Source organism: Luteibacter sp. 9135, assembly GCF_000745005.1.
Classification (GTDB): Bacteria; Pseudomonadota; Gammaproteobacteria; order Xanthomonadales; family Rhodanobacteraceae; genus Luteibacter.
Genome location: NZ_JQNB01000001.1, coordinates 1,146,430 through 1,204,100, shown reverse-complemented (window position 1 = coordinate 1,204,100; position 57,671 = coordinate 1,146,430). Strand labels below are relative to the sequence as shown.

38 protein-coding genes and 1 riboswitch (1 of these 39 running past the window's edge) are annotated in these 57,671 nt (G+C 67.4%); of the genes, 14 read left to right on the top strand and 24 right to left on the bottom strand.

Annotated elements, in window-relative coordinates; genetic code table 11:
- Positions 1–148: 148 nt before the first annotated feature.
- Positions 149–922: a transporter gene (locus FA89_RS05225; protein ID WP_036138887.1), complete on the bottom strand. Its 774-nt coding sequence runs from the start codon at positions 920–922 to the stop codon at positions 149–151.
- 144 nt (positions 923–1,066) lie between these two features.
- Positions 1,067–3,286, bottom strand: a complete 2,220-nt coding sequence (locus FA89_RS05220) for a glycoside hydrolase family 3 C-terminal domain-containing protein (protein ID WP_051938553.1) — start codon at positions 3,284–3,286, stop codon at positions 1,067–1,069.
- Between the two features lie 149 nt (positions 3,287–3,435).
- Between FA89_RS05220 and FA89_RS05215 the strand changes: the two genes are divergently transcribed.
- Positions 3,436–7,719: a DEAD/DEAH box helicase gene (locus FA89_RS05215; RefSeq protein WP_051938552.1), complete on the top strand. Its 4,284-nt coding sequence runs from the start codon at positions 3,436–3,438 to the stop codon at positions 7,717–7,719.
- A gap of 190 nt (positions 7,720–7,909) precedes the next feature.
- Here FA89_RS05215 and FA89_RS05210 read toward each other — a convergent pair whose 3' ends face one another.
- The 3 genes from FA89_RS05210 to glk form a co-directional block, all read right to left on the bottom strand.
- Complete coding sequence (locus FA89_RS05210) at positions 7,910–10,183, bottom strand: family 20 glycosylhydrolase (RefSeq protein WP_036138883.1); 2,274 nt, start codon at positions 10,181–10,183, stop codon at positions 7,910–7,912.
- Between the two features lie 190 nt (positions 10,184–10,373).
- On the bottom strand, positions 10,374–13,106 hold the full coding sequence (locus FA89_RS05205; RefSeq protein ID WP_036138881.1) for a TonB-dependent receptor: 2,733 nt from the start codon (positions 13,104–13,106) through the stop codon (positions 10,374–10,376).
- A gap of 117 nt (positions 13,107–13,223) precedes the next feature.
- On the bottom strand, positions 13,224–14,249 hold the full coding sequence (gene glk / locus FA89_RS05200) for a glucokinase (RefSeq protein WP_051938551.1): 1,026 nt from the start codon (positions 14,247–14,249) through the stop codon (positions 13,224–13,226).
- 326 nt (positions 14,250–14,575) lie between these two features.
- On the opposite strand from glk, the gene FA89_RS05195 reads away from it, so the two are divergent.
- The 4 genes from FA89_RS05195 (at position 14,576) to FA89_RS05180 (ending at position 19,592) form a co-directional block, all read left to right on the top strand.
- Positions 14,576–15,865: a sugar MFS transporter gene (locus tag FA89_RS05195; protein WP_036138879.1), complete on the top strand. Its 1,290-nt coding sequence runs from the start codon at positions 14,576–14,578 to the stop codon at positions 15,863–15,865.
- A gap of 67 nt (positions 15,866–15,932) precedes the next feature.
- A complete protein-coding gene (locus FA89_RS05190) occupies positions 15,933–16,973 on the top strand; it encodes a LacI family DNA-binding transcriptional regulator (protein WP_036138876.1) in 1,041 nt (346 codons plus the stop codon).
- A gap of 188 nt (positions 16,974–17,161) precedes the next feature.
- Positions 17,162–18,652: a glycine betaine/L-proline transporter ProP gene (gene proP / locus FA89_RS05185; protein WP_036138874.1), complete on the top strand. Its 1,491-nt coding sequence runs from the start codon at positions 17,162–17,164 to the stop codon at positions 18,650–18,652.
- A 52-nt stretch (positions 18,653–18,704) separates the two neighbouring features.
- The gene (locus tag FA89_RS05180; RefSeq protein WP_036138871.1) at positions 18,705–19,592 is read left to right on the top strand and encodes an EamA family transporter; all 888 of its coding nucleotides are present in this window, start codon (positions 18,705–18,707) and stop codon (positions 19,590–19,592) included.
- 204 nt (positions 19,593–19,796) lie between these two features.
- On the opposite strand, the gene eda is transcribed toward FA89_RS05180, so the two are convergent.
- Genes eda through zwf form a run of 4 tightly spaced genes read right to left on the bottom strand, consistent with a single transcriptional unit; the run spans position 19,797 to position 24,513 of the window.
- Positions 19,797–20,453, bottom strand: coding sequence for a bifunctional 4-hydroxy-2-oxoglutarate aldolase/2-dehydro-3-deoxy-phosphogluconate aldolase (gene eda, locus FA89_RS05175; protein WP_185754232.1), 657 nt, complete (start codon positions 20,451–20,453; stop codon positions 19,797–19,799).
- 19 nt (positions 20,454–20,472) lie between these two features.
- Positions 20,473–22,284 (bottom strand): phosphogluconate dehydratase, encoded by a 1,812-nt coding sequence (gene edd / locus FA89_RS05170; protein ID WP_036138867.1) that lies wholly within the window; start codon positions 22,282–22,284, stop codon positions 20,473–20,475.
- 58 nt (positions 22,285–22,342) lie between these two features.
- On the bottom strand, positions 22,343–23,044 hold the full coding sequence (gene pgl, locus FA89_RS05165) for a 6-phosphogluconolactonase (RefSeq protein ID WP_036138865.1): 702 nt from the start codon (positions 23,042–23,044) through the stop codon (positions 22,343–22,345).
- Positions 23,041–24,513: a glucose-6-phosphate dehydrogenase gene (zwf, locus tag FA89_RS05160; protein ID WP_036138862.1), complete on the bottom strand. Its 1,473-nt coding sequence runs from the start codon at positions 24,511–24,513 to the stop codon at positions 23,041–23,043. The genes pgl and zwf overlap by 4 nt, the downstream gene beginning before the upstream one ends.
- Before the next feature lie 234 nt (positions 24,514–24,747).
- Between zwf and FA89_RS05155 the strand changes: the two genes are divergently transcribed.
- The 5 genes from FA89_RS05155 to FA89_RS05135 all read left to right on the top strand — a co-directional run bounded on the left by FA89_RS05155 (position 24,748) and on the right by FA89_RS05135 (position 33,380).
- The gene (locus tag FA89_RS05155; protein ID WP_036138859.1) at positions 24,748–25,500 is read left to right on the top strand and encodes a GntR family transcriptional regulator; all 753 of its coding nucleotides are present in this window, start codon (positions 24,748–24,750) and stop codon (positions 25,498–25,500) included.
- A 16-nt stretch (positions 25,501–25,516) separates the two neighbouring features.
- Complete coding sequence (locus tag FA89_RS05150) at positions 25,517–26,551, top strand: SIS domain-containing protein (RefSeq protein WP_036138857.1); 1,035 nt, start codon at positions 25,517–25,519, stop codon at positions 26,549–26,551.
- Between the two features lie 27 nt (positions 26,552–26,578).
- The gene (gene nagA, locus FA89_RS05145) at positions 26,579–27,727 is read left to right on the top strand and encodes an N-acetylglucosamine-6-phosphate deacetylase (protein ID WP_036138854.1); all 1,149 of its coding nucleotides are present in this window, start codon (positions 26,579–26,581) and stop codon (positions 27,725–27,727) included.
- A gap of 41 nt (positions 27,728–27,768) precedes the next feature.
- Positions 27,769–28,002: riboswitch (cobalamin riboswitch) on the top strand.
- 158 nt (positions 28,003–28,160) lie between these two features.
- On the top strand, positions 28,161–30,068 hold the full coding sequence (locus FA89_RS05140; protein WP_036138851.1) for a TonB-dependent receptor domain-containing protein: 1,908 nt from the start codon (positions 28,161–28,163) through the stop codon (positions 30,066–30,068).
- A gap of 144 nt (positions 30,069–30,212) precedes the next feature.
- The gene (locus tag FA89_RS05135) at positions 30,213–33,380 is read left to right on the top strand and encodes an efflux RND transporter permease subunit (RefSeq protein WP_036138849.1); all 3,168 of its coding nucleotides are present in this window, start codon (positions 30,213–30,215) and stop codon (positions 33,378–33,380) included.
- Positions 33,381–33,723: 343 nt separating this feature from the next.
- Here FA89_RS05135 and FA89_RS05130 read toward each other — a convergent pair whose 3' ends face one another.
- Together FA89_RS05130 and FA89_RS19105 are read right to left on the bottom strand one after the other, a co-directional pair.
- Complete coding sequence (locus FA89_RS05130) at positions 33,724–35,109, bottom strand: MATE family efflux transporter (protein ID WP_051938550.1); 1,386 nt, start codon at positions 35,107–35,109, stop codon at positions 33,724–33,726.
- Positions 35,110–35,186: 77 nt separating this feature from the next.
- Entirely contained in the window at positions 35,187–38,192 is a 3,006-nt protein-coding gene (locus FA89_RS19105) for a putative bifunctional diguanylate cyclase/phosphodiesterase (RefSeq protein ID WP_051938549.1), read from the bottom strand.
- A gap of 189 nt (positions 38,193–38,381) precedes the next feature.
- Here FA89_RS19105 and FA89_RS05120 point away from each other — a divergent pair, with 189 nt between their 5' ends.
- Together FA89_RS05120 and FA89_RS05115 are read left to right on the top strand one after the other, a co-directional pair.
- Positions 38,382–38,915 (top strand): acyloxyacyl hydrolase, encoded by a 534-nt coding sequence (locus tag FA89_RS05120; RefSeq protein ID WP_036138845.1) that lies wholly within the window; start codon positions 38,382–38,384, stop codon positions 38,913–38,915.
- Between the two features lie 193 nt (positions 38,916–39,108).
- Complete coding sequence (locus FA89_RS05115; RefSeq protein ID WP_036138844.1) at positions 39,109–40,035, top strand: NYN domain-containing protein; 927 nt, start codon at positions 39,109–39,111, stop codon at positions 40,033–40,035.
- Positions 40,036–40,040: 5 nt separating this feature from the next.
- On the opposite strand, the gene FA89_RS05110 is transcribed toward FA89_RS05115, so the two are convergent.
- From FA89_RS05110 to FA89_RS05090, 5 genes are all read right to left on the bottom strand, one after another.
- The gene (locus FA89_RS05110; RefSeq protein WP_036138842.1) at positions 40,041–41,567 is read right to left on the bottom strand and encodes a DHA2 family efflux MFS transporter permease subunit; all 1,527 of its coding nucleotides are present in this window, start codon (positions 41,565–41,567) and stop codon (positions 40,041–40,043) included.
- A gap of 12 nt (positions 41,568–41,579) precedes the next feature.
- On the bottom strand, positions 41,580–42,782 hold the full coding sequence (locus FA89_RS05105) for an efflux RND transporter periplasmic adaptor subunit (RefSeq protein WP_036138839.1): 1,203 nt from the start codon (positions 42,780–42,782) through the stop codon (positions 41,580–41,582).
- A 24-nt stretch (positions 42,783–42,806) separates the two neighbouring features.
- Positions 42,807–44,270: an efflux transporter outer membrane subunit gene (locus FA89_RS05100; RefSeq protein ID WP_036138836.1), complete on the bottom strand. Its 1,464-nt coding sequence runs from the start codon at positions 44,268–44,270 to the stop codon at positions 42,807–42,809.
- A 23-nt stretch (positions 44,271–44,293) separates the two neighbouring features.
- Complete coding sequence (locus FA89_RS05095) at positions 44,294–44,752, bottom strand: MarR family winged helix-turn-helix transcriptional regulator (protein WP_036143713.1); 459 nt, start codon at positions 44,750–44,752, stop codon at positions 44,294–44,296.
- A 77-nt stretch (positions 44,753–44,829) separates the two neighbouring features.
- Positions 44,830–45,072 (bottom strand): hypothetical protein, encoded by a 243-nt coding sequence (locus FA89_RS05090; protein ID WP_036138833.1) that lies wholly within the window; start codon positions 45,070–45,072, stop codon positions 44,830–44,832.
- Between the two features lie 143 nt (positions 45,073–45,215).
- Here FA89_RS05090 and FA89_RS05085 point away from each other — a divergent pair, with 143 nt between their 5' ends.
- Positions 45,216–46,022 carry an AraC family transcriptional regulator gene (locus FA89_RS05085; protein WP_036138831.1) on the top strand — a complete coding sequence of 269 codons (807 nt, stop codon included), beginning with the start codon at positions 45,216–45,218 and terminating at the stop codon, positions 46,020–46,022.
- 36 nt (positions 46,023–46,058) lie between these two features.
- Here FA89_RS05085 and FA89_RS05080 read toward each other — a convergent pair whose 3' ends face one another.
- From FA89_RS05080 to kdpF, 8 genes are all read right to left on the bottom strand, one after another.
- Entirely contained in the window at positions 46,059–46,763 is a 705-nt protein-coding gene (locus tag FA89_RS05080; protein ID WP_036138829.1) for a response regulator, read from the bottom strand.
- Positions 46,760–49,417, bottom strand: coding sequence for a sensor histidine kinase (locus FA89_RS05075; protein ID WP_036138827.1), 2,658 nt, complete (start codon positions 49,415–49,417; stop codon positions 46,760–46,762). Before FA89_RS05075 ends, FA89_RS05080 begins: the two co-directional genes overlap by 4 nt.
- Positions 49,418–49,459: 42 nt before the next feature.
- Entirely contained in the window at positions 49,460–50,035 is a 576-nt protein-coding gene (gene kdpC, locus FA89_RS05070) for a potassium-transporting ATPase subunit KdpC (RefSeq protein ID WP_036138824.1), read from the bottom strand.
- 10 nt (positions 50,036–50,045) lie between these two features.
- A complete protein-coding gene (locus FA89_RS05065; RefSeq protein ID WP_036138821.1) occupies positions 50,046–51,464 on the bottom strand; it encodes an outer membrane beta-barrel protein in 1,419 nt (472 codons plus the stop codon).
- A gap of 61 nt (positions 51,465–51,525) precedes the next feature.
- Complete coding sequence (locus tag FA89_RS05060; protein ID WP_036138819.1) at positions 51,526–51,732, bottom strand: hypothetical protein; 207 nt, start codon at positions 51,730–51,732, stop codon at positions 51,526–51,528.
- A 16-nt stretch (positions 51,733–51,748) separates the two neighbouring features.
- Positions 51,749–53,827 carry a potassium-transporting ATPase subunit KdpB gene (gene kdpB, locus FA89_RS05055; protein WP_036138817.1) on the bottom strand — a complete coding sequence of 693 codons (2,079 nt, stop codon included), beginning with the start codon at positions 53,825–53,827 and terminating at the stop codon, positions 51,749–51,751.
- 3 nt (positions 53,828–53,830) lie between these two features.
- Positions 53,831–55,552 carry a potassium-transporting ATPase subunit KdpA gene (gene kdpA, locus FA89_RS05050; RefSeq protein WP_036138814.1) on the bottom strand — a complete coding sequence of 574 codons (1,722 nt, stop codon included), beginning with the start codon at positions 55,550–55,552 and terminating at the stop codon, positions 53,831–53,833.
- Complete coding sequence (gene kdpF / locus FA89_RS19545; RefSeq protein ID WP_081916356.1) at positions 55,549–55,641, bottom strand: K(+)-transporting ATPase subunit F; 93 nt, start codon at positions 55,639–55,641, stop codon at positions 55,549–55,551. The genes kdpA and kdpF overlap by 4 nt, the downstream gene beginning before the upstream one ends.
- Positions 55,642–56,091: 450 nt before the next feature.
- Between kdpF and FA89_RS05045 the strand changes: the two genes are divergently transcribed.
- A protein-coding gene (locus FA89_RS05045) for a prolyl oligopeptidase family serine peptidase (protein WP_036138812.1) crosses the window boundary here: on the top strand, positions 56,092–57,671 show its 5' portion. It continues 535 nt past the right edge of the window; 1,580 of the gene's 2,115 nt are visible here — the first part of the coding sequence; its start codon is at positions 56,092–56,094; its stop codon lies beyond the right edge, outside the window.

Sequence of the window (57,671 nt, the reverse complement as noted above, 5' to 3'; positions counted from 1 at the left end):
AGGCAGACACAGGCAGGACGGACGAGCCTGGGTCTTTTCGGCAGGAAACGCAGATGCGGCAATCGCTTACCAAGCATGATGCCTATTAGTTGTAGTCCTTCCCCTACACAACACGATGGCGTGCGCCTACACAGGTGCGGCTACGTTCTCAACGCGTACCGCCGAAAAAGACCGACACGCCCAGACCCGCAATCATCGACGGCCCATGCCTACCGATCCGGTGCAACGCATAGGCATCCAACTGCGCATGGTCACCGATGGTGTACGCCACGCCACCGCCCGCCTGCACTTCGTTGCCGTCTTCGGCGTCATGGATGGCGTCCGCTTCCAGGTAGGCCATCCAGTTCTCACCGAACTTGCGCCCGAAGGTGGGTGCCAGTGTCCAGCTGTTGCGACCCTTCAGACGGTCCACGTTGGCATACAGCGTGTTCTGATGGGTCTCGTCGACCTGCCACTGGCCGGTGGCACCCAGGCTGACTTCCCGGGCGCCATTGCCGAAGTCCTTGTCGCCATTCGCGAACGTGACATTACCCAGCGCCGCCCAGCTGAAGTTACCGCCATCGTTGGCACCACCGGGGGCGATCTTGAGGCCGACGCTGGTGTCGCCGTGGCCCACCGCGTGTCGGCGTGAGCCCATGCCGCGCTCTTCCAGCCGGTTCCAGGCCGAGCCGGCCACCTGCAACTCCGCTGGTCCACCCAGACCGATGCGGATGACGCTGTCGGCCGTATAGGTGCGATCGAGGTAGCCGTCCTGGCGTTGCCGCTGGTATGACGGCAGCCCTTGTTCCAGGGCCAGTGTGCCAGCGGGCAGCACGCTGGTGGCGAAGCCGGCACCGGGGCGGTCGAAGTCGGGGGCATCGGCAAAAGCTGGCGCTGCGATGGCGAGGAGTAACGCGGCGGTGAGGGCAGGGCGTAGGTTCATGCGGGCATTGTGCCCGTGGGGCGTCGTTGTCGTGTGGAGGTGGCAATGAAGAGGCGTGCGGCTTGGCGGGATCGCCCACATCGTGGGCTCCTACCCCCCGGGCCGGAGGCCTGCAGGGTTTGCCTGCAGACCCCTCGAGATGCCTCAGTTCGGCGCCTTCATGACCGGGAAGCTCTCCGCCACCGTCACCGTCTTCTCGCCGGCGATGTCCGTGGCCGAGCGGCCCAGGCGCACGGTGTAATTGCCGGGGGCCACGCGCCAGCGCTTGCCGTTCGCGTCGTAACGCGCCAGTGCCAGCGGCTCCAGCGGGATGTCGACACGGCGGCTGGCGCCAGGCTTCAGGGCCACCTTGCTCCAGCCCGCGAGGCGCTTCGTCGGCGCACCGGGGGCGGTCACGTAGATCTGGGGCACGTCGGCCGCGGCGACCTTGCCGGTGTTCTTTACCGTGACATGCGCCACCGGCTGGCCCTTGGCGTCCTTGTCCACGGCGAAGTCGCTGTAGTCGAAGCGCGAGTAGGTCAGGCCATAACCGAAGGCGAACAGCGGGTCGCGGTGGGTCTTCTCGAACCAGCGGTAGCCGACATCGGCGCCTTCGATGTTGTAGTCGATGGTGTCGGCCGGCGCGTCCTTGTTGCCCAGGCCGGCGGCCTGGATCGTCGGGCGCGGTAGCTGCGATTCGTCCTTGGGCCACGTGACCGGCAGGCGGCCCGATGGCGAGACTTCGCCGTAGAGCAAGCGCGCGATGGCATCGCCACCGCCGGAGCCGGGGAACCAGGCCTGCAAGACGCCGCCGACCTGGTTAAGCCAGGGCATCTTCACCGCGCCGTTGGTTTCCAGCACCACCACCGTGTGCGGGTTGGCCTTGGCGACGGCCGCGACAAGCGCATCATCCGCGGGCGCCAGCGACATGTCCGGTGCGTCGTACGATTCGGCGGCCCACTTGGAAACGAAGACCACCGCCACATCGGCCGCCGCGGCGGCCTTGGCGGCGGCGGCTGGGTCCGTGCCGGCATCGAAGCTGACCTTGTCACCCAGCTGCTTCATGAAAGTGAGCGGTGCCGAGGCGTGGTAACGAACCGGACCCGGCCAACCGGTCGGCTCGAGACCCGGCACCGGGTCGCCGCCTTCGTCGGTGACGGTGGAGGAACCGCCACCGGCGAGCACGCCCTTGTCGGCATGCGCACCGACGACCACCACCGACTGCCCCTTGCGCGACAGCGGCAGCAGGCCGCCTTCATTACGCAACAGCACGGCACCGGCCTCCAGCGTGTCCCGCGCGATGCGGCGGTCGGCGACGTAGGGCACCGGGGTTACGACCTTGGTCGGAATGGGATCGTCGATGACGCCGTGGGCGAACAGGCTACGCATGATCCGCTTCGCCATGTCGTCCAGGCGCGCCTTGGGCACCTCGCCCGAGGCGATGGCCTTGCGCAGCGGCTGATCGAAGTACAACTCCTTGTCGAAAACCTCGCCAGCCGATTCCTGGTCCATGCCGGCCAGTGCCGCCTTGCCGGCGCTGTGCACGCCACCCCAGTCGGACATGACGAAGCCCTTGAAGCCCCATTCCTGCTTCAGCACCTGGTTGAGCAGCCAGTCGTCCTCACCGGCGTAGGTGCCGTTGATGCGGTTGTACGAGGACATGACGGAACCGGGGTTGCCGTGACCGATGGCAATCTGGAAGGCCAGCAGGTCGGACTCGCGCATCGCGACCGGATCGATCTCGGCGCTGTGCGTGTTGCGACCGGTTTCCAGGTCGTTCATGGCGAAATGCTTCACCGTGGCGACGATCTTCGCTTCCTGGATGCCTTTTATCGCGGCGCCCACGATCGTGCCGGCCAGCACCGGATCTTCGCTGGCATATTCGAAGTTGCGGCCGTTGCGGGGGTCGCGTACCAGATTGACGCCACCAGACAGCAGCACGCCGTAACCCTTGCCGCGCGCCTCGCCGCCGATCATCCTGCCGCCGGCGTGGGCCACCGTGGTATCGAAGCTTGCTGCGGTCGCCAGGCCGGCCGGCAATGAAATCGCACCCTTGCCGTCGATGCCGGGTTTGTTGACGCCCAGGCCAGCGTCGGTCTCGTTGATGGCAGGCAGCCCGAGCCGGGGCAGGGCAGGCACATAGCCCGCGCCACCGACCGCGCCGTCCGGCACGCCATGCTTGTCGCTGGCCAGGCCGAAGTCTGCCCGGATCACACGGAATTTCTCATCGTCGTTCATCGCGGCGACCAGCAGTTCGGCCCGGCGGTCCGGCGACAGCGAAGAATCCATCCAGGGACGGGCAGGCGGCGTGGCTGCGCCGACGGAGGCGGTAAGGCCCGCGGCGACGGCAAAGGCGAGGGCGGAGCGGCGCAGGGTAGCGGACATGATCTTCCATTCGATCCGGGGGACAGGCCTACACCATCGCCAAGTAACGGTTTCATCGCAACCCACGAGACCCGGACGGCGTAAGCTGAAACCTTGACCGTCCCGCCCCGCGACCCCACTTAAGTGGTTCAATGAATTCACAAAAGTCGATGCCGCTCGCCGCCTTCCACCCCGCCGTCGCCGGCTGGTTCGCGCAGACCTTTCCGGCGCCCACCGAGGCGCAGGTGGCCGCGTGGCCGGCGATCCGCTCCGGGCGGCACACGCTGGTGGCCGCGCCGACGGGCTCAGGCAAGACCCTGACCGCCTTCCTTTCCGCCATCGACATGCTGGTACGCGACGGGGTGCGCGACGGCGGGCTGAGCGACCGCACCGTCATCCTCTATGTGTCCCCGCTCAAGGCCTTGTCGAACGACATCCGGATCAACCTCGAGGCACCGCTGGCCGGCATCCGCGAGCAACTACGCCAGCAGGGCCTGCCCGACCTGGAGATCCGCACCGCCGTGCGCACGGGCGACACCCCGGCATCGGAACGCGAGCGGATGAAACGGCGACCGCCACACATCCTGGTCACCACGCCCGAGTCGCTTTACGTGTTGCTCGGCTCGGCGTCGGGACGCGCCATGCTGAGCCATGTGCGCGAGGTGATCGTCGACGAGATCCACGCCGTGGCGGCGAGCAAGCGCGGCAGCCACATGGCGGTGTCGCTGGAGCGCCTGGAAGCGCTGGCACAGCGACGCATCACGCGCATCGGTTTGTCCGCCACGCAGAAGCCGATCGAGAAGGTGGCGGCCTTCCTTACCGGTGGCGCCACGGACGACTGCGCCATCGTCGACATCGGCCACGCACGTCGGCGCGACCTGGCACTGGAGGTGCCGCCCGTGCCGCTCGAGGCCGTCATGTCCAACGACATGTGGGAGCTGGTCTACAACCGGCTGGCCAACCTGATCGAGCAACATCGCACCACGCTGATCTTCGTCAACACGCGGCGCATGGCCGAGCGGCTGTCGCGCCACCTGTCGGAGCGGCTGGGTCGCGACGCGGTGACGGCGCACCACGGCAGCCTGTCGCGCGAGCAGCGCCTGGATGCCGAGCAACGCCTGAAGGCGGGCCAGCTGCGCGCGCTGGTGGCCACCGCGTCGCTGGAGCTGGGCATCGACATCGGCGACATTGACCTGGTCTGCCAGATCGCCTCGCCACGCTCCATCGCCGCCTTCCTGCAACGGGCCGGGAGGGCCGGCCATGCCGTGGGTGGCACACCGAAGGCGCGTCTGTTCCCGACCTCGCGCGACGATCTGGTGGAATGCACCGCGCTGCTGGACTGCGTGCGCCGTGGCGAACTGGACGCGCTGATCATGCCGCACCAGCCGCTGGACGTGCTGGCGCAGCAGATCGTCGCCGAGGTGTCGTGCCAGGAGTGGGACGAGGACGCGCTGTTCGACCTGTTCCGCCGCGCGTATCCGTTCCACGACCTGCCACGCGCGACGTTCGACGACACCGTGCGCATGCTGGCCGACGGTTTCACCACACGGGTGGGGCCGCGTGGCTCGTATATCCATCGCGATGCGGTGAACAAGCGCCTGCGCGAACGGCGCGGCGCGCGACTCACCGCCGTGACCTCGGGCGGCACGATTCCCGAGACGGGCGATTACAACGTCGTGCTGGAGCCGCAGTCCACCGTGGTCGGCACCGTCAACGAGGACTTCGCGGTCGAGAGCCTGGCCGGCGACGTGTTCCAGCTGGGCAACCGCTCCTATCGCATCATGCGCGTGGAGATGGGCCGCCTGCGCGTGGAGGATGCGCAGGGCCAGCCGCCGAACATCCCTTTCTGGCTGGGCGAGGCGCCCGGGCGTACGGACGAGTTGTCGATCGGCGTGTCGCGGTTGCGCACGGATATCTCGGCCAAGTTCGACGAGGGCGGCCGTGACGGCGCCCTGCGTTGGCTGATGGACGACCTGGGCCTGTCACGCGCCGCGGCCGAGCAGATCGTCGACTACCTGTTCCGTGCACGCGCGGCACTGGGCGCGCTGCCCACGCGCGAGACGCTGGTGATGGAACGGTTCTTCGACGAATCCGGCGGCACCCAGCTGATCATCCACACACCCTACGGCAGCCGCATCAACCGCGCGTGGGGCCTGGCATTGCGAAAGCGGTTCTGCCGGAAGTTCAACTTCGAACTGCAGGCCGCGGCGACGGAAGACGCTATCGTGCTGTCGCTGTCCACCAGTCACAGTTTTCCGCTGGACGAGGTGGCCCGCTACCTGCATTCGAATTCAGCCGAGCACGTGTTGATCCAGGCCTTGCTGGATGCGCCGCTGTTCGGCGTGCGCTGGCGCTGGAACGCCACGACGGCGCTGGCGCTGCCGCGGTTCACCGGCGGTCGCAAGGTCGCGCCGCAGTTGCAGCGCATGAAGAGCGAGGATCTGCTGGCCACGGTGTTCCCGGACCAGGTGGCCTGTGCGGAGAACCTCGTCGGCGAGCGCGAGGTGCCCGACCACCCGCTGGTGAAGCAGACACTGGAAGACTGCCTGCACGAGGCGATGGACAGCGAAGGGCTACTCACCATTCTGCGGGGCCTGGAAGCGGGCACCATAGCCATGGTCGCGCGTGACCTGGCCACGCCCTCGCCACTCGCGGCGGAAGTGCTCAGTGCGGCGCCGTACGCGTTCCTCGACGATGCGCCGCTGGAAGAACGACGCACCCATGCCGTGCAGTCGCGCCGCTGGAACACCGCCGAAACGGCAGACGACCTGGGCCGGCTGGATGCCGAGGCCATCGCGTCGGTGCGCGAGGAAGCCTGGCCGGAAGCACGCAGCGCCGACGAGATGCACGAGGCGCTGGTGCAGCTCGGCGCGGTCACGGCCGACGAAGCCACGCGCGAGCCGGGCTGGAAAAAGTTGTTGACCGCCCTGGCGAAGGATGCCCGCGCCACCGCGATGACGATCGGCGGCACGACGCTGTGGATCGCCGCGGAGCGTTTGCCCGCATGGCATGCGGTGCATCCGCAGGCCATGCTGGCGCCGGCCATCGTGGCGCCGGCGGACTACGCGGCCCAGGCCTGGACAGCCGACGCGGCGCTGATCGATCTGGTGCGTGGACGCCTGGGTGGGCTCGGCCCGGTGCCGGCCGCCGTGCTTGCGACGTCGCTGGGCGTCGCCGCGGGCGACGTGGAGGCCGCGCTGACCTCGCTGGAAACCGAGGGCTACGTGATGCGCGGGCCGTTTTCGCCCGGCGTTACCGAGGTCGAATGGTGCGAGCGTCACCTGCTGGCCCGTATCCACCGCTACACGATCGGTCGGCTGCGGCGCGAGATCGAGCCCGTGGCGCCACGCGACTACCTGCGCTTCCTGCTCGACTGGCAGCACCTGACCCGCGCCACTCAGGTGGCCGGCCCCGATGCGCTGGCCGGCGTCATCGCGCAGCTGGAGGGTTTCGAAGCGGCCGCGGGTGCTTGGGAAGCGGAACTGCTGCCCGCGCGGGTGGGCGACTACGGCATCGGCTGGCTGGACGACCTCTGCCGCGCGGGACGCGTGGTGTGGAGCCGGCTGCGTCTGGGCACGGGCAGCGGCGGGCCGGTACGCGCCACGCCCATCGTGCTGCTGCCGCGGCGGCAGTTGCCGATCTGGTCCGCCGCCGTGCCGTTTGCCGAGGGCGAAACCGCGCTGTCGTCGCGTGCGCAGGCCGTCGCAGACGCACTGCGCGACGACGGCGCCCTGTTCTTCGACGAGATCGCCACGACCACCCGCCTGCTACGCACGGAGCTGGAAGACGCGCTGGGCGAACTGGTGGCGGCCGGACGCGTCACCGCCGACAGCTTCGCCGGCTTGCGCGCGCTGTTGCTGCCCGCCGCCAAGCGTAGCGGCAGCCGCCAGCGACGCAGCCGCCGACACATGCTCAGTGGCATCGAGGACGCGGGCCGGTGGTCGCTGGCGCGGCGCCCGCGCGACGAGCGCAACGACGCCGATGGCCTGGAGCACATCGCCCGCACGCTGCTTCGGCGTTACGGCGTGGTCAGCTGGAAGATTCTGGAACGCGAGGCCAGCTGGCTGCCGTCGTGGCGCGAGTTGCGGCGTGTGTACCACCGACTGGAAGCCCGTGGCGAGATCCGCGGGGGCCGCTTCGTCGACGGCTTGGTCGGCGAGCAGTTCGCCCTGCCCGAGGCACTGCCGGCGCTGCGCCAGATCCGCCATCGCGACCACGACGGCGATATCGTCTGCATCGCCGGCACGGACCCAGCCAACCTGATCGGTGCCATCATCGCCGGCGCCAAGGTGCCCGCGGTGATCGGCAACCGCATCGCCATCCGCGACGGCGTGCCGCTGGCCGCCATGATGGCCGGCAAGTTCGTCGCGCTCACGCCCCTGGAAGGCGACGACGAGCGCGACGCCCGCAAGGCCCTGCAACGCCACGCGACATTCCCCGCCGCGTTCGCCTGATCCCTCCACCACCCACCTGCCGCCGTAGGTAGGAGCGCACGATGTGCGCGAAAAACCAACAACGCGGCGACGCGCCCACCCATCGGGCGACCCCACCGTTCAACGTCATCGTTCGACGGCGCGCTTCATCGCTCGACGGTGCGGCACGGCTATCGCGCACATCGTGCGCTCCTACATGGCTGTTTGCTTCTTAACGCAGTTGTACATCCCCGATCACCCATAGCTTCGGGCCGGGCTTGCCGGTGATGACGAAGCAGAGGTCGTGCGTGCCTTCGCGCTTGGGTAGCGTGCCTTGCAGCGTGGCGCGGCCGTCCTTCGCCTTGGCCAGTGGCAGCGTGGCGAGTTTCGGGCCGGTGCAGGTGTCCTGGTGTACCTCGATCTCGCCAGCCGCCGAGCGTGCCTTGCGCGACACGATGCCGGCCGCGTCCTTCCACAGGGCGTAGTTGTAGGGCAGGCGGTCGACCGTGATGTCGATGCCGTAGCGGCCATCGAGGTTCACGCCCTTCCACATCCAGCAGGTGTCCATGATGTCCACCTTGTGGACCGGGCGCGCACCGTCCACCGCGTTGACCGCGGATAGCCGCAACGCCAGCTTGTCGGTGCAGGTGTCGAGTCCGTCGCTGGTGCGATGCAGGAGCGACGCCGCGTCGATGCTGCGATCGCGTGGGCCGGCCAGGCCAAAGCCGTTCTGGAACGTATTGGCGCGCACGGTCGTCGGCAACGCCACCTCGAACGGCGCGGTGTACGCGGTGGACTGCGAGGTGGGTGCGGTGCCGTCCGTGGTGTAGCGAATCGTGCCGTAGCCGCTCTGGTTGGACAGGGTGACGCGCGCCTTGCCGTCGACCGCGGCTTCGCTGGCGATGGCCACGGCGAACACCCCGTCGGCCGGCACGATGCCCGCCGCGCGATAGCGCGCCATCTGCGCGGGCAGGCGCGCGATGAAGCTGTTCCAGTCGGCCTTGGGCGACCAGGTGCGCTCGGCCACCGCCGCCATGCGCGGAAAGATCGCATGCTGCGTGCTGTACCAGTCCGGCAGGTATTCGGTGAACACGGTGACCTGCTCGCCGAGCACGTGCTGCGCCTTGTCCGGCGCGATGCCAGCGGGCACGGGGTCGAAGTCGTAGATGGTTTTCAGCGTCTGTCCCGAAGGACGCCCTGCCGGTTCGTCGGGCAGCGTGGACTGCAGGCGATCAAGGTACAGCGTGGGCGACGGCGCCATGACCACGTCGTGCCCGGCATTGGCGGCCTTGATCGCTCCGGCGGTACCGCGCCACGACATGACGGTGGCGCTGGCCGGCACCTTGCCGTCGAGGATCTCGTCCCAGCCGATCAGACGACGGCCGTGCGCTTCCAGGTAATCGCCGATGCGCGCGACGAACCAGCCCTGCATTTTCTCTTCATCGGTGATGCCCAGGGTCTTCATCCGTGCCTGCACGGATTTCGAGTGTTCCCACTCGTCCTTGGCCGCCTCGTCGCCACCGACATGGATATACGTGGACGGGAAGATCGCCATCACCTCGTCCAGCACGTCCTGCAGGACCACGAAGGTGGCGTCGTCGGTGTTGAACAGCGCGGTGTTGACGCCCCAGTCGGACGACACGGTCAACTTCTTGCCGTTGCCCAGCTTCGGATACGCAGCGACAGCGGCCTGCGCATGGCCTGGCATCTCGATTTCCGGTACGACGGTGATGTGTCGCTCGGCCGCATAGGCGACGATCTGCTTCGCTTCGTCCTGCGTGTAGAAGCCGCAATACGGTGTATCGGCACTACCGGTCAGCGCGATATCGGGGCCGACCGTCTTGCGGCAGGCACCGATCTCGGTCAGCTTCGGGTATTTGGTGATCTGCAGCCGCCAGCCCTGGTCGTCGGTGAGGTGCCAGTGGAACGTGTTGAGCTTGTGCATCGCCATCTGGTCGAGCAGGTGCTCGATCTCGCTCACCGACTGGAAGTGTCGGCTGGAGTCGAGCATCAGGCCGCGCCATTCGAAGCGCGGCGCATCGACGATATGCAGGCCCGGCACGCCGGCCTGGGCGGCGGGGTCGGTCAGCAGTTGCGCATAGGTCACCGCGCCGTAGTAAAGACCGGTCTCGTCGTTGGCGGCGATGCGCACACCGTTGCCGTCCACATCCAGCGTGTAGGCTTCGCGGCCCTTGATCGCCGCGCTGGTGGCCAGCACGATGCCGCCGCGCGGCTTGCCTTCGACGATGGCGAGGGTGATACCACGCGCCTGGCGGACCCACCCCTGCAACTGAGCGGCCACATGCCGGGCCGCGCTATCGCCCGGCGTCACGGTGATGGCCGCCTTCGGGTCGAGCTTATAGCGCCCCGGCAGCCGCTGCATGTGCGCGGGCTGCGGGATGAGGGAAAGCGGTGTGTCGTCGATGGGGCCCGCATCGCGTTTGGGTGGCTGCTGGGCACAGGCGCTGAGGCCGACAACCAGGACGAGCAGGAGGGTACGGCGCATCGATGACTCCGAAAGGTGCGGGAAACGGCATCGTCGATTGTGGCGAACGCCGATGCCGGTGGAAAGTGGAGGCGAGCCTCGGGGAAACGTCACCCAAAAAAACGGGCCCGATACGTCGCGTCGTCGGGCCCGAAGGGGAATGAAGCATCAGGGTGGCGGCCATCCATGGCCGCGGAAGATTTACCGCCGATCAGAGGTCGAAGTGCACCGAGGCCATGTAGCGGCGGCCCGTGGTGTACTTGGCGACCGGCAACGAGGTGACCGTGAGGTACTGCTTGTACGTTTCGTTGGTCAGGTTCATGCCGGCCAGGGTGAACGACACGTTCTTGTTGAGCTTCCAGCCGAGGGTCGCGCCCAGGTCGCCGTAGTCGGCCGTCGTGGCCGGCGGCGCACCGGCGATGTAGCCGCCGGCGAGGTACTTGCTGCGCCAGTTGTACGTGACACGGGCACTGAACGGACCCATCTCGTAGTACGGGCTGAGCGAGTACGCGTTCTTCGAGTTGTACGGCAGCGAGCCACCGGAATCCAGCGTGCCCTTGGCGTAGGTGTAGCTGGCCGTGGTGCCGAAGCCGGTGTCACCGAACGCCTGCTGGTAGCTGATGCTGCCGCCGCGGACCTTGCCCGACCCGGTGTTGCGCGGCCGGCTGATGGAGTAGGTGCAGAAGCCGTCGGCCGTGCACAGCCCCTGCGCCACCTGGCGGGCGAACGTGGTCGGGTCGTTGACCAGGCCGGAGTTGAACTGCCGCTCGTTGGCCGAGTCGACCACGGTGTAGTTGTCGATCTGCTTGAGGAAGCCGGTGACCGCGACATACGACTGCGGCGCGAAGTACCACTCCGCTGACAGCGAGTAGTTCTTCGACTTGTAGTCCTTCAGGTCCGGGTTGCCGCCCGAGCCGGTCAGCACCGAGTCGTTGAGGAACAGGTTGTTCACCTGCATGTTGTACGGCGGGCGGGCGATGACCTTCGCCGCCGCGGCACGCAGCACCACTTCGTCGGTGAGGTCGTAGGCCACGTTGAGGCTGGGCAGCCAGTTCTTCGACGTGCGCGAGGAGGTCTGCCACGAACCGGCCGGGGCCGGCAGCACGGGCGCGCCGCTGTAGTTGAAGCCGGTGCCGTCGGTCTTGGTGTCCACGTAGCGCACGCCGATGTTGCCGTGGAAGCCGCCGCCGGCGAAGTTGCCCTGCACATAGGCCGCGTTGGTCTTCTCCAGCAGCTTGTAGGTGCCGTTGAGGTACGTGCCCGGGTCCTCGTTGCCGCCGTTGGTGTTGCGCACCCAGGCGTACTGGGCGTTGCGGTCGGGCATCACGTGGCTGGCGGAGCCGTCCAGGCCACCCAGCGCATCCAGCGTGTCGGTGTAGCCGCCGAAGCCGAGGTCCTGCAGGTTGGTCGGTGCGTTGCCGCCGTAGACATGCGCCTGCATGCCTTCCTCATGGCGGTTCCAGCGGTAGCCCACGGCCACTTCGTTGAAGAAGCCGTCGAAGTACTTCGAGAAGTCCAGCTGGCCGTACGTATCCCGCGACTGCGCCGAGTAGTCACCGTAGTTGCCGGGCCAGCCGCCCAGGCCGGGCACGTCACCCATGTGCCAGTTGGCCGGGTTGCGTGCTGCCGCCGGGCTGTCGAAGTTGAAGCCCTTGTTGATGTCCCAGGTGTAGCCGCCCGCGTAGACCGGCTCCATCACTGCCTGGGAGATGTTGTCGTTACGCGCCTTGCTGTAGCCCGCCGCGCCGGCCAGCTGCCAGCCGTCGCCGTGGAAGGTGGACTTGATGTCGTGCGCCACGGTGCGCACCACGGACTTGCGGATGTTGCTGTCGAAGGTGTTCTGCGCGATGGCGGGGCAGGCCGGGTCATCGTTGCCGCAGACATGGCCGCCGGTGACGACACCGTTCGGGCCCTGGTTGAAGCTGGTCACGTTACCGGGCGTGGCGCCGGTGAACGGATACAGCGACTGGTTCCAGTTGTCGAAGTTCTCGCGCACGAACAGGTTGTTGATGTCGATGTCCCAGTTGTCCGTGGGACGGATCTGGAAACCGAGCGTGGCGGTGTCGCGCTTGCGCTTCTGCTGGAACCACGCCGAGTTGATCTCGTCGGGCACCTTGGCGTTGGGATCGAGCGAACCGTTGGCGATGCCTGCGGCGACCGCCGGGCTGGACGCCCACTTGGACACCGGGCTGTAACTGAAGATCTCGAAACCCTGGCGATCGATCTTCTCTTCGTAATGCTGGACGGAGGTGACCATGCCGAAGGTGTTGGCATCGTTCTTCCAGCTGTACAGCGCCGAGCCGTTCGGGCGCGTGCCCGGTGTGCCCTGGTCGTTGTAGTTTAGGCCGAACGAACCGCGCACCGTGTTCGCGGGCAGGTCCAGCGGCTTCAGCGTGTGCAGCAGCACGGTGCCGCCCAGGCTGCCTTCGGTCAGGCGTGCCTCGGGCGACTTGTACACTTCCAGGCGGCCGACGATTTCCGGGGCGAGCATGGTGAAGTCGAAGCCGCGGTTCGGCTGAGCGCCGTACTGCCACGGCGTCTGCGACACCGGTTGCCCGTTGAGGAAGGTGAGGTTGAGGCTGGGATCGGTGCCGTCGATCGACACGCGGTCGCCCTGGCCGAACTGGCGATCGATGGTGACGCCGGGAATCTGCGTCATCGCCTCGGCGACATTGGTATTGGGGAACTTGCCGATGTCCTCGGCGGTGACCGCCTCGACGATGGCGTCCGCGTTGCGCTTGGTGTCCAGCGACTTCTCGAGGCTGGCCCGGATGCCGGTGACGGTGATGCCCTCGAGCTGCGCCGCCTTCTCGGCGTCCGCTTTTTCCTGGGCGGTCTGCGGTTTCGCAGGCGGGACCGGCGCGTCCTGCGCGGCGGCCATACCCGTGAAACAACACAATCCGGCGATGATGCTCGCCGTGAGCAGGTTTCTACGATGCGACATGGTGTCCTCCCCTCAGAGGAATAGCGTCGACGGGTTTCGCGACCGCGCCGTGCTGCGTTGCTATCGAAGGGTCTTGCGACCCCGTGGTTTGCCGAGCCTGCTTGCCTTTCCCATCCTTCACCGGACGCTCGAACCGTGCAGATAGAGACCGGCGGCACCGATCACCCCCAACTGCCCATGGTCCATCAGCCGTACCGGCACTTGCTGGAGAAAGGGACGCATGACGCCCTTGTTGAAAAACCTGTTGGCGAAGCTGCTGGCGATCAGGTGGTCGCGGATGCGGGGAAGGATGCCCCCGGCCAGGAACACACCGCCACGCGCGCCGTAAAGCATGGCCAGGTCGCCGACGAAACTGCCCAGCACGCCGCAGAACACGTCCAGCGCCTCGACCGCGGCGGCATCGCTGCCATTGAGCGCGGCAGCGGTGACGGCCGCCGGCGTCGTCAACGTCGCGACCGATCCGCGCAGCGCCGACGTCGCGCGGTACAGATTGACCAGGCCCGGGCCGGACAGCGCGGTTTCGTACGACACGTAGTCACGGCCCCGGGCGAGCTCACCGAGGATGGCCACCTCGCGCGGGTTACCCGGCGCGAACGAGATCTGTCCGGCTTCCGTCGCCAGCACGGTCGCGTGCGGCGATCCCGGCAGGAGTACTGCGGAGCCCAGGCCCGTACCCGGCCCCATGACCAGGATCGGGCCCACGGTGGGCTCGGCGGCGGTATGGATGATCGGCGTGGTCTCGTGGCTGCGCAGGAACTGGCAGGCGTAGGCCACCGCTTCGAAGTCGTTGACCACGGCCAGCCCGTGCAGGCCCAGCGTGTCGCGGATATCGCCGATGGACACCGGCCAGGGCAGGTTCTCGTTGACGATGGCATCGCCCAGTACGTAGCCGGCGCTGGCGACCGCGCAGTGCTCGATGGCGTCGCGGGCGTCCAGACGGCCGATGAAATCCTGCAGCACCGCGGTCAGGCTGGGCCAGTCGGCACAGGCATAACGCTCGTAATGCAGTACGTCGATGGTCGCGGCACCCGGCGGCCGGCGGACCAGGCCGATGCGGGCATGCGTTCCGCCCACGTCGGCGGCGATGAACGCCCCGGTACGCGACGCACGCACGATGTCCCGCTGGTTGGCCGATTCGCCCACGCCCTGCCCCTTGGTGCCCCTGATTCGCCATGAGTCTGTGAGTGGAATGACAACGTTGTCAACAGGACAAATGGCTAGGACAACGCGGAATCCGTAACGCGCTGCAACAGGAACGATCCGCGCCGCAGGGCGGCTGTACGCGATGCATGCCTTTGCGCACGCTCTCGTGACACCGGCTCGCTTGCCGCAAGGCGCGTGACGCGCCGCCACATCGAAAGTCGCCACGCGCTGCCCGTGGCTTCGCAAGAACCTCACTGCCGATTGACAACGTTACGCAGCCGAGTCAATAAAGGGACAATTCGGGGTTCAACAACGAGGGGTAAGCCATGTCGTCCACACCGGTCGCCGTCGAAGAGACGCGCCATTCCAGCCTGGTCCCGATGATCATCATCGGCGTCCTGTTCTTCATCTTCGGCTTCGTGACCTGGCTCAACGGCCCGCTGATCACCTTCGTCAAGCTGGCCTTCAACCTGGACGACGTCAACGCCTTCCTCGTGCCGATGGCGTTCTACCTGTCCTACTTCTTCCTCGCCTTGCCCTCGTCGTTCATCCTCAAGCGCACCGGCATGAAGAAGGGCATGGGCCTGGGCCTGTTCGTCATGGCCATCGGTGCGGTGCTGTTCGGCCAGTTCGTCACCATGCGCATCTACCCCGGCGCGCTGGTCGGCCTGTTCGTCATCGGCGCGGGCCTTTCGCTGCTGCAGACGGCGTCCAACCCGTATATCTCCATCCTCGGCCCGATCGACAGCGCGGCGCAGCGCATCGCGTTCATGGGCATCTGCAACAAGATCGCCGGCGCGCTGGCGCCGTTCGTCTTCGGTGCGGTGGTGATGAGCAATATCGGCACCTTCGACAAGCAGATCGCCGCGGCCGCCACGCCGGGCGAGAAGGACGCCCTGCTGGCCGCCTTCGCCGCCAAGGTGCATATGCCGTACATGGTGATGGCCGCACTGCTGGTAGTACTGGCGATCTGGGTGGTGCGTTCCTCGCTGCCGGAGATCCGCGCCTCGCACGACAACTCCGAGCGCGCCATCGGCCACGACAAGGGCAGCGTCTTCAGCTTCCCGCACCTGTGGCTGGGCGTGCTGTGCCTGTTCGTCTACGTGGGCGTGGAAGTGATGGCCGGCGACGCCATCGGCACCTACGGACAGGGCTTCGGCATGACGCCCGAGGACACCAAGCACTTCACCTCGTATACGCTGTTCGCCATGCTGCTGGGCTACATCGCCGGCTTGCTGCTGATCCCGAAGTTCGTCTCGCAGCAGCGCTACCTGGCGATCTCCGCGATCCTGGGCGTGCTGTTCTCCATCGGCACCTATGTCACCACGGGTTACACGTCGGTCGCCTTCGTCGCCGCGCTGGGCTTCGCCAACGCCATGATGTGGCCGGCGATCTTCCCGCTGGCGATCAAGGGCCTGGGGCGCCTGACCGAGTTCGGCTCGGCCTTCCTCATCATGGGCATCGCCGGTGGCGCAGTCATCCCGCAGCTGTTCGCGCACCTGAAGCAGACCCACGACTTCCAGGCCGTGTTCCTCTGCCTGATGGTGCCGTGCTACCTGTACATCCTTTACTACGGCGCGGCCGGCCACCGGGTGGGCCAGCACGCCCGCACGTAAGCCGCGGCATCTTCGCTCGACGACGGCCATCCAGTAGGATGGCCGTCTTGCTTACGAGGTTCGTCGATTGCGTAGTCCCACCATCAAGGACGTGGCCGAGCGGGCCGGCGTGTCGCTGAAGACCGTCTCCCGTGTCATCAACCACGAAGCATCCGTGCATGCGCGCACCCGCGAGAAGGTGCAGCGTGCCATCGATGCGCTGGATTACCAGCCCGACCAGGCCGCACGCAGCCTGCGCAGCCAGCGCACCTATGCCCTGGGCCTGGTCTACGACAACCCCAACGCGCACTACGTGATCGCCATGCAGAACGGCGTGCTGTCCGTGTGCCGCGAGCGTGGCTTCGGCCTGCAGATCCACCCGTGCGATTCGTCCGTGCCACGGCTTGCGGAACAGTTGTGCGACCTGGTCAGGCGCAACCGCCTGGCCGGCCTGGTGCTGTGTCCGCCGATGTCGGAGCAGCCGGCATTGCTGACGGCGCTGACCGAGCAGAAGGTGGCCTTCGTACGCATCATTTCCGCCCGACAGGATCCGAAAGACGGCTGGCCGTGCGTGTTCGTGGACGACCGCGACGCCGCCTACGCCATCACCGAGCATCTGATCCAGCTGGGCCACCACCGCATCGGTTTCCTGTGGGGCGGCAAGGAGCATCGATCCAGCCCGGAGCGCTACCAGGGCTATGAAGACGCCCTGCGCGAATACGGCCTGCCCGTGGACCGGAAACTGGTGGTCGAGGGCGACTACTCGTTCGACGACGGTTTTCGTGGCGCACGCCGTTTGCTGGCGCTGAAGGAACCACCCACCGCCATCTTCGGTTCCAACGACGAGATCGCCGCCGGCGTGCTGGCGGCAGCGCGCTCGGGCGGGGTGGATGTGCCCTGGGAGCTGTCGATCGCCGGCTTCGAGGACAGCCCGTTCTCCAAGCAATCGTGGCCGGCACTGACCACCGCGCGGCAGAACACCGAGGAAATCGGGCGCCATGCCGCGCAACGCCTGATCGCCGAGATCGAGCACGACGACCCCTTGCACGCGCTGGGCAACGAGGGCTTCAGTCCCGACCTGGTCGTGCGGGGTTCCACGGCGCCGCGGCGCCCGCCTACGGGCGCTTAACACCGTTTTACGTATACTTCCGGGGTTGTCCGCGCCGCGTCGTGCTTCGATGCAACCTGCCGGCAACCACGCGTCCCTTTGATGGACCGTTCGCGCGCCGCCGACTGACGCGGCGCATCCCTTTCCCTTGGGCGGCAAGCACCGGCTGCGTCGTGCTGTGCCCGCTCGCGTGACAGGATCAAACATCCATGCAAGATCGCCACGGGCACGAAGCCCATTTCGGCTGGTTCCATCGCCGTCGTAAACACCTCAAGCCCGACGACCTGACCATCGTCGACCAGGCCATGTTGAAACGTGCCGTGGGTGCTGCCGCGCTGGGCAACGCCATGGAGTGGTTCGACTTCGGCGTCTACGGCTACCTGGCCGTCACCCTGGGGCACGTGTTCTTCCCCGGCAGCAGCCCCACGGCGCAGGTGATCGCCACCTTCGCCACGTTCACCGTGGCGTTCCTGGTGCGCCCCATCGGTGGCCTGGTGTTCGGCCCGATGGGCGACCGCTTCGGGCGGCAGAAGGTACTGGCGGCGACCATGATCATGATGGCAGCGGGCACGTTTTCGATTGGCCTGATTCCCGGTTACGACGCCATCGGCCTGTGGGCGCCGGCCTTGCTGTTGCTCGCGCGCCTGTTGCAGGGCTTTTCCACGGGCGGTGAATACGGCGGTGCAGCCACCTTCATCGCCGAATATTCCACCGATGCACGCCGCGGGCAGATGGGCAGCTGGCTGGAGTTCGGCACGCTGGGCGGTTACATCGCCGGCGCGGGCGTGGTTACCGCGCTGACCACCCTGCTCAGTGCGGAGCAGATGCTCGACTGGGGCTGGCGCGTGCCGTTCCTCGTCGCCGGCCCGCTCGGCCTGCTTGGCCTCTATATGCGCATGAAGCTGGAGGAGACACCGGCGTTCAAGGCGCATGCCGATGCCATGGAAGCGGCCGGCGACGCCTCGCGCGTGTCGCTGAAGGAGCTGGTCTCGGTGCATGGGCCGCAGCTGCTGAAATGCATCGGGCTGGTGCTGGTATTCAACGTCACCGATTACATGCTGCTGACGTACATGCCCAGTTACCTCACGGTGACGCTCGGCTACAGCGAGGCCAAGGGCTTGCTGTTGATCCTCATCGTCATGCTGGTGATGATGCCGCTGAACGTGGTGGGCGGTTTCTTCAGCGACCGCCTTGGGCGTCGGCCGATGATCATCGGCGCGTGCGTGGCGATGTTCGTCCTCGCCATCCCGTGCCTGTGGCTGGTGGGCACCGGAAACGACTGGCTGATCTTCGCCGGCCTGATGGGTCTGGGCGTGGCCCTGGTGTGTTTCACCAGCACGATGCCCGCCACGCTGCCGGCGTTGTTCTACACGCCGGTGCGCTACAGCGCGCTGTCGATCGCGTTCAACGTGTCGGTCTCGCTGTTCGGCGGCACCACGCCGCTGGTTACCGCGTGGCTGGTGGAGCGCACGGGCGATCCGCTGTTGCCCGCCTACTACCTGATGGGCGCGTCCGTGATCGGACTGGTCACCATGCTGTTCGTGCGCGAAACGGCCGGCATGCCCTTGCGCGGTTCGCCGCCGGCGGTGGCCGATCATGCCGAGGCGACGGAACTGCTGGCCGGCGACGCGCCACTGACGGTGGACGAGGCCTTGCCGTCGGTGCCCGAGCGCGCTGTGATCGAAGGTCACGCCGCGTGACATGACGTGACGTGCGATCCTGCGCGTCTTCGTCCCCTCGGTGGCACTGTCCATGGTCTATGTCGTCCTCGCCATCGCGTTCAGCGTGGCCGTTTCCATCCTGCTGAAGCTGGCGCGGCGTGGCCAGGTCGACATGGTCCAGGCCGTGGCCACCAACTACGTGGTGGCCGCGGCCCTGGCCTGGCTGCTGCTGGATGCCCGTCCGGACGCCGCCATCGCCGCGCCGGCCACCTATGCGCCGCTGCTCCTGCTCGGCGTGTTCCTGCCCGCCATCTTCCTCATGCTGGCCCGCTCGGTGCGCGCCGCAGGCATCGTGCGCACCGACGTGGCGCAACGGCTGTCGCTGGTGATTCCGCTGATCGCCGCCTTCGCGCTGCTGGGCGAACCCGCCACGACGCGCAAACTGGCCGGCATCGCGCTGGCGCTGGTAGCCGTGGTCTGCGTGATCTGGCGGCGCGATCGCGGCGGCTTCGAACACGGCAGCATGGGCGGCAAAGCGGACGGCACTACGGCTCGCGCGGGTTGGCTTGCACCCCTGGCGGTGTTCACCGGCTTCGGCGTGATCGACCTGTGTTTCAAGCTGCTGGCCAAGGCCGGTGCGCCGTTCGCCAGTGCGTTGCTTGTGTCGTTCCTGATCGCCATGGTGCTTTGTTGGCTGGTCGTCGTCGGCCGCGCCATCGCCGGCGCGGCGGTCTTGTCGTGGCGGAGCATCGGTTTCGGCGTCGTGCTGGGCGCGGCTAACTTCGCCAACATCCTGTTCTATGTGCGCGCGCACATCGCCTTGCCGAACGATCCGTCGCGGGTGTTTGCGGCGATGAACGTGGGCGTGATGGTGCTCGGCGCGCTGGTAGGTGCGCTGGCGTTTCGCGAGAAGCTGTCGTGGATCAACTGGGGCGGATTGGTGGTGGCGCTGGGGGCGATTGCGGTGATGGCGGGCTGATCGCCGCACGATACGGTACGCGTGGATCGCCCACATCGTGGGCTTCTACAACCGTCGTAGCGGGCGGGCGGGCTCGGCGTAGAAGCGCACGCATGTGCGCGACATGTTTTCGCGTCGATCCATCGGGTTCACGCGCCAGCCTGAAGGCACGGCCTCAACACATGTCGCGCACGTGCGTGCGCTCCTACCGCACTACCGGGAACCTCAGCGCTTGGGGGCGTGAACCAACTGCGCCGCCTCGCGCGCCAGGGCTTCGATGGCCGCCCAATCGGACGTCGCGAGAAGCTTGGCGGGCGTGAGCCACGAGCCACCCACGCACACGACATTGGGCAGCGAGAGGAAGTCCGGCGCGTTGGCCAAGCTGATACCGCCAGTAGGACAGAAATGGATCTGCGGCAGAGGGCTGGCCCAGGCGCCGATCAACTTCGGGCCGCCGGCCGGTACGGCGGGAAAGAACTTCTGGAAGCGATACCCGCGCTCCAGCAGGGCCATGGCTTCGCTGGACGTAGCCGCACCAGGCAGCAGCGGCAGCTCGTGGTCGTCGGCGGCATCGAGCAGGCGGGGCGAACTGCCGGGCGACACGGCAAACTTCGCGCCGGCCTTGAACGCGTTCTCGAGATCACGCGCGGTCAGCACGGTACCCACGCCGACGAAGGCGCCTTCCACTTCCGCGGCGATCGCCCGCACGGCGTCCAGCGCCGCCGGCGTGCGCAGGGTGACTTCGATGGCGGGAACCCCGCCGGCCACCAGCGCGCGCGCCATGCCGACGGCCTTTGAGGCGTCCTCGATGATGACCACCGGCACCACGGGTGCCAGGCGCAACGCGGATTCGACACTCTGTTGCTTCGCTTCGTTGCTCATCAGGTACTGCTCCGTTGAATCAGAAGACGCCGGCACCGAGGTCGGCCGTGACGGCGGACTGACGGAACATGGCGAAAAGTTCGCGACCCATGCCGGTGTGGTGCACCGCCAGGTCGATCTGTTCGGGGACGCGGCGTTCCCACTCGTCCGCGGGCACCAGCACCTCGATGCTGCCGGCCAAGGCATCCAGTCGCACCAGGTCGCCCGTGCGGATGCGCGCGATGGGGCCACCGGCTTCCGCCTCGGGCGTGACGTGGATGGCCGCGGGCACGCGACCCGAGGCTCCGGACATGCGGCCGTCGGTCAGCAGGGCAACACGGTGGCCGCGATCCTGCAGCAGGCTGAGCGTCGGTGTCAGCTTGTGCAACTCGGGCATGCCCCGGGCCCGCGGACCCTGGAAGCGCACCACGGCGATGAAATCGCGATCCAGCTCACCGCGGTCGAACGCGGCTTTGACGTCGTCCTGTTCGTCGAACACGATGGCCGGCGCCTCGATCACCATGCGATCGTCCGGCACCGACGACACCTTGATGACACCGCGGCCGACGTTGCCCTTGAGCATGCGCAGACCGCCGTCGTGACGGAACGGCTCCGCCATCGTGCGGAGCACGCCACGGTTGCCGCTTTCCTTCGACACCGGCTTCCAGGTCAGCGTGTCGCTTTCCAGCACCGGCACCTGGCGGTAGGCGTCCAGGCCCTGACCCATGATCGTGTTGACGTCGCCATGCAGCAGACCGGCGTCGAGCAACTGGTCCATGAGGAAGGCCATGCCGCCGGCATCGTGGAAGTGGTTCACGTCGGCGTAGCCGTTCGGGTACACGCGCGCCAGCAGGGGCACCACGGCGGACAACGCGTCGAAGTCGTCCCAGCGCAGTTCCACGCCGGCCGCGCGCGCGATGGCCACGAGGTGGAGCAGGTGGTTGGTCGAACCGCCCGTGGCGTGCAGGCCGATGACACCGTTGACCACGGCGCGCTCGTCGACGATGCGGCCGATGGGGCGATAGTCGTCGCCCAGGGTGTCGATCGCCAGCACGCGCGCCACCGTGGCGCGGGTCAGCGCGTCGCGCAGCGGGGTATCCGGTGCCTCGAAGCTGGCGCCCGGCAGGTGCAGGCCCATGATCTCCATCAGCATCTGGTTGGAGTTGGCGGTGCCGTAGAAGGTGCACGTGCCCGAGCCGTGGTACGAGCGGGCCTCGGCATCGAGCAGCTCGGCACGCGTGGCCTTGCCGGCGGCGAACGCCTGGCGGACCTTGGATTTTTCTTCGTTGGGAATACCCGACGGCATCGGACCCGACGGCACGAACGCGCTGGCCAGGTGACCGAAACTCAGCGCGCCGATCAGCATGCCCGGCACGATCTTGTCGCAGATGCCCAGGTACAAGGCGCCTTCGTACATGTCGTGCGACAGCGACACCGCGGTGGCCATGGCAATCAGGTCACGCGAGAACAGCGACAGCTCCATGCCCGGACGGCCCTGGGTCACGCCGTCGCACATGGCCGGCACGCCACCGGCCACCTGTGCCGTGGCGCCCAGCGTGCGCGCGGCCTGCCGGATCAGTTCGGGGTAGCGCTCATAGGGCTGGTGGGCCGAGAGCATGTCGTTGTACGAGGTGACGATCGCGATATTGGAGGCGTGGCCGTTGCGCAACGCGTCCTTGTCGTTCTCGCCGCAGGCGGCGAAGCCGTGGGCAAGGTTGCCGCAGGACAGGTGGTGGCGCTTCGCGCCCTTGCCGCGCGCGGCGTCGATCCTGGCCAGGTAGGCGGCGCGCGCTACACGGCTGCGCTCGACGATGCGCTGCGTCACCTCGGCGACGATGGGATGGATGGTCATGGCATGTGTCCGGAGCGGCGAGGTGCCGCGCGATGATCGCGCGGCGATTTAACGATGATCAGGCTGCCCAGTAGATATCCACCGGGACGCGATCCTGCGTGAGCACCGCGGCGATCGGCAGGTCCGCACCGGCCTCGGCCTTGGCCAGCACGTCCTTCTTGTCGGCGCCTTCGATGTGCAGGTAGAGCGTTCGCGTATCGAGCAGGCGCGGCAGGCTGAGGGTGATGCGTGGTTCACCCGCGCCCTCGGCACGCATGGACAGCACGCTTTGCGTGCCCTTCAGGTCGAGTGCCTCGGCCAGTTGGTCGCCACCGGGGAAGAACGAGGCCGTATGGCCGTCCGGACCCATGCCGAGCACGACCACGTCGAACGGCTTGCCGAGTGCATCCACACGCTCGCCCACGGCATCCAGCGCGGCGTCCACGTCGTCGGCGTGCGACTTGTCGAACAACGGCAGGAACGCCGCCACGTGGGCCTCGTGCCGGATCAGGTGATCCTTGACCAGAGCGGCGTTGGAGCGCTCGTTGTCCTCATCCACCCAGCGCTCGTCGACGAGCGTGATGGTGACCTTCGACCAGTCGATCTCCTGCTGGGCGAGTACGGCGAACATCTGCTTCGGCGTGCTGCCGCCGGACACGGCGAGGCTGGCCTTGCCGCGCGCCTTGACGGCGGTGTCCAGCTTGCCGGCGATGTCCCGGGCCAGTTGGTCGGCCAGGGTGAGCTTGTCGGCGAAATCGTGCTTGTGGATCGTGGCGTTCATGCTGCGTCCTCGGCCCAGGTGCGGCCATCGCGTTCGATGAGCGCCACGGCGGCGCTCGGACCCCAGGTACCCGCGGTATACGGCTTCGGCGTGTCACCGCCGGCTTCCCAGGCGTCGAGAATGGGACCCGCCCAGTTCCATGCCGCTTCCACTTCGTCGCGGCGCATGAACAGGGTGGGGTTTCCACGCACGACATCGAGGATCAGCCGTTCGTAGGCGTCGGGCTGCTGCACGCCGAACGCCGCCGCGAAGCTCATGTCGAGCGGCACGTGGCGCAGGCGCAGGCCACCCGGACCCGGATGTTTGATGGTGAGCCACAGCTTGACGCCTTCGTCCGGCTGCAGGCGCAGCGTCAGGCGGTTGGGCAACAGCGCACCGTTGGTGGGATCGAAGATGGAGTGCGGCAACGCACGGAACGTCACCACGATCTCCGAGACCCGGCTGGGCAGGCGCTTGCCGGTGCGCAGGTAGAACGGCACACCCGCCCAGCGCCAGTTGCCGATCTCCGCCTTGAGGGCGACGAAGGTCTCGGTGCGCGACTGGTCGCTGCCCAGTTCGTCGAGGTAGCCCCGCACGCCCTGGCCTTCGGCCGCACCGGCGCGGTACTGCCCGCGCACCGTCAGCTGGGCGGCGTTGCTGGCGTCGATGGGGCGCAGCGAACGCAGCACCTTGAGTTTCTCGTCGCGCACGGCGTCCGGCGCCAGCGACGACGGCGGCTCCATGGCGAGCATGCAGACCAACTGCAGGATGTGGTTCTGGACCATGTCGCGCAGGGCGCCGGCGCGATCGTAATAACCCGCGCGATGGCCGACGCCGACCGTCTCGGCGACGGTGATCTGCACGTGGTCGATGTGCTGGGCGTTCCACAGCGGCTCGAACAGGGCGTTGCCGAAGCGCAGCGCCAGCAGGTTCTGCACCGTCTCCTTGCCCAGGTAGTGGTCGATCCGGTAGGTCTGCGATTCGTTGAAGACGCGGGCCACGGCATCGTTGATGGCGTTGGCGCTTTCCAGGTCGCGCCCGATGGGTTTTTCCAGCACCACGCGCGAGCGTGCGCCGTTGAAGCCCAGGGCGCCGAGGCGCTGGCAGATGTCGGTGAAGATGTCCGGCGCGGTCGACAGGTAGAACACGCGGATGTGGTTGGGCTGCACCTGCATCAGGGCAGAAAAGTCGTCCCAGCCTTCTTCCTTGCGTGCATCCAGCGAGAGGTAGCCGACCATGGCGATGAACGCCTCGAGCTGGGCGGGGGCGACATGGGTGACGCCCTGCTCGACCGAACCGCGCACCAGGTCGCGGTAGCCGGCATCGTCCAGGCCTTCACGGGCGACGCCGAGAATGCGGCTGCCGGGCTGGATCTGGCCATCCACGAAACGCTGGTACATCGCAGGCAGGAGCTTGCGCACGGCCAGGTCGCCGGTGCCGCCGAAGATAACGAGGTCGAAGGGTTCGATCGGGAGGAGTTGGGCGCTCACGACAGTGGCCTTTGCAAAACGGGAGGGTGCCGGAGGATCGTACCAGTGACATACCAGGACGTACCAGCCCCGTACCAATCGGCGCGACATTTCGCCTCGGAAGATCGGCGCGCCAGCGGCGCAAACGTTTACGTTGCCGATTTGGATCGTGCAAACAGTCGTTTGAATCCAAAGGGTTTGTGAGACGCGCGAATGAGTCTTGCCGCAGTGGTTGTGGATTGGTATCTTCCCGGCATGGAAACCGCCCTCGTCGCCGAGTACCAGCGCCTGCAGCACGACCCGGCCGCCCGGCAACCGCTGGCGTACATGCGCCTGCGCCGGGCGATCCGCACGGTGATCGAGAACGGCGAGGTGCAGGTCGGCCACGCACTGCCCAGCGAACGCGACCTGGCCAGGGCCCTCACCCTGTCCCGGGTCACCGTGCGCAAGGCCATCGGCGGGCTGGTCGAAGATGGCCTGCTCACCCAACGCCACGGCGCCGGCACTTTCGTATCCGAACGCATTGTCAAGCCGTTGTCGCGGATGACCAGCTTCACCGAGGATCTTCGCGCCCGCGGGCTCAACCCGCGCTCGGAGTTCTTCGAGCGGGCCATCGGCGAGGTCACCCCGGAGGAAGCCATGGCGATGAACCTCTCGCCCGGCACCCAGGTGGTCCGCCTGCATCGCCTGCGTTACGCCGGCGACGAGCCCCTGGCGATCGAGCGCAGCGCCGTGCCGCTCAGCCTCCTGCCCGACCCCAGCCTGGTCGAGGATTCCCTCTACGAAGCGCTCGACACGCTGGGCAATCGGCCGCGGCGCGCGCTGCAACGCCTGCGCGCGGTGGTGCTGGGCCCGGCCCAGACCCGGCTGCTCCGGCTCGGTGCCGGCAGCGCCGGCCTGAACATCGAGCGGCGTAGTTTCCTCGACGACGGCCGCATCGTCGAATTCACCTGTTCCTGGTATCGCGGGGACATCTACGACTTCGTCGCCGAACTGCAAAGCGACTGACGGGCACACCACTTCTATGACCACCCAGCCGCAAGACACCCTGATGTACCGCGAAGCGCACGAGACGGCCGAGGTAGTCGAACGGCAACTCGCCCTCAACGAAGGCGTGATCGGCGCCCTTGCCGACCGGCTTCGTGCCCAGCCCCCGCGCATGGTCATCACCTGCGCCCGCGGCAGTTCCGACCACGCGGCGATGTACGCCAAGTACGTGTTCGAAACCCAACTGGGCGTGGTGACCGCATCGGCCTCGCCGTCGGTCACCTCCATCTATCACGCGGCACAGCGCCTCGATGGCGCGCTGTACCTCGCCGTTTCGCAGTCGGGCAAAAGCCCCGACCTGGTGCGCAACGCGGAGGCCGCGAAGAAGGCCGGCGCCTATGTGGTCGCCCTGGTCAACGTGGTGGATTCCCCGCTGGCCGACGTGGCGGACGTGGTGGTGCCGCTGCACGCGGGCCCGGAAACCAGCGTCGCCGCGACCAAGAGCTACCTGGGCGCGCTGTTCGCGATCCTGCACATCGCCGCCCGCTGGAGCGGCCGCGCCGAGATCGCCGACGCCATCACCGCCCTGCCCACGCAGCTTCGCCAGGGCTGGGACGCGGACTGGTCGGCACTTACCGAGGGCCTGGTCGATGCGCACAACCTGTTCGTGGTCGGCCGCGGTTTCGGCTTTGCCGGCGCGCTGGAAGCCGCGCTTAAGTTCAAGGAAACCTGCAACCTGCACGCCGAGGCCTTCAGCGCGGCCGAGGTGAAGCACGGCCCGATGGCCCTGGTCGGCCCGCATTTCCCCGTGCTGTTCTTCGCGCAGAACGACGATACGCTGCCCGGCGTGCTGGAGATCGCGGCGGAGTTCCGCAAGCGCGGCGCCAATGTGTGGATCGCCGCACCCGGCGCCACGGGCGAGGGCGTGCTGCCCCTGGTCGCCACCGCGCCCATCGCCGCACCGCTGATCACCGTGCAGAGCTTCTACCGCGCCACGGCCGCGCTGGCGCTGGCACGCGGTTTCAACCCCGACGTGCCGCCGCACCTCAACAAGGTCACCGAGACCGTCTGACCTCTCGCCCCACGTATAGGAATTGCCATGACCATCGCCCTCGTCAACGGCCGTGTGCTGACCGATAACGGCTTCCAGGGTGGCTTTGCCGTGCTGGTCGACGGCGGCACCATCACCGGGCTGGCCTTGCCGTCCGATCCCCGCGTGCGCGCCGCCGAGCGTCACGACCTCGGTGGCCGCACGCTGCTGCCCGGTTTCATCGATTGCCAGGTCAACGGCGGCGGCGGCGTGCTGTTCAATGACGTGCCCACCGTCGACACCATCCGTCGCATCGGGCAGGCGCACGCGAAGTTCGGCACCACCGGCTTCCTGCCCACCCTGATCAGCGACGATGCCGCGGTGATGGCGAAGGCCATCGATGCGGTGAACGACGCGGTGGCCCAGGGCGTGCCGGGCGTGCTCGGCATCCACCTCGAAGGCCCGTTCATCGCGCCCGAGCGCAAGGGCGTGCACGATCCGGCCAAGTTCCGTATCGCCGACGCCGACGACGTAGCCATGGTCGCCCGGCGGCACGGCGGCGTCACGCTGCTCACGCTGGCGCCCGAGCGCGCCTCGGCCGCGGTGCTGCAACAGCTGGTCGCCCACGGCGTGATCGTGGCGGCCGGCCACACGGCCGCCGACTACGACACCACCCGCCAGGCCCTGGCGACCGGCGTGCGTGGCTTCACGCACCTGTTCAACGCCATGACGCCGTTCACCAGCCGCGAGCCCGGCGTGGTCGGCGCCGCGCTGGAAGACGCCGCCAGCTGGTGCGGCCTGATCGTCGACGGCCACCACGTGCACCCGAGTTCGCTGCGTGTCGCCATCGCGGCCAAGGCGCCGCAGAAGATGATGCTGGTCACCGACGCCATGCCACCCGTGGGGTCGGACGATCCGAACTTCGTCCTGAAGGGCGAGACGATCACCGTCCGCGACGGCGTCTGCCAGACGGCCGACGGCACGCTGGCCGGCTCCGCGCTGGACATGGCCACCGCCGTGCGCAACACGGTGGAGATGGTTGGCGTGGCCTATGACGAGGCGGCCCGCATGGCCTCCACCTATCCGGCCGCCTTCCTCGGGCTGGAAGCCACCCACGGCCATATCGCGGCGGGCTATCGCGCCGACTTCGTGGTGATGGACGACGACCACACGGTGGCCGAAACCTGGATCGGCGGCGAGCGCGTCTACGCCGCCTGATCCGTCGCCCCGCACTGGCTCGCTTCCGCGCGGGCCAGGCGTTAACATTGCGTTGTTCGGGTGTCCCCGCCGGCCTGAAGCGGGCGGGGATGAAACGGGAAGCCGGTGCGCCACACATGTGGCAAGGCCGGCACTGCCCCCGCAACGGTAAGCGTGAGGAGCCGCCCAGAACGGCTCCATCCACCGGCCACAGCCACTGCGCAAGCGGGAAGGCGCCGGTGCGATGCCCTCGGGCCAGCGCGAGTCCGGAGACCGGCCCGATCGGCGAATCCTGCGCTTTTAAGCGCGGGCGCCGTCCCGTTATCGGCGATTCGCGGAGGGCGAATCCGGACAGTCATCCGGGTGTTGCCCGTGGTGCCGTTCGTCGTTGTGTCCTCCCGCGCGCCTGTTGAGGCTACGCATTGCCGCACCAGCGGCGGAGGAAACCCGTTCCATGAAGAAAACCCTGCTCGCGACGGCCCTGCTGTCGACGATCGTCGCTGCCCATGCGGCCGACGCACCCAACGGCACCCTCGACCCGGTGGTGGTCACCGCCAACCGCGCGCCCACGCCACTGGACGAAGTGCTGGCCCCGGTCACCGTCATCAGCCGCGAGGACATCGAGCGCCTGCAGCCCCGCAACGTGCAGGACCTGCTGGCCGGCCTGCCCGGCGTGACCATGACCAACACGGGCGGCCTGGGCCAGCAGACCTCGCTCTTCATGCGTGGCAGCAACTCGGCACACACGCTGGTGCTGGTGGACGGCGTGCGCGTGGGCACCGTGGGTGCCGGCCTGCCCGCCTACGAGCAGCTGCCGGTCGAGCAGATCGACCATATCGAGGTGGTCCGTGGCCCGCGCTCCAGCCTGTACGGCTCGGATGCCATCGGCGGCGTCATCCAGATCTTCACCCGTCGCGGCCAGGCCGGCGAAGCGCCCACGCCCAGCCTGTCGATCGGCGGCGGCAGCCACGGCTACACCGCCGGGCAGGTGGGTCTCTCGGGCGGCACCACGCATGGCTGGTACAACGCCAGCCTGGGCGGCCAGTACACCGCCGGGATCAACGCCTGCCGCGTTGGTGCGGCCGACGCGTTCAAGGGCTGCTTCACCGACGAGCCGGACCACGACGCCTACCGCACCTACAACGGTGCGCTCTCGGGCGGCTACCGCTGGGACAACGGCACCGAACTCACCGGCAGCTGGCTGCGCAGCAAGGGCGACATCGAATACGACGGCGATTTCCAGAACCTGACCCGGCGCTCGCAGCAGGTGGCCGGCGCCAAGCTGGCGTTCGACGTGATGTCGGCCTGGCGCATGTCGGTCAGCCTGGGCCAGAACCAGGACCGCGCGGACAATTACCTCAACGGTACACAGAAGAAGTACTACGACGGCCTCGGCAACCTCGTCACCGGCGCCGACAAGGTGCGCACGGGTTACCTGTACTCCAAGCGCAACCAGGCCTCCTGGCAGAACGACATCACGCTGGCCGCCGGGCAGACGCTCACCGCCGGCGTCGATTACCAGCAGGAAAAGCTCGACAGCGATACGGCTTACCTGAAGGACACCCGCAACAACACCGGTGTGTTCGCGCTGTACCAAGGCGTGTTCGGCCCGCACGAGATCCAGCTGTCCGCGCGCCACGACCACAACACTCAGTTCGGCAACCACACCACCGGCTCGGCCGCCTATGGCTACCGCTTCGACGACGGCATGAAGATCACGGCCTCGTACGGGACCGCCTTCCATGCGCCGACCTTCAACGACGTGTACTACCCGTATGGGTTTACCGGGCAGCCCGCACCGGAACTCAAGCCGGAGACGTCACGCACGGCGGAGATCGGGCTGTCCAGCCGTCCCGGCATCTGGACCTGGGCGGTCAATGCCTACCAGACGCATGTCGACGACCTGATCGGCTTCGACCCCCTATTCGTGCCGATCAACGTGAGCAAGGCGCGCTTGCGCGGCGTCGAAGGCCAGGTGGGTGCCGACCTGGATGGCTGGCACGTGCGTGGCTACCTGACGCTGCAGCAGCCGCTGGACCTCGACAGCGGTACGGAGAAGCACAACCTGCTGCCGCGCCGCCCCCGTCGTACCGGCCGGGTAGACCTGGACAAGGACCTGGGTGCGTTCACGCTCGGCGGCTCGGTCTACGCTTCGGGCTACAGCTACGACGACGCGCTCAACAACACCCGCCTCGGCGGCTACACGACAGCCGACGTGCGCGCCACCTGGCACCTGGACGATGCCTGGAGCGTGCAGGGCCGCGTCGCGAACGTTGCCGATAAACGCTACGAAACGGCGGCGTACTACAACCAGCTGGGCCGCACGTATTACCTGACCCTGCGCTTCTCGCCCCTGCGCTGATCCGGCCCGCCGGCGGCTCCCGCCGGCAAACGGGGTACCCCTGCCTTCCGGCAGGGGCCCCACTAAAGGCACACGCCACGAAACCGTGGGAACGTCATAAAGTCTGTGGGCGCGGGTATGCTTCCCGCGATCACAGGAAGTGTCGTGAACGTTTTTGCACCTTTCATCCGCCGACCGATCGGAACCTCGCTGCTCGCGGCGGGGCTGGTGCTGTGCGGCTCCATCGCCTACATGCTGCTGGGTGTGGCGGCGCTGCCGTCCATCGAAGTGCCTGCCGTGTTCATCCAGGCCCAGATGCCCGGTGCCAATGCGCAGACCGTGGCCTCGACCATCGTCGCCCCGCTGGAGCGCCACCTCGGCCAGATCCCGGGCGTGGACCAGATGTACTCGAACAGCTCGGAGGGCAGCGGCTTCGTGCGGCTGCGCTTCACCCTGGCGCGCTCCACCGATGCGGCCGCCCGTGACGTGCAGGCCGCGATCAACGCGGCCGCCGCCGACCTGCCGGCCGGCATGCCGACGCCGCCGCAGTACTTCAAGTTCGACACCGGCCAGATCCCCGTCCTGCTGGTGACCTTCACCTCGAAGACGCTGCCGCCGGACAAGCTCTACGACGTGGTGGACACGCTCATCCGCCCGGCCGTGGCGCAGATCGAAGGCGTGTCACGCGTGCAGGTGTTCGGTGGCACGCCCCACGCGGTGCGCGTGGAACTGGATACGCGCGCACTGTCGTCGAAGGGACTGACCGCCAACGACGTCTCCAATGCGCTCAGTGCCGCCAACGTCACCTCGCCGCAGGGCGTCCTCTCGGATGGCCACAGCCAGATGACGGTGACGGCCACCGACAGCCTGCGCGACGCGAAGGACTTCGGCAAGATACTGATCGCCGTGCGCGACAACGTGCCGGTGCGCCTTTCGGATATCGCCAGGGTCTACAACGGCCAGCAGGACCAGTACCAGGCCGCGTGGTTCCAGGGCGAGCGCGCGGTCACCATGCAGATGAGCAAGCGGCCGGAAGCGAACTCCATCGCTACCGCGGACGCGATCCGAGCGGCGCTGCCCCGGTTCCGCTCGCTGCTACCGGCGGATGCGAAGGTCACCCCCATCTTCGATCTGACCCAGACCACCCAGTCGGCGCTGCACGAGGTGAAGGTGGCGCTGCTGATCAGCATCGTCATGGTGTTCCTGGTGATGATGGTGTTCCTGCGCCGGCTCGGCCCCACGCTCATCGCCACGCTGAGCGTGCCGTTGTCGCTGGCGGGCGCCTTCGTGGTGATGTGGACGCTCGGCTATACGCTCAACACCATGTCGCTGATGGCGCTGGTGCTGTGCATCGGCTTTGTCGTGGACGATGCGATCGTGGTCATCGAAAACATCGTGCGGCACATGGAGAACGGATCCAAGCCGATGCCTGCCTCGCTGGATGGCGTCCGCGAGATCGGCTTCACCGTCATGTCGATCACCCTGTCGCTGGTGGCCGTGTTCGCGCCCCTGCTGTTCGGCAACAGCCTCATCACCAAGCTGCTGCGCGAGTTCTCCGTGACGCTGGCCGCGGCGGTACTGATCTCCGCCATCGTATCGCTCACGCTGACACCGGCCCTGTGTGCCCGCTATCTCAAGCACGATGCGCCCGGGCGCCAGCCCGGTCGGATGGAACGCGCGCTGGAGCGCTTCGATCGCGGGTTCCTGCACTTTTACTCGCGTGGCCTGGACTGGGCCATGCGGCATCGGCGGGTGATGCGCTGGCAGCCGCTGATCCTGCTCGTCGCGACGTTCGGGCTGGGTTTCGCCGTGGTGAAGACCGCCGGCGGCAACTTCATGCCGGACGAGGACACCGGCATGCTCCAGGCCGAGGTCACCGCGGACGCGAACATATCCCCGACGGAGATGTCGCGCCGGCTCAAGCGGGTCGGCGAGATGATGCAGAGCGATCCCGCCGTGGCGGACGTGACCACGATCCTGGGCAGCGGCAACGACGGCGCCGCGGTGGGCAACAACGGCACGATGTTCATCGATCTCAAGCCCAAGGGTAGCGGCGCCGGGCAGCGCCACGAGTCGATGAAGGAGTTCCTGGATCGCAAGGGCAAGGAGTACGACAAGCTGTCCGATGTCCAGGTGTTCATGAACCCGATGCAGTTTCTGGGCGGCAACGGCGGCAACAGCAATCGCGGGCAGTATTCCTTCCAGCTGGTCAGTACCGGCGGCGAGCCGCTGCAACCCTGGACGCTGAAGCTGGTGCGGCAGATGCGGGCCATGCCGGAGTTCCGCGACGTCGGCAGCGACTTCGACATCGTCGGCAAGCAGCAGATGCTCTCCGTGGACCGCAATGCGGCCGGCCGGCTCAACGTCGGCATGGGCATGGTCGATTCGGCCCTGTACAACGCCTTCGGCCAGCGCCAGGTATCGATCATCTACTCCGACGTCAACCAGTACTGGGTGGTGCTTACCGCCGCGGCAGCGCAGGAGTTGAGCCCGGACACGCTGCTCAACACCTACGTGAAAAACACCGTCGGCAAGATGATTCCGCTCTCGGCCGTGGCCACCATCAAGCCGGTGGCGACGCCCAGCGCGATCACGCACCAGAACCAGCTCGAATCGGCCGACATTACGTACAACCTCGCGCCGAAGATCACGCCCGACAAGGGCAATGCCCTGGCCGAAGAAGCCGTACGCCGGATCGGCCTGCCGGCGGGCGTGCGCATGGACGTCACAGGCACCAACCAGCGCATGCGCGATGCGCAGTCCAACGGCATGGTGCTGCTCATCGGCGCCATCCTCGCCGTGTACATCGTGCTGGGCATCCTCTACGAAAGCCTGGGTCATCCGCTGACGATCATCTCCACGCTGCCGGCGGCCGGTGCAGGCGCCTTCCTGGCGATGCTGGTCACTCAGACCCAGCTCACACTGATGGCGATCATCGCCGTGCTGCTGCTGATCGGCATCGTGAAGAAGAACGCGATCCTGATGGTCGACTTCGCCCTGGTCGCCGAACGCGAGCACGGCATGTCTCCCGTGGAGGCCATCCGCCAGGCCGCGCTGGTGCGCTTCCGCCCGATCACGATGACCACGCTGGTCGCCATGGGCGCGGCACTGCCGCTGGCCATCGGCTTCGGCGTGGGCTCGGAGATGCGTCGCCCCCTGGGCATCGCCATCGTCGGCGGCCTGCTGGTCTCGCAGATGCTGACCCTGCTGAGCACGCCCGCCATCTACCTGTGGAACCACGACCGCAAGGAGCGCAAGGCCACGCGGATACATCGCCGCATGCTCAAGCGCCGCTACAAGCGCTGGAAACGCCTTCGCAAGCAACGCATGTAGGAGCGCACGATGTGCGCGAACCGTCACGGTATCTACCGCGACTGAAGCCATGCAAACCGTCCTGTCGGCGTTTCCGTGCCCCCAACGAAGCGGCTCTGACGTTGGACAAGCGAACAAAGCGCAAGAGCACTTTGTTTTGCGCACGGAAACGCCGGCATGGTTTGGTGCATGGCCTCATTCGCAGCATGCGCGTCTAGGGTTCGCGGACATCGTCCGCTCCTACCCTCCACCACGGCAAATCCATCCGCACCGCATGTAGGAGCGCACGATGTGCGCGATACGTCGTCGCGATATGTCGTCGCGATACGTCGGTGCGATACGTCGGCAAGCTACATCGCCGTAATCAGACCGACGCATCCCCCACAGGCAACATCCCCACATTCTTCCAGCTACCTCGGCGGTAATACACCGCCGTGATGCCGAGCGACACCAGCGAACCCACGGGGAAGCTCCACCAGATGGCGTCGGCTCCCCAGTACGGTTCGAGGAGCGCGGCGAACGGATAGCGCACCACCCACATCGCGATGACCAGCACCACCAGCGGCAGCATCACCGCGCCGGTGGCGCGCACCACGCCGAACATCACGAAGGTGACGCCGAACAGCAGGAACGACCAGACCACGATGTGGTTGAGATGCTGTGCGATGCCGATGGCGGAACTGTCTTCGCCCAGGAACAGCGCCAGCGCCGCCCGGTTGAACAGGTAGATCACCAGCACCAGCGTGCCGGTGAGCAGGAAATTGGTAAGGATGCCCGCGCGGCCGATGCCGGCGACGCGATCCCAGCGCCGCGCCCCCACGTTCTGCGCCACCATCGACGACACCGCCGAGCCGATCGCCAGCGCAGGCATCTGGATATAGGTCCACAACTGCGCGGCGGCGCCGTAGGCCGCCGTGGTCTGCGAACCGTGCCGGTTGACCAGCGACATCATGATGATGGCCGACGAGGAGATGACGATCATCTGCGCGCCCATCGGCAGGCCCTTGAGCAGCAGCTGCTTGAGCAGCACGGGCCGGGGCAGCAACAGGTGCAGCTCATGGCGGCCGATGCACAGGAAATGGCGTCGCCGATACAGCCAGCCGACCAGCGCCAGCAGCGAGACCACTTGCGCGATCAGCGTAGCCACCGCCGAGCCCGCGATACCCATGGCGGGTACCGGGCCCAGGCCGAAGATGAAGAGCGGATTGAGCGCGACGTCGAGCACCACGGACAACAGCATGAAGGCGAAGGGCGTGCGCGAATCGCCCGCGCCACGCAGCGTCATCATGAGGAACGTGTACAGGTACATCGCCGGCAGGGCGACGAAGATGATGCGCAGGTACGCCGTGGCATAGGGCAGCGCGTCGTGCGGCGTGCCCATGGCGGCGAGCATGACCGGCGTGGCGACGAAGCCGCCCAGCGCGACCAGCAGCGACATCACGACGAAGAAACCGAGCCCCGTGCCCACCACGCGCCGCGCCTCGGGCACGTCGTTCGCCCCCAGCGTCTGGCCGACCATGATCGTGGTGGCCATGCCCACGCCGAAGACCACGCCCAGCAGGAAGAACAGGATCAGGTTGGCATTGGACGTCGCAGCGAACGCGGCCTCGCCGAGGAAGTGGCCGATCCAGACCGCGTTCACCGACGCATTGAGCGACTGCAGCACGTTGGCGCCCAGGATGGGCAGCGAGAAACGCAACAGCGTGCTGACGATCGGGCCTTCGGTCAGCGTGCCACGCGGCGAGGTCACGCCTCGTCGCCGATGGATGGGCATGGCTACGGCCGAAGGGGAAGGAGGACGCAGTTTTACCCGGAGCAAACCGTGCGTCAATCGCCGCCCGGCGAGCCCGTGGCGACCATCGCGGACGACCAGTCCTCGACGGCGCCGTTGCCGCACAGGCTGGCTTCCAGCGCGTCGATCGACACCGGACGGGCGAACAGGTAGCCCTGCATCGCCACGCACCCTTCGCCCAGCAGCCAGCGCCGCTGGCTTTCGGTTTCCACGCCTTCCGCCACCACTTCCAGGTTGAGGCTGCGGGCGAGGAAGATGATGGATCGGCAGATCGATGCGTCGACATCGTCGTCGAGCAGGCTGGCGGTGAAGTGGCGATCCACCTTGATCTTGTCCAGCGGCAACCGCGAGAGGTAGGTCAGGTTGGAGTAGCCGGTGCCGAAGTCGTCCAGCGAGATGCTCACGCCCATGGCGCGCAGCTCGTGCAGGGTCCGGATGGCGCGCTCGGGCTCCTGCATGAATGCGCTTTCGGTCAGTTCCAGTTCCAGCGAGGACGCGCTGGCGCCGGTCTCGGCCAGGGCCATGCGCACCTCCGCGACCAGGTCGGTGTGTACCAGCTGTTGGGCGGAGACGTTCACCGCGATGCGGCACCCGGGGCCCAGGCGATCGAACACCAGTCGCTGCTGGCGGCAGGCCTCGCGCAGCACCCACTGGCCGATCTGCACGATGGCGCCGGTTTCTTCCAGCAGGGGCACGAGCTTGTCGTTGCCGGCCAGATCCGCCGGTGCGGACGGCCAGCGCAACAGCGCTTCCACGCCGATCACCCGGCCATCGTCACCCGAGTGCTGCGTCTGCCAGGCCAGCGACAGTTCGTTGTCCAGGTTGACGCCGGACAGCCGGGTGAGCACGGTGAGACGCGCCATGGCGGTGGCGTGCATGTCCGCCGCGTAGCGCTTCCACGTGTGCCGGCCCGAGCGCTTGGCGACGTACATGGCCGTGTCGGCATTGCGGATCAACGTATCGGCATCGGCGCCGTCGCGGATGGCGAAGGCCACGCCCATGCTGCACTTCAGGCGCTGCATGGTGCCACCGACGGTCAGCGGCTCCTCGATGGCGCGCTGGATACGCGGCAGCACTTCCATGGCCGTCGCCGGATGGCTGGTGAAGGGCAGCATCGCCACGAACTCGTCGCCGCCGAAACGGCCCACATGGCCCAGGCCGTCCAGCGCATCGCCCAGGCGCAGGGTGACGTCGCGCAGCACCTGGTCGCCCAGCGCATGGCCGAGCGCGTCGTTGATGACCTTGAAGTGGTCCAGGTCGATGAACAGCACCATCAGGCCCGAGCCCTCGCGCACGCTATCGGTCACCAGCTCGTCGAGTTTCTCGCGCAGGGCGCGCCGGTTGGGCAACCCGGTCAGTTCGTCGTGCGTGGCCTGGTGGTTGAGGCGCTCTTCGTAACGGCGCTGCTCGGTCACGTCACGCATGATCACCAGCGTGCCGTCGCCCTTGGTGTCCCGGTAATCGGACAGGGCCAGCTCGGCCTCGAACGGCATGCCGTGGTCGGGATTGAGCCACGCGATGAGGTTGGCGCCATCGGGTGACCCGGCACGCAGCACCGCCAGCGCGTCGTCGTCCATGAAGCCGTCCACGCGGCGGCCAACCAGGGTCTCACCGCTGCTGCCCAGCCGCTCTTCGGCGCGCGGGTTGGCGTACTCGATACCGTCGTCCCGCACGATGGCCAGCGGCAGCGGCACGCGGGCCAGCAACTGACGATAGGCGGCGGCGCTGGCGGCGAGGTCGCGATCGGTATCCTCCAGCCGGCGGCGCGTTTCGTGGAGTACGGTGACCTCGGCGATCGTACCGGCCAGGACGGGCCGGCCGTCCTCGTCGGTGATCCGCGAGGCGCGCAGGGCGACCCGCACTTCGCGCCCGTCGAGGCGACACAGCCGGTGCTCGAACTCCAGCGGGCCGTCTTCCGTGGCGAAACGGTCCACCCAGGCTGTGATGCCAGCCTGGTCGTCAGGATGCACCAGCCGGTAATACGTGCCACGACGTACCACCACACGCTCGGGCGGATAGCCGGTGATCTCATGGACCTGGCCGGACCAGACGATCTCGCCGGAGGTCAGGTCGGCTTCCCACAAGCCGATGTGGCCGGTGCGCTGCACATCGCCGAGGTGCCGCGCCGTGCGCGACAACGCATCGAACAGCCGCGACTGCTTCCGGTAGGCCCGGTCGAACGCGGTGGCGAAGAGATGGATGAGCAGCACCAAGGCCAGCGTCGCCAGCAGGGTCTGCCGGGCCTGCGTCCACCAGTCCGCCAGAACCGCCGAGCGATCGACCGAAGAACGAGCCACGAACGGGTAGACGGTCGAGGCGGCCCAAGCCGCGATACGCTCCGGGTCCTCGACAAAGCCCGTGCTGCCGGGGACCACGTTACCCGCGGTCCATGCCCTGACCGGCCCACCGCCGTTGCTGGTGAACACACGGCCGGACGGCGAGAAGATCGTCATCTCGGCCGTGTTGCCCAGCATGGTCAGGCGCATCGCGTCGCGCATGCGCTCCGCGCGGATCACCGTACCGAAGGCGGCCGGCTCCGCCACTCGGGAGTCCACCAGGATGCGTAAGGCCGATCCGGACCCTTCCGTCTCACCGATGGCTACCCGGACGCTGGCACCCAGGGCCATCCGCCGCGGAGCGGCCAGCATCGGGACCCAGTCGTAGACCGGCGTGTGCGTGGAGGCGATGACCGTACCGCGCGCGTCGAGGGCCAGAAAATTGGGCAACTCCGGGTGCCGCGCCTGCACCTCGGCAAGTTGGATGCGCAACTCCGAAATATCTGGGCGATCGACCTCGTTACGCAGTGCCAGCAGGGGGCCCAGGCTGGCATCCACCTGCTGGTCGAGCAGTCTGACCACACCATTGGCCGACGCCGCGACCTGACGCTGACTGGTCGCCAGCATGCGCGCGTATTCCTGCATCTGCAGGCCCGCGACCAGCGCGGCGATGCCGAGCGAAAGCACGACACAAACGGCCCAGATCGCCAGACGGATGGTATGGGCGCGGGTCTTTGTCGCCCCCTGTGCCGTCGCGGTCGCCACCGTATTGCCGCCTCCTCGGGTCGTAGTCCTGGCCCGCCCTCGCGAAGCCTCGTCGTCCTGTAACGGCACCAAAGGACGCCGCTTGAACGAGAAAGATTTAGCCCTCCCCCTTTTTTCACGCTCGCTCAACACTATTTACAGAACCATCCGGTTCATAAACACGTCCCAGCACAAGGACCCTCCCCCGCCATGCGTTCGTCCCGCCTCGCCCTCGGCGCTCTCGCCGCGCTTTCCCTTGCCGCCGTGTCCATCCCCGCGGCCGCCGAAACCCACATCGAGTTGCAGGGTGGCCGCAGCTACATGGACAGTTACGGCACCAATGTCTTCTTCATCGAGTCGGTGTTCGACGCCCGCCCGATGGGGGGCAGCCGCTTCACCTGGTCACCCGACGTGTCGATCGGTTACGTGAAGGGTCGCGACATCGGTCGCTACGAGCAGTCCCGTCCCGGCGTCACCAACAATGTCTGGGTAGGCGCTGCCGGTGCGCGCCTCCACTACGGCAGCGAGGGTGACTGGTACCGTCCGTTCTTCTTCAGCTTCCAGGTCGCCGGCACGGCGGGCGGGCGCACGCAGGCACTGTCCAGCGGCTACGAGTTCGTCAGCACCCTTGGCTGGCAGTACAAGAACATCAGCTTCCAGATCCGCCATATCTCCAACGGCAGCTTCCAGGAGCCGAACCGCGGCGAGACGATGGGGCTGGTGGGCATTGGGTTCGATATCTGACGTCAACCTTCAGGCTTGAGTCTGTTCTCAGCCGAGGCTTGCGATCCATAGGCGGCATTGACAGCTTGGTCGATGTGACTATGATTGGAGCCAACGACTAACCCGAAGTGACTCTGCGACAAGAACGCGGAAAGCTTTGGGGGCAAAGGCCGCCCCGTAAAACGGGCGGTTTTTGCGTATATGGAGATGGGAAATGAGCACGGATGCGTCAGGGCCGCTCACGCGGGTCTACATCGACGGATACAACCTATATTACGGCTGCTTGAAACGGTCGCATGATAAGTGGCTGAATCCACTCGCGCTGATCGATCACGTCATCCGTACGTCGTTCAGTTCAGATGATGGCGCTCCTCGGCCGTATCGATTGGCGCCGCTCGCTCTGAAGTTCTTCACGGCGCCGATCCTCCCGAAACTGGCGAAGGCGAACGATTCTCTCGCTTGCCAAACGGCCTACCATCAGGCGCTCGCAGGGCATCTGGGCGATGCCATACAGGTCATCAAGGGTTACTACGACCTGCGCCCGGTTCGAGCGCGTCAGGTCATCGAGGGTGTAGATATCCCCGATTCGCCACTGATCGATATTTGGAAGGTCGAGGAGAAACAGTCGGATGTGTCCCTTGCCCTTCATGCTTATCGGGATGTGGTCAAGGGTGACGTAGGGCACGTTGTCATTGTGTCGAATGACACCGACATGGCACCGTGCTTTCAGATGATCAAGAACGAGGGTGCAGCGACGCTAGGGCTGGTGGTGCCCACCCGTCACCGTCAGCGATCGCCCAACGGCGACCTGTCCAGGCTGGCCGACTGGACCCGCTCCAGTATTCTTGACAGTGAACTCGCCGCAGCCCACTTGCCGAACATGGTGCGATGGAACGACAAGGCCGTCCATCGGCCGATCTCGTGGTATCCACGGCCTGACCTTCTAGAACCTATCCTGATCGAAGCGACACGTGTAAGACGAAGCAGGGGGGGCGCACTCAAGTGGCTGAATAGCGCTCAGGCGCACTTGGGCGGCCGCGTTCCCATAGAAATGACGAGCACGGAAGAGGAAGCGGACGAACTACGTGCTTACATGGATAGATATGCTGACGACTTCGGGTTGAAGGTGGCACGGTTTTAGCCTTCTCAATGCCCCGAAGCCGCCGGCCCCGCCTTGGCCGCGAACGGTGGCTTGGCCAGCCACACCACGAAGATCAGCGCCACGAAAACGAAGCCAAGCAGGTAGAACACCTCGTTGAACGAGATCTGGTACGCCTGGTTGGTGATCATCGCGTTGACTGACGAAGCGGCGTATTGCGGATCGCCTCGACCGATCTGGGCCATGGCCTGCGTGGTGTTCGGGTTGAACGGGGTGAAGTTCTCCGCCAGGCGCTCGTGGTGCACGATGGCTCGGCGATCCCACAGGAACGTGGTGATCGACGCGGCGAAGCTGCCGCCCAGCGTACGCAGGAAGGTCGCCAGGCCTGAGCCTGCGGCGATCTCCCTGGGTTGCAGGTCGGACAGCAGGATGCTCAGCACCGGCATGAAGAACAACGCCACGCCCAGGCCCTGGATCAGCTGGACCATCGCCACGCTGTAGAAGTCCACCTGCAGGTAGAAGTCCGAGCGCATGAAGCAGGTCGCGCCCATGACCAGGAACGCGCCCGAGGCCAGGACGCGCAGGTCGAACTTGTGCGCATACTTACCCACGAACGGCGTCAGGATCACCGGGATGATGCCCAGCGGCGCCGCCGCCAGGCCTGCCCAGGTCGAGGTATACCCCACGTTGCGTTGCAACCACTGCGGCACCAGCAGGCCGATGGCGAAGAACGCCGCGTAGGCCAGCACCAGACACAGGGTGCCCATGGCGAAATTGCGATGACGGAACAGCTTCAGGTTGACGATCGGGTCCTTGTCGGTCAGTTCCCAGATCAGGAACACGGCCAGGCCGATGGCGGCGACGATCGCGGTCACCACGATGAAGGGCGAGTTGAACCAGTCCTCGTCGTTACCCTTGTCGAGCACCACCTGCAAGGCACCCACGCCGATGATGAGCGTGATCAGGCCCACGTAGTCGACCTTCGGCTTCTCGGTCACTTCCGGCCGGCCCTTCATCTGGTTGGCCACCACGAAGCTCGCGAACATGCCGATGGGCACGTTGATGAAGAAGATCCACGGCCAGGTGTAGTTGTCGGTGATCCAGCCGCCCAGGATGGGGCCGGCGATGGGCGCCACGACGGTGACCATCGCCAGCAGGGCTAGCGCCATGCCGCGTTTGGCCGGTGGATAGATCGAGATCAGCAGGCTCTGCGTGATCGGGTACATCGGGCCGGCCACCGCACCCTGGATGGCACGGAACACGATCAGCATCGTCATGCTCTGCGCGATACCGCACAGGAACGACGCCAGCGAGAACAGCAGCGTGGCCCACACGAACAGCTTGGTCTCGCCGAAGCGACGGGTGAGGAAGCCGGTGAGCGGCAACGCGATGGCGTTGCTCACCGCGAACGAGGTGATCACCCACGTGCTCTGGTTGGAGCTGACGCCCAGGTTGCCCGCAATCGTAGGCAGCGACACGTTGGCGATCGTCGTATCGAGCACCTGCATGAAGGTCGCGAGCGATAGCCCGACCGTGGACAGCGCCAGGTTGGGCGGTCGAAATTCGGTGCTCATGAGCCCTCTCCCTTACTTCGGGGCCTGCTGCTCGGCGCCTTCACCCGCGGACGTGTTCTCGTGGATCACGCGCGCGATGTCCTTGTCGGCATCGGCCAGCTGCTTGTCGTAGATCGGCGTGCTGAACTCGGGCTGCGTGGGCGACTGCTTCGCCAGCAACGCGCCGTTCTGGTCGTGCAGCGACACCGTGACCTTGGTCGACAGGCCCAGGCGCAGCGGCTTGTCGTCCAGTTGCTTGGGATCGGTGAACACCACGCGCACCGGTACGCGCTGCACGATCTTGATCCAGTTACCCGTGGCGTTCTGCGCCGGCAGGATGGAGAACGCGCTGCCGCTGCCGACGCCCAGGCTGCGGATCTTCGCCTTGTACACGGTGTCGCCGCCGTACACGTCGGCCGTGACGTCCACCGGCTGGCCGATGCGCATGTGGGTCAGCTGGGTTTCCTTGAAGTTGGCGTCGATCCACACCTCGTGCAGCGGCACCACGGCCATCAGCGCCGCGCCCGGCTGCACGCGCTGGCCGACCTGCACGCTGCGCTTGGCGACGTAACCGTCCACCGGCGCCACCAGGGTCGCGCGGACGAAGTCGAGGTACGCAGAGCGCAGCTTGGCGGCGGCGGCACGCACATCCGGGTGGGACGACACGACGGTGTCGTCGACCAGCACCTTGTTGCTGCTGTACGACTGCTTGGCGGAGGCCAGGCTGCTTTCCGCGGAGGTCAGCGTGTCGGCGGCGTGCGAGAGTTCCTCGGCGGAGATGGCACCCGACTTGGCCAGGTCGCGGCGGCGGTTGTAATCCTGCCGGGCGCGATCCACCGCAGTCTGGCGTACCGCCACGTCGGCCTGCGCCGAGGTCACGTTGTTGTACAGGCCACGCACGCGGCGCACCGTGTTGGCGAGGTTGGCGCGTGCGCTCTCGAGGGCGACCTCGGCGTCGCTGGGATCGAGCTTGACCAGCACGTCGCCCTGGTGGACCAGGTCGCCGTCGTCGGCACCGATCGAGGTGACCGTGCCGGCGATCTGCGGGGTGATCTGCACCACGTTGCCGTTGACGTAGGCGTCGTCGGTATCTTCATACCAGCGACCGTCCACGAAGTACCAGATCACCCAGCCGATGAGGGCGAGGACGACCACGAGCAACAGCAGTTTGAGGAAGAACCCGCGACGGCTCTTCGGGGGCGGCGCGCCGGCGGGGGCGGTGGTTTCTTGTGACATCGGAAGCGGCCTCGGGACGATTTCTTAAGGGGTTGCCGGCGTGCTGGCGGTCGCGACGGATGCGTCGTCGGCCGAGGGGCGGAACCCGCCACCCAGCGCCTGGATCAGTTGGACGGAGGTATCGACCTGCTGTGCTTTCAGCGACGCCGTGCGCTGCTCGGCCTCGAGCAGCTGCTGGCGTACCACCAGCGACTCCAGGTAGCTGCCGACGCCGGCCTTGTAGCGCTGCTGCGACAGGTCGTACGCCTGCTGGGCCGCGTCCTGCGCCCGCTGCTGGGCCTGGATCTGCGTCGCCAGGGAGTCGAGCGCGGACAGTTCGTCCTGCACTTCGTTGAGCGCACGCACCAGGGTGGTGTTGTATTGCGCGACGGCCAGGTCGTAGTCCGCATCCTTGCCGGCCAGGTTGGCGCGCAGGCGGCCACCGTCGAAGATGGGCAGCGAGAACGCGGGCAGCACCTGCCAGAAGCGCGCCTGCGAGGCGAACAGGTTGTCCGATCCGCCGGCCAGCTGCGCTGCGAGCACGCCCAGCGTCACGTTGGGCAGGAAACGCGCCTTGGCCGAGACGATGTCCTTCGAGGCGGCTTCGACGCGCCAGCGCGCGGCGACCAAGTCGGCACGGTGGCCGAGCAGGTCGGCCGGCAGGTTGGCCGGGATGGCGACGGCGGCCGGGCTCAAGGCGGCGGGACGCACGATGTCCAGGCCACGATCGGGGCCCTTGCCCAGCAGCACGCTGAGCGAGCTGCGCGCGCTGTCGATGGCGCGCTGCGCCACCGCCACCTCGCGTTCGGCCGACGCCACTTCGCTGTCCGCCTGCTTGACCTGCATCTGGTTGTCGACGCCCGCGGCGACGCGCTGCACGGTCAGCTTCTGCGACGCATGGGTGCGGTCCAGCTCGGCGTGGGCCACGTCCAGCTGGGTGAAGCCGTAGCCGAGTTGCACGTAGGCGCGGGCGACGTTGGTCGAGATCTCGATGCGCGCGGCGCGCATGTCCACCTCGGCGGCCCGCTGCGAGCCCACGGCCGCCTCGAAGGCGGCGCGACGCCCGCCCCACAGGTCCAGGTCCCAGTTGAAGTTGCCGTAGCCGTACTTGGTCCACGAGAAGTGGTTGCCGGGCGGATCGGGCAGCAACGAACCGGGCAGGTGCGCGCCGGCCACGCCGCCGCCCACGCTGAGCGTGGGACTGCGCGTGGCATCGGCCGAACCGGCCTGCGCCTGGGCCTGGCGCACTCGGGCGCTGGCCGTTGCCAGGTCGGGGTTGTCCTTCAGGGCTTCCTCGATCAGCGAGGTGAGCTGGCTATCGCCCAGTCCGGTCCACCAGTCAGCCGCCGGCCAGCCGGCCGGGGAAACGGGAACCTTCGCCAGGCTGCGCCCGGCGTGAAGGGTGGACGGATCGGTCAGCGTGCCTTGCGGATCCAGACCACGGCTGGTGACGCAGCCGGAGAGGATCAACGCGGCCCCGACGGCCGCCACGAGAGTGTGCAGACGCATTGCGTTTTGCCTCGGACGTAAGTTCAGTTCTTTTCGCGAAGCGCGTTGAGCACGCGCCCCAGGTAGTCGTGCAGCTGGTCGCGCTCGTCCTGGGTCAGCGTTTTCTGGGCGCGTTCCAGGGTGGCGATGTTGCTTTCATGCAAGTGTTTCCATAGCGCCACGCCGGCCTCGGTAAGGTCGATGCGCAGTGCGCGGCGGTCCTGCTCGTGCGGCTGGCGGCGCAGGTATCCCTTGGTTTCCAGCTGGTCCAGCTGGCGCGTCATGGCGCCGCCGTCCAGGTCCACGGCACGCGCCAGTTCCGTGGCGGTCATCGGGCCGGCGGTGGCCAGGCGCTTGAGCACGTGGAACTGCGTGAACTTCAGGTCCGTGCCCTGTGCGGCCAGGTCGGACTCGATCGCCCGGACGATTTCGCTGCGCACCATGCCGATAAGGGCACCGAGGCTGTCGGGCGTGTCGCAGAGCGGGAACGAAGACGTGGACATGCCACGCATTCTATTGCCCTAAATATAGTTGTCAAGGCAAATATGCGTTCGGCATATATTACCGTGACGGCTTTACCTCATGATTCATCGGCCAGAAGGGCCGCCAGGGCGGGGTCGCGCACCTCGAAAAGGTCGAAGACGCCCAGCGCCCTCAGGGTAGGCAACTGGGCCAGCAGCCTCGGTTCCAGGCGCCGCACCTGGTCTTCCGGGGTGCCGGGGTCGAGCATGGCGTGGGCGCAGGCAACGAAGGTCACCAGGGCTTCGCCGGCTTCCTGGCCTTCACCGGCCTCGCTGAAATCGTTTGTGACGAGACGGATCATGGGTGTCTCCTTCGTCGGGTATCCCGCCTGGGGCCGCAGATTTCGGCGGCAAGCGTTTGGATACTTGAGTAGGCAGATATTAGCCATGACGGGTATAGGCCTGATATCGTTACTCGGCCAATTTATAGCGAGCATCGGCCAACATGCATTCCAGCCGGGACCACGAGGTGATCCACGCCCTGCTCGAACGAGCCGACGGCCCGCCGCTGGTCGCCTACGAGGCACGCGGCGCGTTGCCGCTGATGGAGGTCGACTGGCACAGCCATGTACGCGGCCAATTCTTCTACGTGGAAGAAGGCTTCGTCACCAATCGCACGGAGCACGGCTCGTACCTGCTGCCGCCGCACCGCGCCGGCTGGATGCCGCCCGGCACGAGGCACACGGTGAGCATGACCGGCCCGACCCATGCCTGGGGCGTCTTCATCGCGCCCTGCGCCGCGGTCGGCCTGCCGGACCGGCCCTGCGTGGTAGGCGTCAACGACCTGGTCCGCTCCATCATCAAGCGCGCGGCCACCTGGCCAGTCGAGATCTTCGCGCCCGATCCGGCGCGGGAGCGCCTGTTCGCGGTGTTGCTGGACGAATTGCAGCGTGCGCCGGTGGAGTCGCTGCACCTGCCCATGCCGAGCGACCGCCGCCTGCGCCGCGTGGCCGTCGCCATGTTCGAACACCCCGAGGACACCCGCAGCATCGAGGAGTGGGCGGCCTGGGCCGGCATGTCCACGCGCACGCTGACGCGCATCTTCCGCCAGGAAACCCAGTGCAGCGTGGCGCAGTGGCGCCAGCAGGCGCGCCTGACCCGCGCGCTGGAACGGCTGGCCACGGGCGAGCCGGTGGCCGTGGTGTCCGATGCGCTGGGCTACGCGACGCCGAGCGCGTTCGTGGCGATGTTCCGCAAGGCGTTCGGCGATTCCCCGGGGCGTTACCTCGCCAGGCAGGCGGCCGGCGCCTGAGCCCGACGGTGCCCCGGCGGGTCCGCTGCGGTCGGCTCAGCCGGCCGGAAAACGGTAGCCCACGCCGGGTTCGGTTTTCAGCCAGCGCGGCGCGGCCGGGTCGTCACCCAGCTTCTGCCGCAGCTTGCCCATCACGATGCGCAGGTAATGCGTGTCCTGCGTATGGGTAGGCCCCCACACGTCACGCAGGATCTGCTGCTGGCTGACCACCCGACCCGGATGCCGCACCAGCAGCGACAGCACGGCGAATTCCTTGCGCGTGAGCGCCACGACCGTGCCGTCGAGCAGCACCTCGCGCCGGGCCAGGTCCACGGCGAGGCGGCCGTCGTCATAACGCACGGCGGCTTCGGCCTCGCCGCCCTTCGCCGCCTGGCGCAGCAGCACGCGCAGGCGCGCCATCAGTTCCTGGATGCCGAACGGCTTGGTCACGTAATCGTTGGCACCGCCATCCAGCGCGCGGACCTTCTCGGCCTCGGTGTCGCGCACCGACAGCATCAACACGGGTACCTGGCTCCACTGGCGGATCTCGCGCAGCACATCGTGGCCTTCCAGATCGGGCAGGCCGATATCGAGCACCACCACATCGGGCGACTGCGTGGCCGCCAGGCCCAGGCCCTCCTGGCCGGTGGCGGCCAGCAGCACCTGGTAGCCCTCGGCGCGCAGGCCGATGTCCAGGAAGCGGCGGATCTGCGCCTCGTCGTCGATCACCAGGACACGGGGAGCCGAGGGAGTCGGAGTCATGCGGTCTCGTCGGGGGGCGGCGGCAGGGGCAGCGAGACCCGGATGGTCGTACCTCCGCCGACGTGGGGCAAGGCCTCCACGCTGCCACCGTGCGCACCGATCATCCCGCGGCAGATCGCCAGGCCCAGCCCGGTGCCCTTGCCGCCGCGATCGCCCCGCGAGACCGAATAGAACATGTCGAAGATCCGCGCGCGCTCGTCCTCCGGAATACCCGGCCCCCGGTCGGCCACGTCGACGCGCAGGCGGCCGACCTCGCTGCTGACCGTGACCCGCACCGGCTCGCCGGGCGGCGTGAAGCGACCGGCGTTTTCCAGGATGTTGAACAGCGCCTGCTCGACCAGGGCCGGATGCACGTGCAGCAGGATCGTGTCGCGCGGCAGGTGCACGTCGACGCGCACCTCGGGAAACAGTTTGCGCATGCGCGACACCGCGGCGGCGACGATCTCGCCCGCATCCACCCAGTCGCGCGTGAGCTTGAGCGTGCCGTGGCCGAGGCGGGTCATGTCCAGCAGGTTCTGGATGTAGCGATCCAGCCGCTGGCCCTCGCCGAGGATGGCCTGCAACAGTTCGTGGCGCTCGCTGGCCGGAAGCTGGTCCTCGTAGCTGAGCAGCGTGCCCGCCGAACCGATCATGGACGCCAGCGGGGAGCGCAGGTCGTGCGAGACCGACGACAGCAGCGCGTTGCGCAGGCGCTCGGTCTCGCCCTGCACGCGCGCGCTTTCGAGTTCGCTGGCCAGGCGCGCGCGGTCCAGCGCCTGGCCGATATCCTGGATCATCGCCAGCGCCAGGCCCCGGCGGTCGGCATCCGGCTCGCGGGTGCCCGGCGGGAAACGCAGCGCCGCCACGCCGCCGCGCTGTTGCTCGCTGCCCAGCGGCAGCACCCAGCACGACGCACCGTGCAGCGTGTCGGTATAGCGACCCGCAGGCTCGGCATGGCTCTCGCACCAGTCCGCCGCCGCCATGTCCTGGGCCGACAGCGGAAACGGTGCCGGCGCGGCACTGGCAACCACGAGCGCGCCCGAGGCATCGCGGGCCAGGATGGCGACATCGATGTCCAGCGCACGGGCCAGCGCCTGCGCGCCTGCGACGCGCACGGCGTCGGCATCCGCGCTGGTGGCCAGCTGCTGGCCCAGCGCCACCAGTGCCCGGCCACGCACCTGCGCTGCACGTAGCGAGGTCACCTGCCCGGCCAGCCGGGTAGCCAGGCGGCTGCAGACCAGTGCGGCGACGAGGAACAGGGTGACCGCCAGCACGTCGTCCGCATTGGCGATGGCCAGCGTGTAGCGGGGTGGCGCGAAGAAGAAGTTGTAGCCGAAGAAGCTGAGCAGCGCGGCATAGACCGCGACGGCCATGCGCGTGCGCACCGCCACGATCAGCACCGCCGTTAGGAAGATCAGCGAGAGGTTGGCCACGGAGAGGAAGCGGTCGGCGATGAACGATAACGCCATCGCCACCGCGATGGTGGCCGTGGCGAAGCCGTAGTCGCGGCGCGACCCCGCATCCTCCACGCGCAGCCGCCGGCGCGACTGCGCGCGCTGCGTCGGCGTGGCCACGATGGTCAGTTCCAGGTGCGCGCCGCGCGTGAGCAGCTGCTGCGTGAGCGAATAGCCCAGCCGGCGCGCGATGGGCCGTTCGCGCGTGCGGCCGACGATGATCTGGCCCACGCCTTCGCGATCGGCCCAGGCCATCAGCTCGTCGGCCACCGCATGCCCGCGCAGGATCACCGCTTCGCCACCCAGGCGACGGGCCAGGCGCATCGCCGCGTCCACGCGCTCGCGGCGGGCGCCGTCCATGCCGCCCCGGTCGACGAACAGTACGCTCCACGGCGCACCGCGGCGCTCGGCGATGCGTCGCGTGATCCGCACCAGGTATTCGCTCTGCCCATGCCCGTCGATGGCCGCCATGACCCGCCGGCGCACGGGCATCGCATCGCCGCGCGCCAGCATGTGCTCGCGCAGGTCGCTGTCCACGTGCGAGGCCACGGTTTCCACGGCCAGCTCGCGCAGGGCGGCCAGATTGGTCGGCGAGAAGAACGCGTCCAGTGCCACGGCGGCGGTTTCCGGCACGTACACCTTGCCCTGCTTCAACCGGGCGATCAGTTCGCGCGGCGGCAGGTCGATCAGCACGATGTCGCGTGCGCGGTCGAGGAACGCGTCGGGTACCGTTTCGCGCACGGCCACGTTGGTGATCCGCCGCACCTGGTCGTTGAGGCTTTCCACATGCTGCACGTTGAGTGCGGTGTAGACCTCCAGGCCGGCATCGAGCAGTTCGGCGATATCCTGCCAGCGGCGTGCATGGCGACCGCCGGGCAAATTGGTGTGGGCCAGTTCGTCGACCAGGATCACCGCCGGCTTGCGCGCCAGCGCGGCCTCCAGGTCGAACTCACGGAACTCCCGACCGGCATAGCGCACCGGCCGCGTCGGCAGCACCTCGATGCCCTCCAGCAGCGCCGCCGTCTCGCTGCGGCCATGCGTCTCCACCAGCCCCACCACCACGTCGATGCCCTGGCGCTTCAGGTCCCGCGCCGCCGAGAGCATGGCGAAGGTCTTGCCCACGCCGGGCGCGGCGCCGAGGAAGATTTTCAGCCGCTGGCCGTCCTCCTCGTTCACCGCGTTGAGCAGCGCGTCGGCGCGGGCGTCTCGCACATCGTTCATGGGGTGTGGCCGGGAGGAGTGGGGCAAGAGTAGCGGAACCGGTCAGCGCGTCGCGGCATCCAGCGCCAGGTTGAGCGCCAGCACGTTGACCCGTGGCTCGCCCAGTACGCCGAACTGGCGACCCTGGGTGTTTTCGGCGATCAGCCGGCGCACGGTGTCCGCGGGAATCTGCCGCGCACGCGCGACACGATTGGCCTGGAACGTCGCCGCGGCCGGGCTGATCTCCGGATCCAGTCCGCTGGCCGACGCCGTGACCAGGTCCACCGGCACCGGCGCGTCGTTGCCCGGATCGGCGGCGCGCAGCGCGGCGATCCGCTGTTTCACCGCATCCGCCAGCGCCGGGTTGCTCGGGCCGAGGTTGGAACCGGTGGACGCGGCGGCGTTGTTCGGCACGGGCGTGGTGGCCGACGGGCGGCCCCAGATGTACCGCGGCGCGGTGAACGACTGGCCGATCAGCGCGGAGCCGACCGGCACGTTGTCGCGCGTCACCAGGCTACCCGCGGCCTGGGACGGGAACAGCACCGCGGCCAGGCCACCGACGACGGCGGGATAGGCCACGCCGGTAACCGCGGTCATCAGCAGGAGCAGGACGATGGCATTGCGTAGCAGGGTAGTCATGCGTGCTTCCTCAGTAGTGCCAGATCGCGTCGACGAGCGCGGTCACCTGGTTGTCCTTGCGGCCGCCGTCATAGGCATCGACGTCGTACGACTTCTCGTAGCGCAGCTCCGGACGGATCTCCATGTCCTGCGTGACCCAGTGCGTCATGCCCAGCGTGTGGCTGGTGTAGCGCGTGGGGAAGCCGGTGCGCTGGCCCTTCTGGTCGTTGTAGAACTCGTTGCGGAACGAGATCATGTTCTTCGGATCGATCGCCACGTTGAGATAGTTCACGATGCCGTACTCCGCCGCCTTGCCCGGCAGCGGCGACGAACCGGCCACCTGGCTGTCGAAGCCCGGGCCATAACCCGGAATCTGCCGGCCGTACATGTAGTACGCCTCGGTGAGGATGTGCACGCGGTCGCTGAAGCGGTGGCCCCAGGTACTGACGTACATCTGCACGTTGTTGTAGTTGTAGTCGGAACGGTTGACGCTGTTGGCGCAGGTATAGAGCATGTCGTCGTTACTGGCCGAAACCCAGCGCACGCAGGCCTGCAACGTCGGGCGCGACTGGTGGTTCCAGATCGCGGTGTCGTTGCCACCGTTCAAGCCCACCTGCACCGTCCACTGCGCGTTGAGCCGCGTCGTGGTCATGACACCCATCTGCGTATACGGGTCCACCGTGTAGAGGATGGAATGCGTCACCAGGTAGTTGTTGGGCGAGAACTGCGCCTCGATGTCAGGCAGCGACAACCAGCGACCGATGCGTACCACCATGCCCTCGGCGATATGCGGCAGGTAGATATCCCCGTAGAACAGCATCGGGTCGTAGCCGTTGATCTTGCCGTTGAGCGGCTGGTCGGGCTTGGGGTTGTTCAGCAACTGGTTGCTGAGCACGCCTTTCATCGTGGTGAAGTGGTAGTCGTAACCGTAAAGGTTATCCAGGTGGAAGCCCCAGTCCACATGGTCGGTCTGCACGGTGTCCGGCAGGCGCTCGATGCGCAGCAGCGCCTGGTTGAACTCCACGCGGTTCGGACGCACGGCGTACGACAACGGGTAGTTCGTGTGCGACGAACTGCTCAGGTTGACGGACGCGTTGAGCCAGCCGTACACCTCGATCCGGTTGTCCTTCAGCCAGCGGCCCACGCGGTTGCAGGCCATGGCCTTTTCCAGCGGGTACTGCGAATTCAGGTTGGGCACGCCGATCGGGTAGGCCACGCCGCCCAGCTGCCATTCGGCGGAAGGAAAAGGCGGCGAGGCCAACGGCGAATCCAGGCCACGGCGGGCCGGTGCAGGTGCGTTCGGGTCGGCCGGCTGGGCATCTTCGCGGTAGGCCGCGGCGAAGCGGGCGCCGAAGCCCTGGGAACAGTCGTCGCTGCCGGAAGCCATGGCCCGGGTGACGGGCGCGAGGGCGAGCAGGGCGGCGAGAAAAGCGTAACGAGTGGTGCGCATGGCGTGTTTTACCGATCCCTTTCGGGACCCCTTTTCGATAGTGGGAGGATGAGGCGTTGGTTCAGATGCCGGCGTAACCGCCGAGGGCGTAATCGTCTTCGTCGCGACGCGGCGGTGGCGACGGCACGGCAGCGGTACGCACGAGGCTGACCGGTGCCGCCGCGGTGGCGCGTGCCATCGGGGCAGGCGTATCCGGGGTGACGACGCGTACTTCCATGTCCAGGTCGGCGCTGTCTTCGATGAGTACGGTGAGCTTCACGCAATGCATGGCAGTGGGCCTCGGGTTACGCCAGTCCGACCAGGACCAGCAACATGTCGATCAGCTTGATGCCGATGAAGGGCACGACCACGCCGCCCAGCCCGTACACCAGCAGGTTGCGGCGCAGCAGCGCGGCGGCGCCCAGCGCGCGATAGGCCACGCCCTTGAGCGCCAGCGGAATCAGGAAGACGATGATCAGCGCGTTGAAGATCACCGCCGAGAGGATCGCGCTCTGCGGCGTGGCCAGGTGCATCACGTTCAGCGTGTTGAGCGCCGGATACGTGGTGGCGAACGCGGCGGGGATGATCGCGAAGTACTTCGCGATGTCGTTGGCGATGGAGAAGGTGGTCAGCGCGCCGCGGGTGATCAGCATCTGCTTGCCGATGCCCACCACCTCGATCAGCTTGGTCGGGTTGGAATCCAGATCGACCATGTTGCCGGCTTCCTTGGCCGCCTGCGTGCCGCTGTTCATGGCCACTGCGACGTCCGCCTGGGCCAGCGCCGGCGCGTCGTTGGTGCCGTCGCCGCACATGGCGACCAGACGGTTCTCGGCCTGGATATCGCGGATCAGCTTCAGCTTCGCTTCCGGTGTCGCCTCGGCGAGGAAGTCGTCCACGCCGGCCTCGGCCGCAATGGCCGCGGCGGTCAACGGGTTGTCGCCGGTGACCATCACCGTGCGGATGCCCATGCGGCGCATCTCGGCGAAGCGCTCCTTGATGCCTTCCTTGACGATGTCCTTCAGTTCCACGACGCCGAGGGTGAGCGCGCCGTCGACCACGATCAGCGGCGTAGCGCCGCGACGGGCAACGTCCTCGGCCATGCGGCGGACCAGCGGCGGCATGTGGCTGTCCTGCGAATCCAGGTAGCGTTCCACGGCATCCATGGCGCCCTTGCGGACATGGCGCGTGCCCACATCGACGCCGCTCATGCGGGTCTGCGCGGTAAAGGGCACGAACACCGCATCGCGATCGTTGGCGGGGCGGGCGGTAGACATCGCCACGAAACGCGCGGCAAGGGTGACGATGCTGCGGCCTTCCGGCGTTTCGTCGGCACGCGAAGCGAGTTCCGCGGCTTCCGCCAGTTCGCGCTCCTCGATGCCCGGTGCCGGGTGGAAGGCCACGGCCTGGCGGTTGCCCAGCGTGATCGTGCCGGTCTTGTCCAGCAGCAGCACGTCCACATCGCCCGCGGCTTCCACCGCGCGTCCGGACGTGGCGATGACGTTGGCGCGGATCATCCGGTCCATGCCGGCGATGCCGATGGCCGAGAGCAGGGCGCCGATAGTGGTGGGAATCAGGCACACGAGCAGGGCGATCAGCACGGTGAGCGTGATCGGGCTGCCCACGCCGGCCGCCTGCACGCTGTAGATCGAGTACGGCAACAGCGTGGCGCAGGCCAGCAGGAAGATCAGCGTGAACTTGGCCAGCAGGATGGTCAGCGCGATCTCGTTGGGCGTCTTGCGCCGCGAGGCGCCTTCCACCATCGAGATCATGCGGTCGAGGAAGCTCTCGCCCGGGTTGCTGGTGATGCGCACCACCAGCCAGTCGGAGAGCACGCGGGTACCGCCGGTCACCGCGCTGCGGTCGCCACCGGATTCGCGGATCACGGGCGCGGATTCGCCGGTGATCGCGCTCTCGTCCACGCTGGCCGCGCCGACCACCACTTCACCGTCGCCCGGCACGGTATCGCCGGCGTCGACCAGTACGAAGTGGCCGGTGCGCAGCTCGCTCGACGGCGTGAAAGTGATCGCAGCCTCGCGATCGGCGGAGGCGAGCTTCTTCGCGGAGACATCGCGGCGCGAACCGCGCAACGCATCGGCCTGGGCCTTGCCGCGGCCTTCGGCCAGCGCCTCGGCGAAGTTGGCGAACAACAGGGTGAACCACAGCCACAGCGCCACCCAGAACACGAAGGTGGCGGAGGCTTCGCCGTGGCCGGCCAGTGCCTGCACCCACAAGAGGGTGGTCAGCACACTGCATACGAAGACGACGAACATCACCGGATTGCGGAACTGCTGGCGCGGCGAGAGCTTGCGGAAGGCGTCACCGAGGGCGCGGGTCACCAGCGCGCGGTCGAAACCGCGCGGCTTGTCGTGGGCTAGGGTAGTCATGGATCAGGGGCCCGTGGCGGACATCAGTTGTTCGGCGATGGGCCCGAGGGCCAGTGCCGGAAGGAAGGTAAGCGCGCCGACGACGATGACGACGCAGGCCAGCAGCGCGACGAACAGCGGCGTATGCGTCGGCAGGGTGCCGGTGGATGCGGGGACGTGACGCTTGGCGGCGAGCGACCCGGCCATGGCCAGCATGGCGATGGCCAGCGGAAAGCGCGCCAGGAACATGCAGATACCGAGCAGCACGTTCCAGAAGGGCGTGTTGGCCGAGAGTCCGCCGAAGGCGCTGCCGTTGTTGTTCGACGCCGAGCTGACCGCATAGAGCATTTCGCTAAAACCGTGCGCGCCCGGGTTGGACACGCCGGCCACACCAGCGGGTGACATCACCGCCACCGCGGTGCCGATCACCACCAGGGCGCAGGGCAACAGCACGGCCAGACTGGCCATCTTCATCTCGTAGGCCTCGATCTTCTTGCCGAGGTATTCCGGCGTGCGGCCGACCATCAGCCCTGCGATGAACACGGCGACCACGGCGAAGGCCAGCATGCCGTACAGGCCGGAGCCGACGCCGCCGAAGATCACCTCACCCAGCTGCATCAACCACATCGGCACCAGGCCGCCCAGCGGGGTGAGCGAATCGTGCATCGCATTGACCGCGCCGCACGACGCGGCCGTGGTGATTGCCGCGAACAGGCCGGAGCCGGCGATGCCGAAGCGGGTTTCCTTGCCTTCCATGTTGCCGCCGGCCTGGGTGGCCGAGGCCTGCGCATCGATGGCCAAGCCGTGCAGTACCGGGTTGCCGGCCTGTTCCGCGGCCACCAGGCCCACGGCCAGCGGCACGAAGATCAGCATCATGGTGGCCAGGATGGCCCAGCCCTGGCGACGGTCGCCGACCATGCGGCCGAACGTGTAGCAGAGCGATGCGGGGATCAGGAAGATCGACAGCATCTGCAGGAAGTTGGAGAACGGCGTGGGGTTCTCGAACGGGTGCGCCGAATTGGCGTTGAAGAAACCGCCGCCGTTGGTGCCGAGCATCTTGATGGCGATCTGCGAGGCGGCCGGCCCCATCGGCAGGGTCTGCGTACCGTGCTGCAGCGTGGTGACATCCACGTAGGTGGCCAGGTTCTGTACCACGCCCTGCGACACCAGCAGCAGCGCCAGTACCAGCGAGAACGGCAGCAGCACGTAGAGGGTGGCCCGGGTCACATCGACCCAGAAGTTGCCCACGGCCGCGGCGGCGCGGCGGCTGAAGCCACGGACCACGGCGATGAGCACGGCAATGCCGGTGGCCGCCGAGAGGAAGTTCTGCACCGACAGGCCGAGCGCCTGGGTGAGGTAGCTCATGGTCGACTCGCCGGCATAGCCCTGCCAGTTGGTGTTGCTGGCGAAGCTGATGGCGGTGTTCATCGCCGAATCGGGCGAGACGGCCGCGAAATGCTGCGGGTTCAGCGGCAACCACTGCTGCGTGCGCTGCAGCAGGTAGACGATGGCCAGGCCTGCCACGTTGAACACCAGCATGGCGATGGCGTAGCGCGTCCAGCGCATGTCCTCGTCGGCGCGGATACCGGCCAGGCGATACAGGAAACGCTCGATGCCACCGCCGAATCGGGTGACCCGGTTGGGCTCGTCGGAGAAGACCAGGGCCATGTACTGGCCCACCGGCTTGACCAGGGCGAGCAGCACGGCGAAGAAAAGAGCCATCTGGAGCATGCCGTTGGCGGTCATTCGAACCACTCCGGCTTGAGCAGGGCCACGCAGAGGTAGCCGGTCAGGGCGACCGCGATGGCCGTGGCCACGATGTAGATGAGGGACATGGGGGATTCCTCAGCGCCGGCCAAGCCGGTCGCAGATCATGAGGAAGCCGATCGTCACCGCGCACAGCACGATGACGAGAAGGACGTACAGAAGTTCCACGGGTGCGTTCCGGCGGAGAGGACGGAGCGCATTGTTCGTCTTACGCGATATTTACGGTGTATCGCGCCGGCATGGGCGCGTAACGTCTTCGTAAAATCTGGCGCGTGGCGTACCCTGAGGCCACGGTCCCGTGCGGTCGGCCCCCGCATGCGGTCCGGCCGCATGTAGGAGCGCGCGATGCGCGCGACATGTTTTGAGGCCATGCCCCGGAGCTGGCGCGCCAGCCCCGAGGTTTCGCGAAAACATGTCGCGCGCACCGCGCGCTCCTACACGGCATGATTGACGCAGCGTTTTCGTTTCACGCATCGTGTGCCGTTCGCATTCCCCTTCCGTTCCGGAGTAGAGAGTCCATGCGCGCCTTCGTTCCCCGACTGCTTGCCGTCAGCCTCTTCGTCGCCTGTGGCGCCCACGCGGCCACCCCGGCGACCGCCAACCCGCCGCCGGCCACACCGAAGCACATGGTCTCGGAGACCCTGGCGGGTCAGCCGGTCAACGATCCGTACCGCTGGCTGGAAAACCCCGATGCGCCGGACGTGAAGCAGTGGATCGACGCGCAGAACGCCTACACCGAAGCCACCATCGGCGCGATGCCGCTGGCCAAGGCCCTCAGCGCACGGGTGCGCGAACTGGCCATCACGTCCACCACGCGCAGTTCGCCGACCCTGGCTGGCGGCACGCTGTTCTATTTCGAGAACACGCCGCCGCAGGCGCAGCCGCTGCTGGTGGCCAAGGCCTGGCCGGATGGCCCGACCCGCACGCTGGTCGATCCCAACCAGGGCGATGGCAACACCGCCATCACCGAGTACTGGCCCTCGCCGAGCGGCCGCTACCTGGCCTACGGCACGGCCGAGGGCGGTAGCGAGCTGACCACCATCCACGTGCTGGACACCGCGACCGGCAAGGCGCTGCCCGACCTCATGCCGCTGGCCGGCGGCGGTACCACCCCGCAGGCGCTGGCCTGGGACGCCGACGAAAAGGGCGTCACCTATGCGCGCTTCGAGGCACCGGCCAAGGGTCAGCCGTTGCGCGAGTTCGACGCCGTGCTGGCCCACCATACGCTCGGCCAGCCCGCCACGGCCGACCACCTGGTGTTCGGCAAGGGCTATTCGCACGTGGCCGAATACATCCTGCTGGAAGGCAAGGGCGGCGCCTCGACCGCGCTGCTCGCCAACGAAGGCGACGGCGGCCCCGCCGAGGTCTACCTGCGCCGGGGTACCGGCACGTTCCAGCGCGTGCTGGGTCGCGAGGCCGACGCACGCTCGGCCGCCTGGGTAGGCGATCGTCTGGTCGTCGCCAGCTTTGCCGGCGCGCCGCGCGGCAAGCTGGTCGCCATTGGCGCGGACGGCAAGGCCACCGACCTGCTCGCCCAGGGCGAGGGCGCCATCCAGCACGTCTCCGCGCTGGGCAACGGCTTCCTCGTGGTCCGCAGCGCCGGTCCGGACTGGTGGGCCGACCAGTACGACGGCAAGGCCGGTTTCGTGCGCCGCGTGCCCCTGCCGCCCAATGGCATCACCATCGGCGGCGTGGCCTCCGAGGCCGGCCAGAACAAGGCCCTGCTCAGTTATGCCGGCTGGACCACGCCCACGCACTGGGTGGAGTACGACGGCGCCAGCGGCGCCCTGAAGACCGTCTTCGAGGTGAAGGCAGCGGCCGACTACTCGAAGGTGAAAGTGTCACGCATCGACGGCGTGTCGAAAGATGGCACGAAGATTCCCGTGACCGTCATCGCCATGGAGGGCACCACGCCCAATGGCAAGCGTCCGACCATCCTCTACAGCTACGGCGGCTTCGGGCTGCCGGTCACGCCGGTTTTCGTCGGCGCCAACCTCGCCTGGCTGGAGCGCGGCGGCGTGCTGGCCTATGCGAACATCCGCGGTGGCAACGAGTTCGGCGAGGCCTGGCACGCCCAGGGCCAGAAGCAGAACAAGCA

Bases quoted from the DNA above. Each gene is read 5' to 3' on its own strand.
- FA89_RS05225 (WP_036138887.1), bottom strand. From the start codon at position 922: ATGAACCTACGCCCTGCCCTCACCGCCGCGTTACTCCTCGCCATCGCA.
- FA89_RS05220 (WP_051938553.1), bottom strand. From the start codon at position 3,286: ATGTCCGCTACCCTGCGCCGCTCCGCCCTCGCCTTTGCCGTCGCCGCG.
- FA89_RS05215 (WP_051938552.1), top strand. From the start codon at position 3,436: ATGCCGCTCGCCGCCTTCCACCCCGCCGTCGCCGGCTGGTTCGCGCAG.
- FA89_RS05210 (WP_036138883.1), bottom strand. From the start codon at position 10,183: ATGCGCCGTACCCTCCTGCTCGTCCTGGTTGTCGGCCTCAGCGCCTGT.
- FA89_RS05205 (WP_036138881.1), bottom strand. From the start codon at position 13,106: ATGTCGCATCGTAGAAACCTGCTCACGGCGAGCATCATCGCCGGATTG.
- FA89_RS05195 (WP_036138879.1), top strand. From the start codon at position 14,576: ATGTCGTCCACACCGGTCGCCGTCGAAGAGACGCGCCATTCCAGCCTG.
- proP (WP_036138874.1), top strand. From the start codon at position 17,162: ATGCAAGATCGCCACGGGCACGAAGCCCATTTCGGCTGGTTCCATCGC.
- FA89_RS05180 (WP_036138871.1), top strand. From the start codon at position 18,705: ATGGTCTATGTCGTCCTCGCCATCGCGTTCAGCGTGGCCGTTTCCATC.
- eda (WP_185754232.1), bottom strand. From the start codon at position 20,453: ATGAGCAACGAAGCGAAGCAACAGAGTGTCGAATCCGCGTTGCGCCTG.
- edd (WP_036138867.1), bottom strand. From the start codon at position 22,284: ATGACCATCCATCCCATCGTCGCCGAGGTGACGCAGCGCATCGTCGAG.
- pgl (WP_036138865.1), bottom strand. From the start codon at position 23,044: ATGAACGCCACGATCCACAAGCACGATTTCGCCGACAAGCTCACCCTG.
- FA89_RS05155 (WP_036138859.1), top strand. From the start codon at position 24,748: ATGGAAACCGCCCTCGTCGCCGAGTACCAGCGCCTGCAGCACGACCCG.
- FA89_RS05150 (WP_036138857.1), top strand. From the start codon at position 25,517: ATGACCACCCAGCCGCAAGACACCCTGATGTACCGCGAAGCGCACGAG.
- nagA (WP_036138854.1), top strand. From the start codon at position 26,579: ATGACCATCGCCCTCGTCAACGGCCGTGTGCTGACCGATAACGGCTTC.
- FA89_RS05140 (WP_036138851.1), top strand. From the start codon at position 28,161: ATGAAGAAAACCCTGCTCGCGACGGCCCTGCTGTCGACGATCGTCGCT.
- FA89_RS05120 (WP_036138845.1), top strand. From the start codon at position 38,382: ATGCGTTCGTCCCGCCTCGCCCTCGGCGCTCTCGCCGCGCTTTCCCTT.
- FA89_RS05115 (WP_036138844.1), top strand. From the start codon at position 39,109: ATGAGCACGGATGCGTCAGGGCCGCTCACGCGGGTCTACATCGACGGA.
- FA89_RS05110 (WP_036138842.1), bottom strand. From the start codon at position 41,567: ATGAGCACCGAATTTCGACCGCCCAACCTGGCGCTGTCCACGGTCGGG.
- FA89_RS05105 (WP_036138839.1), bottom strand. From the start codon at position 42,782: ATGTCACAAGAAACCACCGCCCCCGCCGGCGCGCCGCCCCCGAAGAGC.
- FA89_RS05100 (WP_036138836.1), bottom strand. From the start codon at position 44,270: ATGCGTCTGCACACTCTCGTGGCGGCCGTCGGGGCCGCGTTGATCCTC.
- FA89_RS05095 (WP_036143713.1), bottom strand. From the start codon at position 44,752: ATGTCCACGTCTTCGTTCCCGCTCTGCGACACGCCCGACAGCCTCGGT.
- FA89_RS05090 (WP_036138833.1), bottom strand. From the start codon at position 45,072: ATGATCCGTCTCGTCACAAACGATTTCAGCGAGGCCGGTGAAGGCCAG.
- FA89_RS05085 (WP_036138831.1), top strand. From the start codon at position 45,216: ATGCATTCCAGCCGGGACCACGAGGTGATCCACGCCCTGCTCGAACGA.
- FA89_RS05080 (WP_036138829.1), bottom strand. From the start codon at position 46,763: ATGACTCCGACTCCCTCGGCTCCCCGTGTCCTGGTGATCGACGACGAG.
- FA89_RS05075 (WP_036138827.1), bottom strand. From the start codon at position 49,417: ATGAACGATGTGCGAGACGCCCGCGCCGACGCGCTGCTCAACGCGGTG.
- kdpC (WP_036138824.1), bottom strand. From the start codon at position 50,035: ATGACTACCCTGCTACGCAATGCCATCGTCCTGCTCCTGCTGATGACC.
- FA89_RS05065 (WP_036138821.1), bottom strand. From the start codon at position 51,464: ATGCGCACCACTCGTTACGCTTTTCTCGCCGCCCTGCTCGCCCTCGCG.
- FA89_RS05060 (WP_036138819.1), bottom strand. From the start codon at position 51,732: ATGCATTGCGTGAAGCTCACCGTACTCATCGAAGACAGCGCCGACCTG.
- kdpB (WP_036138817.1), bottom strand. From the start codon at position 53,827: ATGACTACCCTAGCCCACGACAAGCCGCGCGGTTTCGACCGCGCGCTG.
- kdpA (WP_036138814.1), bottom strand. From the start codon at position 55,552: ATGACCGCCAACGGCATGCTCCAGATGGCTCTTTTCTTCGCCGTGCTG.
- kdpF (WP_081916356.1), bottom strand. From the start codon at position 55,641: ATGTCCCTCATCTACATCGTGGCCACGGCCATCGCGGTCGCCCTGACC.